We start from the raw sequence: 56231 nt of genomic DNA on the forward strand, positions 1-56231 counted from the left end.
GCGTGTAGGGCCCCTGCGGGCCGGTCCGTGGATGTGGCGGCGGCATCGGCGCGTGCGCCCCGGTCATCGGGTGCGGTGGCGGCGGGGTCTGCGGCCCGCTCATCGTGGCCCCCGGGCCGGTGTGCGGCATGTGGCCGCCGGTGGGTCCGTGCGGAGGGTGCGTGCCGGGAAGGTCGGCGCGGGAGATCCGCTGGGAGGCACGTTCCCCTTCGGCGACCGCCTCGTCGGCCGAGGGCGCGGCGTTGCCGGTGTCATGCCCCAACAACCGCATCAGCAACTCACTCGCCGACGGGCGACGGTTGGGGTCCTTGTCCAGGCAGGCCTCGACGGTCGGGCGCAGCGAGTCGGGAACACCGGACAGGTCCGGATTGGCGCTGACCACTCGGTGCACCACGGCGGGAACACTGTCGGCGCCGAACGGCGCGTTCCCCGTGGAGGCGAACGCCATGACGCAGCCCCACGCGAAGACGTCCACCTTGTCGGTGACGTTGCCGCCCTCGATCTGCTCGGGGGCCATGTAGGACGGCGTGCCCATGATCGAGCCGGTCATGGTGGCGCTGCCGTCCACGACCCGCGCGATCCCGAAGTCGATAACCCGCGGGCTGTCCGGCCCCAGCAGCACGTTGCCGGGCTTGAAGTCGCGGTGCACGATGCCCGCCTGGTGGATCGCGACCAGCGCCGTCGCCGTGGAGATCGCCAGACGCTGCAGGGAGGCACCCCGTCGCGGACCCTCGGAGGCCACCGCTTCCTGCAAGGAGGGACCGGGGACGTACTCACTGACGACGAACGGCGGCTCGCCCTCGAGGTCGGCCTCGTGGATGGCGGCGGTACAGAAGGCCTGGACCTTCTGTGCGGCCCTGACCTCCTTCTCGAACCGCTTACGGAGCTCGGCGTCCTGTGACCACTGTTCGTTCAGTACCTTGATGGCGTAATCTTCGCCGTGCTCGTCCCGCCCCAGATAGACGATCCCCTGGCCGCCCTTACCGAGCCGACCCAGCAGGCTGTAGTTGCCCAGCGTTAAGGGGTCGGTCGTGGAGAGGGGGTCGGGCTCGGACATCTGAATCCTCCAGGACACGGCGCTGGTACCAGCGATGCGGCCGGGTGCGGTAGCCGACCCACGACTGTCCGACACCGTACCGGATCTTCGAAAGAGTCGCTCCGGACGCCGGTCCCACCGTAATGCTTCGCCGCGGTGGGCGACAGCCGCCGGCGAGGGATGGCCTATACCGGCACGGGGGTGCGCCGCGTGATCGGCCTCGCGGCGTCAGGCCTCGTTGACGACGCGCGCTTCCTCCACCAACAGGACCGGAATCCCGTCCCGGATGGGGTAGGCGAGCCCGCTCTCGTCGCAGACCAACTCCTCGGCCTCGCTGTCCAGCCGGAGCGGAGCCCTGCTCTTGGGGCAGGCGAGGATGTCCAGCAGCCAGTCGTCGATCTGTGCGCTCATATTTGTATCCCTGAAGTGCGATGTCAGTGCCATTGTAGGCGCGAAGGCCAGGCCGGTTCACAGCGTTGTTTCCCGGACGGTCCCCTTCGGCGGACCCGTTGGCCCTCGAGAGCCCCATCCTCCGTGGTTCGAGGGGCTCCCTCTCCCCCAGCGGACGACCGGCCGCGGACCACTGGGGCCTACGGCGTTCCGCCCGTTCTACGCGCGCACGATCTCCAGTACGCGGTCCCGGAGCGACCGCATGGTCTCCTCGTCCGCGCCCTCCACGTTCAGCCGCAGGAGGGGCTCGGTGTTGGAGGGGCGCAGGTTGAACCAGCTCCCGTCGCCGAACAGCACGGAGAGACCGTCGAGTTCGTCTATCTCGACCCCTGGTTCCCCCGCGAAGGCCGAACGGACCGCAGCGGTGCGTTCCGCCTGGTCGGAGACCTCGGAGTTGATCTCGCCGGAGGCGCTGTAGCGGCTGAACTCCGCGGCGAGCTCGGAGAGGGGGCGGGTGCTGTGTCCCAGGGCGGCGAGGACGTGCAGCGCGGCCAACATGCCGGTGTCGGCGCGCCAGAACTCCCGGAAGTAGTAGTGACCCGAGTGCTCCCCACCGAAGATGGCGCCGGTTTCGGCCATCCGTGCCTTGATGAAGGAGTGACCAACCCGCGTCCGGATCGGTGTCCCACCGTGTTCCCGCACGATCTCGGGCACGGCCGTGGAAGTGATCAGGTTGTGGATGACGGTTCCGCCCGGCTCGACCGCGAGCTGGCGGGTCGCCACCAGCGCGGTGATCGCCGACGGCGGCACCGGTTCTCCCCGCTCGTCCACCACGAAGCACCGGTCCGCGTCGCCATCGAAGGCGAGGCCCAGGTCGGCTCGTGAGTCCCGAACCCGTCGCCGCAACGCCTCGGTGTTCTTGGGGTTCATGGGGTCGGCCGGGTGGTTGGGGAAGGTGCCGTCCAGCTCGAAGTACAGCGGATCGACACTCAGCGGCGGCGCGGCACCGACGGCGTCCCCCAACACCGCGGGCACGGTGTGGCCCGCCATGCCGTTGCCCGCGTCGATCACGACCCGCAGGGTCCGAATGTCGCTGAGGTCGACCAGTGAGCGCAGGTAGGTGGCGTAGTCCGCGAGATAGTCCCGGTCACGCACGGTGCCGGGCGAATCGACGGGCGGGAGGTCCCGCTCGGCGAGGGCACGGATCCGCGTGAGGCCGGTTTCCTCTCCGATTGGGGTGGCGCCGGGGCCGCACATCTTGATGCCGTTGTACTGGGCCGGGTTGTGGCTGGCGGTGAACATCGCCCCGGCCATCGACTCGTGCCCGGCGACGAAGTACAGCAGATCGGTCGATCCCAGGCCGGCGCGGGTGACGTCGCTCCCCCGGTCGGCGGCGCCCTCGGCGAAGGCGGCGGCCAGCGCCGGGGAGGACGGTCGCATGTCGTGTGCGACCACGACGGGCGCCCGCTCGTTGAAGTCGGCGAAAGCGGCGCCGATGGCACGCGCCACGTCGGTGTCGAGCGCGTCCGGGACCACGCCGCGGACGTCATAGGCCTTGAAGATGGGACCGAGATCGCGCAAGAGAACTCCGGTGGATTGGGTGTCGTCGCGGCGGCGTGACGTCATTCTGCCGGGTAGGAAACTCCCCCGGACTGCGGATCCGCCTCGCCGGAACGCACCACCCGCAGGTGGCCCCGTTTGGAGGGCCGAGACTCGACCCCGGAGTCCTCCGGAGGACGGGCCGCCTCGCGCACCGCGTTGGCCAGCGCCTCCAGGTCGTCACTGGCGGGCGTGGGATCCGACTCCAGCGGAAGCCGCAGGATCTCCCAGCCGCGCGGGGCCGTCAGCCGTTCCGCGTGCGGAGCGCAGAGGTCGTAGCAGTGCGGTTCCACGTGGGTCGCGAGTGGACCGACCACAGCAGTGGAGTCCGCGTAGACGTAGGTGAGCGTGCAGACCGCGGGATGCCGGCACGCCGTGCGGGAACAGCGTCGAACAACGCTCACAGACACCCACCGTAGCCGCTTCCAGGAACCTTCGCCAGCATCTCACGAGTGACCATCGCCTGGGGCTGCGCAATCGTCGCTGATGGCCTAGGCTCATAAGTGTGCGACAGGTGCACCGTCCCAGGACCAAGCGAGCACGTTACCGCGACCGACACGGCCGAGGTCTGCGTGGCCCACTCACACCCGCTGAGCTCCCGGTGGCGCGAACCCGGGCGCAGGCGTTCCAGGATCTCGTCGAGGAAGCCGTCGAGCGGCTCAAACCGCGATGGTCTCGCGAGTTGTCGACGATCGACTTCGTCGTCGAAGACGTCCCGATCGTACCGCCCGCGGCGACGGCGGACGACGGGATCCCGTTCGCGCGCTCCGAGGTCGCGCGGCAGACGGGCCGAGCGCGGATCGTGATCTACCGCCGTCCGGTGGAGATCCGCACCAGCGACCCCGAGGAGAAGGCCGAGCTCGTCTACGACAGCGTCGTGGAAGAGGTCGCGTCCCTACTCGGGCTGGAACCGGAAACCGTGGACCCCGAGGCGTAGCCACGGGGGCGACGGCGGGCGAACGCCCCCCACCTCGGCGGCCTGCCCGCCAAGAGGCCCTTCAGTCACGCCTGCCCACGGGTACCTGATGCGGCGACCATCGGGGTCGACCGTGACGGGGGGTCCGAAGCGGCCGGCGCTCGGGGCCACGCGGTCGGCGCTCGAGATCGGCCCGGTGGATCGTTCCTCCACCCCTCACCACGCACCAGGTACGAGCCACGTGTCGGGTGACCGTGGAGGCGACACTTCCGTGCGCACCGGGTGGCGGGGCCAGGGCGACAGCGGGCGAACTCCCCCTCGTCGGCCTACTGAACCACCCTGTTCTGGGGGAGTTCTCGAGGCTCGCGGCCGCCTGGATGACGTTCGTCCGCGTCGGTTCCTTCGGATGGCCAACCAGAAGCCGCCGCCCCGGACGGCCACTCCCCCAACCGAAAGCCTCCAAGGACACTCCCCCTGATGCCCCGCCATCGGGGCTCCGTGCCGCGGTACCCCGCTCCACCGGACCGTAGAACGTGACACGCACGAAGCCGTCCCCGCCGGGCCCCCAGAGCGGCTCGTGCCGGCCGCCCATGACCGGGGCTCGAGAGCGCACCAAGTCGGGCGACCCTGCCCACCACGCCCCACACGCGGGAGCCGCACGACCGCCGCCGTGGGCACTGCCCTACGCGGGGCGACATCCGGGCGTCGACGTCGCTGGGACGCCGCTGACCGCGACGCGGGCGATCCGCGAGTCGCGAACGGCCAGGGACGAGCGACACCAGTTCCCGCGCCCACTGGGCCCAGAGCGGCTCATACCGGGCCACCTCGGCCGGGGCTCGAGATCGGCCCGGTGGATCGTTCCCCCGACCACGCACCAGGTACGAGACACGTGTCGCGTGACCTTCGGGAGCAGGCACTACCGTGCGCACCGGGGCCGACGTGGGATGCCCCCAACTCCGTCTGGCCACGAGTCGCGATGCGTCACGGACGGGCGACGCCGGCTTCCTCGCCGGCCGGCGACGGGACTACGCGCCCGAGCGGGCCGACGTGGCCCCACGGGACGCCCACAGAAAGCGAACCCCGATCAGGGAGCGGCCCATCGCGACCTGGTCACCGCACGCGCCTCCACATGGGCGCGACGCGACACCCGCCCTTGCCATTCGAACGCGCGTTCGTATAATGGTGACTGAAATAGGGAATGGATATTCCCGATGCCCCGGTGATTCGTCCGAAGGGAGCGGGATGAACCAATTTCGGACAGCACACGAAGGAGCACGTGTGCCGCTGCACACGTGCTCCCATTCTCGCTAGAGCATGCCATCCAGAAGTTCGAAGTCCTGGCCAGCCGCCTTCTTGAGACGTCTCCGCTCTCGTTCGGACAGGCCACCCCAGATCCCGAAGCGCTCGTCATGCTCTAGGGCGTATTCCAGGCACTCCGCCCGAACCTCGCATGACTGACAAACTTTCTTGGCTTCTCGGGTTGACCCGCCTTTTTCCGGGAAGAACGCCTCAGGGTCGGTCTGCGCGCACAGGGCGCGCTCTTGCCAGCCCAGATCCTCTTCCGGACCGTGCGCCAACGGGATGAGCTCCCCCATGCGCACCTCCTCATCGCCCCCTCGATGTACCCCCCATATCGAACCCCCAGGGGTTAGTTACACCCCGAAATTACACGCGCCCATTCCTCGTTACGTCAAGCTCGGCACGTCGGCAGCGCACGGATATCGGAAAACCTGATTGACCGCGCCCGGGCGAGTTACGGACAACTCGTCACTTCTCGTCGCGGTACCACCCTGCGGGGAGGTCCATGCCGTTGTCGCCCTGCGCCGCGTTCTGCGCGTCACTGGAGGACGACGCCGCAGGCCAGGCCTGCGTTGAGGCGTTGGAGTTCAGGGGTGGATGGACCATGGTGGCGTCCAGCTCGCCGCCACCCTGCGTAGGCTGTGCCGCCTGAGCCGGCTGCGCGGATTGACCGAAAGCGGTCTGCGCCGGTTGTGCCGGAGCCTGGTACGCCGACTGATATCCGGCGGCACCGGTCTGGTAGCCCTGCCCGGTTTGACTGGAATCAGGTTGTCCGTATCCCGGATAGGCCTGCGCGGGTTGGGCGTAGGACGCCGACTGCTGGGCGTCCGCCCCGTAACCGGGGTAACCGCCGGTCGAGTAGCCCTGCCCGGTCTGCGCGGGGTTCTCCCCGGTGGGCTGCCCAGAGTAGGCGGTGCCGCTGTAGCTGCTCGCCGCGTTGGGGTCGCTCTGGCCGTAGCCCGCGTAGCCCCCGGTCGAGTAGCCCTGCCCGGTGTTGGCGGGGTCGGGCGCGAACGCGCTTTGCGCGGCGTGGCCACCGGTGGGGTAACCGGCCGGGGGGTGGGGGACGCCCTGGTCGGCCTGGCCGTATCCGGGGTAGCCGCCGGTCGAGTAGCCGCCCGGGGTGTCCGCCGGAGGCTGCGCGGCGGGGTAGCCGGTGCTCGGAGTGGCGGCCGGGTAGGCCTGCTGCGTCTGCTGTTGGTCGCTTGACGGACCGGACGGCAGGTAGGAGATCTGTTCGGTCTTGACGTACCCGTCCTGCTCCTGGGCCGGCTGGCCGCCAGTGGGACTCTGCGGCACCTGGTTGCCCTGCCCGGTCTGGTTGGCCGGCGCGGCCTGCATCGCCTGCGAGGGGTCGAAGTGGCCCTGGTTCCCGAACTGCCCACTGGTTGCGGCGTCCTGGCCCCACTGGGCGCCGGGGACCTGCCCACCGGTACCGGTGTGTGCGGGGTCCGGCTGCCCGGGTGCCGCAGCGTAGTGGGCGCCGGTGGCGTTCTGCCCCGTCATGGCGGCCTGCCCGGTGTTGGCGGGGTCGGGGTACCCGTAACCGGGCTGGCCCCCGGTGGGACTCTGTCCCATCATGTGGGCTCCGGTGGCGAAGGCCGGCTGGGCCCCGGTCATGCCGCCCATGGGGGGCTGGGCACCCGTCGGGTGCATCGGAGGCATGCCGGGCACGGCGCTGTCCGAGGTGCGGGGGACCAGGTTGTTGTCACTGAACACCAGGAACAGGAAGTACCCACTGAGTCCGAGGACGGCGATGTTGGACAGAGAGTGGAACAACGAGGACATGATGACCGGGAACGTCTCGTTGTTGACGATCCCCATAACGAGACCGACGACGCCGGACAGAACACCGATACCGGTGAGGATCATGGCCACCAGGACCACAATGAACACACGCGGGGACTTCACCGGGGCGGTGACCATGAGCAGCACGGCCGCGAGCAGCAACATCACGGTCGTCAGCCCAACGGAGGCGATCGCGGACCCCGAGCTGAAGGCGCTGCCCAGGATGCTCGCGGCGGCCGCGCCGAGCAGAACCCATGCCGCGGGCTCCCTCAGTCGCTGAATAGATTCGTTCATCATGAGCGGCTCTCCCCTCCGCTTCCCCCGCAACATTGGTGCAAGCGTCGTTGTGTCCGGTGCGGTGCGGGTTGGTGTATCGGCGCCGGCATATCGCCCAAGAGCGTAGCTATCGGACGCCTTCGCGGCACATTACCCTGCGACGGTCGGGGGATAGGTCGCGGGTTGGTCGCGATGCCGCGGCCACCCGGCCCACCCTGTCAGACTTGTCCGCATGCGGATAGTCGTACTGGCGGGCGGTATCGGGGGCGCCCGGTTCCTGCGAGGCCTGCGGAAGGCCGTGGCCGACGGAACCGGGGGCGGCCCCGACGCGACCACCATCACAGTTGTCGGTAACACCGGGGACGACATCACGTTGTTCGGACTACGAGTGTGTCCAGATCTGGACACCGTGATGTACACCCTCGGGGACGGGATCAACACCACGAACGGGTGGGGGCGGGCCGATGAGACCTTCACGATCCGGGAGGAGCTCGCGGCGCACGGCCAGGAGTCCCTCTGGTTCACCCTGGGGGACCGGGACTTCGCCACCCACATCATGCGCACGGCAATGTTGAACGAGGGTCTGCCGCTGTCGGCGGCCACCGAATCCCTGTGCCGACGCTGGGATCTGGGGATGCGCCTGCTGCCGATGACGGACGACCCGGTCGAGACCCATGTCGTGGTCGACGACGACGGCACTGAGCGCGACCTGCACTTCCAGGAGTGGTGGGTGCGTCATCGCGCCGCGCTGCCGGCGCGGGCCATCTACGGCGCCGGCGCCGAGGCAGCCGCCCCCGCACCCGGGGTCCTCGAGGCGTTGGAGGAGGCGGACTTCGTGCTGTTGCCGCCGTCCAACCCGGTGGTGAGCGTGGGGACGATCCTGTCCGTACCGGGACTCCGCGAGGCGGTGGCCGCGAAGACCGTGGTGGGTGTCTCGCCCATCATCGGCGCGGCACCGGTCCGGGGGATGGCCGACGCGTGTCTCGCCGCGATCGGCGTGGAGACCAGCGCCCGGGCGGTGGCCGAACACTACGGTCCCGACCTCCTGGACGGGTGGCTCGTGGACACGGTCGACGCCGAGGTCGCCGCGTCCGGAGTCACGGGGATCTCGGTGCGGTCCCGTCCCCTCTACATGACCGATGACGACGCCACCGCGGACATCGCCCGGGAGGCGATCGCGATGGCGCGAAAGATCGTGGGAGCCGCGCGGTGACCGAGTTGCAGATCCTTCCCGTCCACGGCGTGCCAGAGATCCGCCCCGGTGACGACCTCGCGGAGATCCTCGCCGCGCGGGTGGAGCTGCGGGACGGTGACGTTCTGGCGGTGACGTCCAAGATCGTCAGCAAGGCCGAGGGGCGGGCACGCCCGGGGCCACGGCAGGACGCCGTGGCCGAGGAGACGGTGCGTGTCGTGGCCCGTCGGGGTGACCTACGCATCGTCGAGAACCGCCAAGGCCTCGTGATGGCCGCCGCCGGCGTGGACTCCTCCAATGTCGCCGCCGGTGAGGTATTGCTCCTTCCGGAGCGGCCGGACGACTCCGCCCGTGGGCTGCGCGCGCGGTTGCGGGAGCTCACCGGTGCGTCCGTGGCCGTGCTCCTCACCGACACGTTCGGCCGGCCCTGGCGGGTGGGACAGACCGACATCGCCATCGGCGCCGCCGGGCTGGACCCTCTCACCGACCATCGCGGACGGCAGGACGCACACGGCAACCTCCTGGAGGTCACCCTGAACGCGGTGGCCGACGAGATCGCCGGCGCCACGGAACTGGTGAAAGGCAAGGCCGACCAGGTGCCCGCCGCCGTCGTCCGGGGGCTCGCCCACCTGGTCACGGCCGAGGACGGCCCGGGAGCGGCCGCGTTGGTGCGCTCCCCCGAGAACGACCTGTTCCGCTACGGCTCACGCGACGTGCTCTTCGCCCGGCGGACGGTCCGCTCCTTCACCGACGAGCCGGTCGACCCCGATGCGATCCGGCGCGCGGTCTCCGCCGCCGTCACGGCACCCGCTCCACACCACACGACGCCGTGGCGGTTCGTGGTCGTGGAGTCGGACGGGACCCAGAAGCGACTGTTGGACGCCATGGCGGAGGCCTGGGCGCAGGACCTACGCGGGGACGGGTTCACCGAGGAGCAGATCGGCAAGCGGCTCCGACGCGGGGAGGTACTGCGCCAGGCCACGACCCTCGTGGTGCCGTGCCTGGTGGCCGACGGTGCCCACCCCTACCCGGACGCGCGCCGCTCCGAGGCGGAACGGTCGATGTTCCTGGTCGCCATGGGCGCCGGAGTGCAGAACCTGCTCGTCGCCCTCGCCGTGGAGGGCCTCGGCTCGGCGTGGGTGTCCTCGACCCTGTTCTGCCCCGACGTGGTGCGCCAGGCCCTGGACCTGCCGGACAACTGGTCCCCCATGGGCGCGGTCGCCGTCGGCCACCCCGCCGTCGCCCCCACCGAACGCCCACCGCGTGATCCGGACGACTTCATGGTGCGTCGCTAAGGCAAGGGTGGTGCGTCCTCGCCGAGGACCGCGAGGACACGTTCCCGATCGGCCTTGCGGAGACCCGCACAGGTGCGGACATAGGAGTGTCGGAGCATCTCGGCGAGTTCGTCATCGGGAACACCGCCGTCGAGGCTCACCGTGTTCCAGTGCCGTTTGTTCATGTGGTATCCGGGACGCACAGAGGCGTAGATGGCACGAAGCTCTAGAGCGAGTTCCGGGTCACACTTGAGGTTGACCGAGGGAACCGCGCCGGACTCCACACCCATCAGGGCGAAGATCTTCCCACAGACCTTGAACACGGGGATGTCGGGTGTGAACGGCTCACTCTCCTGCGCTTCGGGATACCACAAGGCCATCGCCGCGAACTGTTCCGGTGTCATCGCTTCCCCCATGTTTTCCTGGCACGGCCCGTCCATCGGATTCTGCCTGGGGGCTCTGACATCGCGTATGTCCCACGCTGGTGGGGCGACGCCTGCCCCACCAGCTCCCGCGCCACTGTCGCTCAGGGGCGCTCCGGACTCCTTGTGTTCTGGAACGCCGCCACACGCCATCCTTCGGGCCGCTCCACGAGCACGAAGGAGACGACGGATGCACGGTCGGGGGTGAGTTCGGAACCGGACAGCTGGACGGCGCCGCCACTCAGGACGTGGGCGACTCCCGGGGCGAGCCACCGAAAGGACATGCCCGGCTCGCCCTCCGCTGCCGTGGATGTCATGCGGGACCCCCGTAGGGGACCGGTGAACAACCGCCGGTGCACGTCCTCGATCTGTTGCCGGCCGACCAACAGACGACCGTCGTAGACGATGTAGGTGGCGTCGTTGGTGAACTGTGCCGCGTAGCGAGCCGCGTCCCCGTTGTTCCAAGCCTCGGCCAGGGTGTCCAGGGTGGGCTTCCATGTGTTGGTCATCGTGATCCGCCTTGAGTGGGGCCGTTGACACCGAGTGCGACACGCGTGGTGTCGGGGTCGCGCACGGTGTCGAGCAGCACGCGGGCGTAGTCGTCTCGGGTCAGCTTCCAGTGCCCCCCGGTCGGATTCGGTTCTCGATCAATGTGGACGTGCCCTTGCGCGGGATCGTCGCAGAGCATGACCGCGCGGACGATCGTCCAGTCGAGCTCGGAGGACCACACCAGGTCCTCGGCGCGAACGAGGTCGGCGTAGACGTGTCGGAAGAACCATTTGATCGGCGCGATGACGGGCCATGGCTTGGTCGCGGCGACATTCCTGCTGCTGGTCACGACGAGACGCCGCACGCCCGCGCGGGTCATCTCGGTGAGCAGCGTTCTGGTGACGTCGCTGACGACGGTGCTGGGTTTGCGGTCCGGCGCGGACACCACGGTGATGACGGCGTCCTGCCCGTTGACCGCTTCGGCGACGGCAGAGGGGTCGGTGGCATCTCCGACCACTGTCCGGTGCACCCCGGAGACATCCCGCAGCGACCCGGGATCACGGACGAGAACGGTGACGTCGTAGCCGTCGGCCACGGCGAGCCGGGTGAGTAGGCGACCGGTTCGACCGCTGGCTCCGATGATGAGTAGCCGGTGTGGGTGAGTCACGGCGTGGTCTCCTGCCCGGAGACGGCGAGGCCGAGTTGGCTGGCTTGGCTCTGGGTGGGCATGGTGTCCCTGTCCCCTCTCGTGTCGCGGCGCCGGGGTCGGCGTCGCGGGTGATTCCACGAGCGAGGTCCACGCGTCTAGGCTGGAGTGCGCATACCCATGCGTCGCTGACGCGGGACCTGTTCTCGTGGTTGCGGCTCGCCGCTGGTGGGAGCGTTGCCGCGCTCCGGCCAGCGGCATTTCCTGTTACTGGAACGTTGGTGGTGGAGTCAGTCCTGGCTACCTCCCGCTATCCCGTCGACCAGTCGTGCCACATCGGTGGGCCAGGTGAGGGCATTGGTGTCGAGATCCCGCACCAGGTCCTGAACCCAGGCATGTTGTGACCGGGCGACGGAGAGGTCGAACTCGGTCTCGATGAAGAGGACACGGGGCAGGTGGTTCCTGGCCTGGCCCAGATCGGATCGCAGGTCCTCTATCCGCTGAGCGAGGGCGTCGCGTCGCCGACGCAGGGCCTCGGTCGCGCGCCGCGGGGGCAGACAGCCAACGAACGACAGGGCCGCCGCAAGCAGCGTGGTGTCGGGATCGAATCCGGCGATCAGGCGCTCGATGCGGTCCCGAACGTCGGCCGCCCCGCGATCGGTGATGGCGTACACGGTCCGTTCCGGCGTGGAACCGTCCCTGACCGTCTTCACCGCGGTGATGAGCCCGGCGCGCTGGAGGCGGTCAACCGCGTGGTACATGCTGCGCGGCAGCCCGGTCACGAAGTCCTTGCGTGTGCACACCATCATCCGATGCATCTCGTAGGTGTGCTTGGGTCCAGCCAGCAGGAGCCCCAGTACGGACAACCCTACGAGGTCACGATCCGCCTTACTGAACCCCATCCGCTCCTCCACCTCCCCGCGTGGAACCGACAACCTAAATAAATATATATGGCATTTTGCCATAATGCGAGACGCACTATCGCCCGACCGCGCGATCGGCCACCGGTGACGTAGTCCGACACGAATCGCTCCTTACCGATTCGTGGGCGCCGCACCTGCGACGCTGTTGGGCGGGGGTGGGGCATGACGACCGAGGATCACGTGTTGGCCGGGCTGGTCATCGTGTTGCTGGTGATCGCTGGGCAACTGTTGTCCGCCAAGCTGCGGGTTCCGGCGGCTATCCTCCTTGTGCTCCTCGGTCTGGGCGTGGGGTTCATCCCCCACATAACCGCGGCTCTGTCACTGACTCCGGAGATGGTGCTGCTGCTGTTCCTGCCGCCGCTGATCTACAACGCCGCGTTCTTCTCCTCGCCACGTGACATGAGAATCAACGCACGCCCGATCGTGGCTCTGGCAGTCGGCATGACCCTCCTCGTCGCTTTCGCGGTCGCGGGGGCGGTGTACTGGGTGTTGCCGGGGGTGACCTGGCCGATGGCGATCGCGTTCGGTGCCGCGGTCGCTCCTACCGACGCTGTCTCGGCGTCCGCGGTGCTGAAGCGGGTGGGGGCACCGCAGCACATCGTCACGGTGCTGGAGGGGGAGAGCCTCATCAATGACGGGGTCGCTCTGACCCTGTTCACGATGGCCGTTACCGCGATGGTGACGCCGTTGACCGTCGCGGACGGCATCGTTGAGCTCCTCCGTGTCGTCCTCGGCGGCGTCGTGTACGGCGTCATCTTCTCCCTGTTGGTGGTGCGGTTCCGCTCCCTGTTCCGCGATAGCGGCACACAGCTGGTCGTGTCGCTCCTCATTCCGTTCGCCGCCTACATTCCGGCCGATCTACTCGGGTTCTCGGGGGTGTTGGCTACGGTGATCGCGGGCTTCTACCTGGGAGTGCATGGGGACGGGCTCCTCCCGCCGCGTGTCCGCGTCACGGGCCGCACCATCTGGAAAGGCCTGGTTCGACTACTGGAGTCGACCCTCTTCGTTCTGCCCGGCCTCCAGTTGCACACCGTTCTGGAGGCCAGGACCGCATACGCGCCGAGCGAAGTGATCTGGGCCGCTGTCGTCGTCACCACGGTCACGATTCTGATCCGGCTGGTCTGGGAGACCATAGTCACCCCTTCACGCGTCATCTCCCGGGAAAACTGAAGTACGACCCGGGCCCCTTTCGCACCCGCCTACTGATCGGGTGGAGCGGCATGCGGGGGGCGATCGCGCTCGCGATCGCCATGTCTCTTCCGGTCACCTTGGACGGAGAGAAGTACCCCGAGCGGCCCATCCTGATCCTGCTGGCCGGCATCGTCGTCATCATCACCCTGGTCGGACAGGGAACCACGTTGGCTCCCCTCCTCCGCCGACTGGGTTTCGCGAGCGAGGACAACACCCGCTACGAGCTGGCACTCGCCCGTGAACGCATGCACACCGCCGCCGCCACCTGCATCGACGAGCTGCTCGCCGAAGGCTCGGTGGACGAGGACACGGCGGATGCGCCCCGGAAGATGCACGTCCGTCAGGCGGAGAACGCGCGCCAGTTGTTGGACACGACGCGACCGCAAGACGCGGCGGAGACGCACGCCAAGCAGATACAGCTCAAGCGGGAGACGATCCAGGCCGAGCGGGACGCCGTCACGTCGCTGTACCGTGACGGCGACATCAGCCACGACGCCTACCAGCTCCTCATTCATGAGCTGGACCTGCGGGAGCCGCCCCAACCGGAGAAGTGAGCGGCTCCCGTCGCTACACCACGGGCAGGCGCCGGCCGCGCACGCTCTCGGCCACTCCGTCGTGCTCCTCGGCGACGGCCTGCCTTTCGGGTGTGACCGGACCGTAGAGGGTGTCCCGCTGCCGTAGGGGACGGCCGGTCGGCTCCACCAGGGCGCGGATGTCGCTGATGGTCTTGAAGGACCCGTTGTCAGATCCGGCCATCCGGCTGATGGTCTCCTCCATCAGCGTGCCGCCGACGTCGTTCACGCCGCCCTGGAGCAGTTGCCGGCAGGTGTCCTCCGCCAACTTCACCCACGAGCACTGGATGTTGTCGATGGTGCCGGTGAGCAGGAGCCGGGCGACGGCGTGCACGGCGCGGTTCTCGGCCACGCTGGGGCCGCTGCGGGCCAGTCCGGCGAGGTAGATGGGGGCGCTGGTGTGCACGAAGGGCAGGAGCACGAACTCGGTGAAGCCGGGACGCCCGTTCTGGTCGAGGGTGCGTTGTTGCAGGGAGCGGATCAGCTTGATGTGCGCGACCCAGTGCGCGGGACTGTCCACGTGCCCGTACATCATGGTGGACGTCGTGGGGATCCCGAGGTCGTGGGCGGTGGTGATGACGTCGACCCACTGCGCGGTGGGGAGCTTGCCCTTGGTGAGGACCCAGCGGACGTCGTCGTCCAGGATCTCCGCCGCGGTGCCGGGGATCGAGCTCAGGCCGGCCTCGCGGGCGCGGGAGAGCCAGTCCCGAACCGAGAGGTTGGTGCGGGCGGAGCCGTTCATGACCTCCATCGGGCTGAAGGCGTGGACGTGCATGTCCGGCACCCGCTGCCGCACGGCGCTGGCGATGTCGAAGTAGGCGGTGCCGGGCAGGTCCGGGTGGATGCCGCCCTGCATGCAGACCTCGCTCGCGCCGGCGTCCCACGCCTCCTGGGCCCGGTCGGCGACCTGGTCCATGGACAGGGTGTAGGCGTCGGCGTCGGTGCGGCGCTGGGCGAAGGCACAGAACCGGCAGCCGGTGTAGCACACGTTGGTGAAATTGATGTTGCGGGTGACGACGAAGGTGACCTCGTCGCCGACGGTGTCGCGGCGGACCCCGTCGGCGAGGGTGGCGAGTTCCTCCAGCTCCGGGCCGTCGGCGTGCAGGAGGGCGAGGGCGTCGGCGTCGCTCAGGCCGGCCGGGTCCCGCTCGGCTTGGCGCAGCGCGGAGCGGATCTCGGAGTCGGTGCGTCGGGGGGCGGTGTCCGCCTTGGCGACGCGTTCTGCGAGGTCCTCCCAGTCGCCGTAGACGGAGTCGAAGTCGCCGCGGCGGTCCTCGGTGCGGCCTTCGGCGTCGATCCCCACGTGGAGGTCGGTGCGGCCGGAGGCCGTCATGCCGGCTTCCGGCTCCTGCCACTGGCGTCCCCGCGGGATCGCGGTCTCGTCGGCGAGGCCGGTCTCGGGATCGCACAACGCCCGTACGTGGCCGAGCAGGCGGGGGTCCAGCCAGGGTTCTCCCCGTCGGATGTACTCGGGGTAGATGGTGAGGCGTTCCCGCAGGGTGAAGCCGGCGTCGGCCGACCGCTCCGCCAGTGCCTCGATCTGTGGCCAGGGGCGTTCGGGGTTGACGTGGTCCGGGGTGAGGGGGGAGACGCCGCCCCAGTCGTCGATTCCGGCGCGCAGCATCAGCGCGTAGTCGTCGCCGATCAGGTTGGGGGGTGCCTGGATTCGGGCGCGGGGGCCGAGGACGACGCGGGTGACGGCGATGGTGGCGGCGAGCTCGGCGAGCTCGGCGTCGGGCCGGTGCATCATCGCGGTGTCGGGCTTCGCGCGGAAGTTCTGGACGATCACTTCCTGGATCGCGCCGTGCTCCTTGGCCGCTCCTCGGAGGGCGAAGATGGACTCGGCGCGTTCGGCGACGGTCTCCCCGATGCCGATGAGGATGCCGGTGGTGAACGGCACGCTGGACCGGCCGGCGTCACGGAGCACCTGGAGACGCACCGCGGGGTCCTTGTCTGGGCTGCCGTAGTGGGGCTGCCCGCGTTCGGTGTACAGGCGCTCGGACGTGGTCTCGAGCATCATCCCCACGGAGGGGGCGACGGGCTTCAGGCGCTGGAAGTCGGTCCAGCCGAGGACGCCGGGGTTGAGGTGGGGCAGCAGGCCGGTCTCCTCCAGGACGAGAATCGCCATCGCGCGGACGTAGGAGAGGGTGTCGTCGTACCCGCTCTCGTCCAGCCACTGCCGGGCGGCGTCCCAGCGGTCCTCCGGCCGGTCCCCCAGGGTGAACAGTGCTTCCTTGCACCCCATCTCCGCTCCGCGGCGGGCGATCTCGAGCACCTCGTCGGGTGAGAGGTAGGGGGACTCCACGCGGCCGGGCACGGTGGCGAAGGTGCAGTAGTGGCAGCGGTCGCGGCACAGGCGGGTCAGGGGGATGAAGACCTTGCGGCTGTAGGTGACGACTCCGGGACGACCGGCGGCCTCCAACCCGACGTCGCGAACGCGCCCCGCGACGTCCAGCAACGTGTCCAGGTCGCTCCCCCGGGCGTGCAGCAACACTTCGGCCTCGGTGGTGTCCAGCGTCTTGCCGGCGGTGGCGCGGGCGAGGGCCCGGCGCATTGCGGTGGGAGTGGGCTTCGTGTCCCCGATTCCAGAAGCACTCATATCCGCGACCCTATGCTGCGGCCCGACGCCTCATGTTGTGCGCCCCGCCCTGGGGTAGCCGCGTTTGCGTGCGCAGACGAGCACGATGCTGCCCCGGGTGTTGGGGTGGAGGGCGTCGCTGAGGGCGACGAACGGGGTGGCGGGGGCGGCCGCGGTGAAGCCGAGGCGTCCTCCGTGCGCCGAGAGCTCCAGGTACGCGCGTTCGGCCGTGGCCGACCGGAACTGGTACTCGTGGCGGAGAACGTCGAGGCTGGCTTGGTCGAGCAGGTGGGCGAGTCGCGTGTGGGAGAAGGTCTGGCGTACGTCGAACCGTTCTCGGTGGACGTCGAGCAGGTGGGGCCAGCGCTCGCCCCGCGTGAGAGCGTCGGCGGAGAGCACGAGGCGACCGCCGGGGCGCAGGATCCGCGCCATCTCGCCGACCGCTCGGGCGGGGTCGGCGAAGTGTTCGAGCGCACACACCGACAGCACGGCGTCGGCCGCCCCGGATGCGACGGGGAGCCGCTGCGCGTCGCCCTCCACGAGGTGCGGGGCGTGGCTGATGCGCCGCCCCCGGCGTAGTTTGGCGCTGGAGAGGTCGACGGAGACCGCCCGCGCCCCGCGTCGGCGGAGTCGCCCCGCCCAGTATCCGTCCCCACCCGCCACGTCCACCACGGTTTTGCCGCGGACGTCGCCCAACCACCGTCGCAGGGTTCGCGCCTCCCGGAAGCGGCAGACGTGGACCTCATGCCCCACCGTCGCGAGGATGTCGTCGAAGAGCATCCCCACACCGTAACGGGGCCGGGGGACGGCGCCGTTTCGGTACCGAGAGGTGCGGGGTCAGCCTGGTGGCTTGACCAGTGGGACGTCCCGGGTGATCTCCTGGAAGCCGACGCCGTCGTACATGGACTGCGCGGCGGGGTGTGCGGGGGCGCCAAGGCAGGCGACGAACATCCGCGCCGCGCCGGCGTCCCGGGCCACGCGCATGCCGTGCAGTTGCAGGGCGGTTCCCAGGCCCCGCCGTCGGTAGGCGTGGTGGGTGCCGACGGGTTCGAACTCGGCGGTCCGTGTGTCGACGTCCAGCCAGACGATCGCGGTCGCGGCGAGGGTACCGTCCGGTGCATGAACAAAGAGGTGCTGGTCGGCGCGATAGGGCGACGTCTGCCGCACGCGGTCGAACGCGGCCTCAGTGAGGATGGACCGGGGCCAGGCGTCGCGGTGCGCGGTGACGGCGTCGGCGGCTGACACGTCCCCGGCGGTGACGAAGCGGAATCCGGTGGGGAGTTCCGGTGCCGGTATCTCGGTCAGGTCCCGTGTGTTGAACCGCATCCAGTGCCCGGTGTCGGAACCGGCCTCGGCGTCGAACTGGTAGCCGTGCTCCCCGGCGATGTCTCGGGCCCGCTTGTCCGGAACCTGCACGGTGAACGCGCGCTCGACGTCGCCGGCCACCTGGTCGTACCAGTCGAGGATCTCGTGCAGCAGCTCCGACCGGTCCGGGCGAACCTGCCAGACGAGTTCCGCCTCCGCGACCTCGCGCACGCTCCCGTCGACCCGCTCGAGCCGATGCGGCAACCGCGCCCACCCCCATCCCACGAGCTGGCCGCCCTCGTGCCACAACCGATGCCGCCACGAGTGGCCGAGTCTGTCGACGTCCTTGCCCCACACCCAGGCCAGTTCCCCGACGGTCGCGTCCCCGTTGATGAGTTCCGGTCGTGTGGCGATGACGTGTTGCGCCAAACCCTGCATCCGCCGGAGTTCATCCGACCCGAGGTCTCCCATGACAGCACTCTGGCAGGGGATGCCGGCCACGTCGAGGAGCCCGACTGGCCACCCCCGGCACCAGGCCCGGAGGGCACGGCGAGCCGCCGAAGTTGCCACAGGGCGTGAGTCACGCGGAGCGTGGCGGTTGATCTCTTCCCTCAGGCGGTCGTCAAAGTTCGTCGCGGCGAAGGGCGCAGGGACCCAGGACACGCGGCACAAGTCGGCGTATCGTCGGGCTATGGGGAAGCACGGAAAGAAAGAACCCTGCTCCGTGTGCAAGGGAAAGGGCGGGTGGAACGAGACCGACGACGGCAACCGCCGCTGGGTCCAGTGTTGGGGATGTTCTTGGCACAGGTGAGGTATGAGTCTGGGCGAACGCGCGATCGCCGCCGTTCCCCGTGCTCGGTTCGTCCCGGACCGGATCTACGTCCGTGACGATGAGACCGGGTGGCTCGTGGCGCTCGACCGTGGTGAGGCCCCCGAAGCGTGGCGCGCGCATGTGGACTCCGTTGAGCCGGTGGTGACACAGGTCGAGTGGGATCCGCGCATGCCCGTCGAGTCGCGTGACGAGGCGACAGGCCGGGGCCGATTCTCGACCTCGTCCTCCAGCGCGCTCAACGTCATGGCACGCATGATCGACGCGCTGGACCTCCGCCCCGGCGCGCGGGTGCTGGAGATCGGCACCGGAACCGGATACAACGCCGCCGTACTCGCCCACATCGTCGGCGAAGGGAACGTGACCTCGGTCGAGGTCGATGCCGAACTCGCCGACAGGGCCCGGCAAGCCCTGGAAGGCTACGGCGTTGAGGTCGTCGTCGGGGACGGACGACACGGCCACCGAGACGGCGCACCCTACGACCGGCTGATCTCCACCGCCGCCGTTTCCGAACTCCCCTCCGCGTGGGAGGAACAAGTCCGGCCGGACGGGATCATCGTGGCACCCTGGGCAGACGGAACGCTCGGCATCATCACCGTAGGCGAAGGGGCACGAGTCGAACCGGACGCACCGTTCATGATGATGCGCCCGTAGGGCGCAAGCCGAAGCGGGCTCGGTGGCCGAGAGGACGCGCCTTACGCAGTTCCCTCTCGAAGCACGACGCCGCACCCGGCACCAGGCCCGGAAGGGGCACGGCGAGCCACCGAAGTTGCCAGATGACAGTGAGTCACGCGGAGCGTGGCCGGTGGTCTCGTCCCTCAGGCGGTGGTTACAGTTCGTCGCTGCGAACGGCGTGGAGGAACGCCCGCCACTCGGTGGCAGGGAGAGTGAGATGGCCGAGGTGGCGGTGCTGGGTGTCACGGATGAGCACCTGGCCAGTGTCGGTACGGCACTCCACACAGTTGTCACCGTTCATGGAGTAGCTGGACTTGGTCCACTGGTTCATCGGGGCCTCCCGTGGAAGGGATGCGGGTTAGCCCGTGCATGCCCGGCAGTGAGGCGCAGGAAACCGGGCACTCAGGGCGAACGAGGGTCCGGAACGCCCCGGAACGGACCGGCTTCGCGAAATGCACGCTGCGCGCTGTGCGGTCTATGGATGGGTGAGGTGGTGGCCGTCGTGGGTGCGGACCTGCGGTGTTTGAGTGGAGAGGGCGTCGAGCACGCGGATGGCGTAGGCCTCGGACATACGTTGGGTCACTTGCTGCGGGGTGAACCATTCCACAGCGCTGGACTCCGGTGAAGTCTGCGGCTCACCGGTGGTGGGGGTACAGCGGAACACCAGGGCGATGATCCCGCGCGCCATGTTCTTGTAGACCCCGGTCAACCGCTCAACCCGAACACCAACACCGGTCTCCTCCCACACCTCACGCACCACCCCACCCTCCGGCGACTCATCAAGCTCCAACACCCCACCCGGCGGCTCCCACGCACCGTTATCCCGCCGCCGAATCACCAACACACGCCCATCCGCACTCACCACCACACCCGCAACCGATACTGAGTGCGACGCCCCCACCAGACCCCCAACAATCAAAAAGCGCGCGGGAGAGGCCCCGCGCGCCGGTGTGACGTTATGCGTGGGATTTGACGAGGTCGAGGAGGGCGTTCCACTCGGTATGCCCGAAGGAGAGGTGCCCAGCTTCGCGGTTCATCGTGTCCCGCACATCGATACCACCATCCCGCATCCTGACCTCAACACACTGACCACCGGTATCTGAGTAACTCGACTTGCGCCATTCACTCATTGGCTAGTCCTTCCAAGATGCTCTGGGACTGGCTAGGGGGAAGCGCCACAGCGTACGCCCGCTTCACCAACTCAGAAAGCCGATCGAAGTTGGATTCCTGATCATGAATGAAATTACCGGATAGATGGTCACTCGACGCCGCCTCCCCACCGTCCTTGAGTCTCACCATCACGAGCGGCGACGTGATACCGATCAGGAGCGATCCGTTGGGAACAAGATGAACCTGCAGCTTCCCCGTGCCAAGCAGCGAAACCAGATGCTTTGCCTGCGCCCGCCGCACCGCCTCAGGGAAGTAGGTCAGTGCTGTCTCGGGGAACACCGCAGATATCCACGGATCATTGCTCCTGCGTAGTGACTCGTACCGAGCACATCGCACAGCCGCGAGACGATCGACCTCAGAAGCTGGGCAGAGGGGCTGCCCCTCACGGAACACGAGCTGAGCATAAGTCAAGTCCTGCAGGAGGCCCGGGACAAGCACCGGCGAGAGATAGTCAATCGCGGTGGCTTCCTCAACCAGCCTCCCCGCATCTCGCATCCACGGCGGTAACGAGGAGCCCGATGTCCAGGACGTCCATGAACGGGTGAGTTTTCCGTTGGCCTTGAGGACGTTATCTAGCTGCTCCACATAATCCCGCTTTGGGCTAGCTTGCCCGGTTTCCCACCGGCACAACGCTGAGGCGGATGCCCCAATCCGGGATGCGAGCTGACGCTGAGTCAGCCCATTTAGCTCGCGCAACGTCTGGGCCATTTCAGGGAATGGCTGTTGCTCCATGTTCCGATGCTACGGCTCCGAATTCCGGGACGCACCTGGGTGTTGATAACTCGCACCGAGATGTTGAGGAAACCCGCCGAACGCTGTGGATCAATCCGACCCGCCACCAAGCTGGGGCCACTAGCCAACAGACCCCCGCGACGAGTTCAACGTCCGGGGGCGTGGCCCAACTGGAGGGATCCCAGATGGACATGTCTGACCCTAACGTTCGCGTGAGCCGTTGGTTTCGTCGTTGTGGCCCCGCACGCGTCCGCCGCTACGTCATGGAGTCTGTGGCGTGGGCGTGCTGTCGGTCCTGCGGAGTGGCGTTGACGCACCCCTCGACGGTGTCGTCGGTGCTCGCGACCGGACCTATGCGTGTTGTGGGTGGTGGTGTGTGATGCGGCCGATCACTCCGACAACCCCGCGGAAGGTCCTGGACGGTGTCGCGGAGACCGTGGCGTTGGCCCGGGCGTGGGTGCGGGAACAATGCGCACTCCACGACGTGAACCAGGACACGGTCGACCGTGCGGTCCTGATCGCTTCCGAGTTCGCCACCAACGCGATCAAGCACTCCCGCAGCGGGAAGCCCGGCGGAACCTACACCGTCCACACCGAATTCCAGGACTCGACCCTCTACCTCAGCGTCACCGACGCAGGCGCCCCCTACCCGCCCTACAAGCGACCACGCGAAAGCAAGGACGGACTCCCCGAAAACGGCCAAGGCCTCCGGCTCGTCGAAGCGCACAGCGACTGGTGGCGCGCACTCAAATTCACCAACCACCACACCATCACCGCCAAACTCACCACCTAACCCCCACAAACCCCGGCCCGGGGACACACCCTCCCGTCCCCGGGGCCGGACACCCCACCAGGCCAGGAACCCACCACCACGAACAACCAAAGCCGCCAAAAGAAACCGAGCCGCGCGCAGCGCGACCGTGCTAGATATCCGAACCACGGGGTCGACCTCGCCAACGGGTCGGACTCGACAGCGCGCCCCTTCTTGGAGTCCGGACGCGCTCCTCCGTTCCGGTGAGTCCGCGCGCAGCGCGACCTTTGACGTGTGACCTTCTACGCTGGGCGGATGCTGCGGCGTCTGCGTTCCTCCATCTGGTTGCGGTACGCGCTTGCGCTGGTCGCGGTCGGGTGCGCGGGGTGGGCGATCTGGGCCCGCTGGGATGAGGTTTCAGACGCCCTGCACACGTTCCCGCTGTGGGTGCTCCCCGTTTCCCTCTTCGCGGCGATGTTGGGGTTGGCGGCGCAGTGTCTGGCCTGGCGGGCGCTCCTGGCCGGGCTGGGGTATCCGTTGCCGCTGTCGGCGGCGGGGCACGTCTTCTTCGTCGCCCAGTTGGGGAAGTACGTCCCCGGCTCGGTGTGGGCGTTCGCCGCGCAGGTGGAGCTGGCGCGGGACTATCACGTGCCGCGCGGCCGGGGCACCGCCGCGACGCTCCTCGCGGTGGTCGTCACCCTGGTGGTGAACCTGGCCGTCGCCGCGGTCACCCTTCCCTTCGTGTCGGTGGAGGCGGCGCGGCAGTGGTGGTGGGCGCTCGCCGCCGCCCCGGTGCTGCTGGTCCTGTTGCATCCGCGGATCCTCAACCGGTGGAACCGCTGGACACCCCTCGCACCCCGTGGGATGGGCCTCGCCGTGGGGCTCTCGCTCCTGGCCTGGATCCCCCTCGGCGCGCACATCGCGGTGCTGGCGATCGGCGCCGGAGTGGATCCCGCGCGGGCGTTGCCGATCGCGGCCGGGTCCTACGCTCTGGCGTGGACCCTGGGCGTGGCGCTCGTCGTGGTCCCCGCGGGGATCGGGGTGCGGGAGGCCGTGATCGTCCTCGGACTGTCCCCGGTCCTGGATCCGGGCGCGGCCCTGGTCGTGGCCGCGCTCTCCCGGCTGGTGACGGCCGTCGCCGACGTCGCCTGGGCCGGGATCGCCGCGGCGGCCCGCCGCGTCCACCCACACAGCACCCAGCACTGACCACGGAGGCTACGTGCGCATCGCCATCGTCGGCCCGACCCACCCCTACAAGGGGGGCATCGCCCGGCACACCACGGAGCTCGCCCACCGGTTGGAGGCGGCCGGCCACCAGGTGGTGGTGATGTCGTGGCGAGCCCAGTACCCGGAAGCCCTCTACCCCGGCCGCCAGACTCTGGACGACCCCGAGGCGGACCCCTTCCCCAACACCCGCTACGACCTCGCCTGGTTCCGGCCGGACACCTGGTCCACCGTCGGTGCGCGGCTGGGGCGCGGTGCCGACCTTGTCGTCCTGACGGTGGCGAGCCCGGTCCAGATACCCGCCGCCCTCGCCATCCGTTCCGGCGTGGGTCGACGCGCGCGCGTCGTGGCCCTGTGCCACAACGTGCTCCCGCACGAACGCCGGCCCGGTGACCGGGCGCTGGTCCGGCTGCTGCTGCGGCGGGTGGACACCGTCTTGACCCACTCCGCCCAGGAGGCCGACCGGGCGCGGGGGCTGGTGGGTTCCGCGCCGGCGCGGGTCGTCCACGCGCCGCTTCCCCCGCACTTGCCGGACACCGCGCCCGTCGCCGACGACGGCACGGTGCACCGCCGGCTGCTGTTCCTGGGGATCGTGCGTCCCTACAAGGGGGTGGACGTGTTGCTGCGCGCACTCGCCGCCGGCCCCCCGGACGTCGGGCTCACGGTCGCCGGGGAGTACTGGGGCCGGACCGGGGACGACCTCCGCCGGTTGGTCCGGATCCTCGGTCTCACCGAACGCGTGGACCTGCGGGACGGCTACGTTCCCTCCCCGGAGCTCCCCCGCCTGTTCGCCGCCAGCGACGCGCTGGTGCTTCCCTACCGGTCGGTCACCGCGACCCAGAACGTGTGGCTGGCCTTCTCCCACCACCGCCCGGTGCTCGTGAGCGCCACCGGCCCCCTGGGAGAGCTGGTCCGGGACGGGGTGGACGGCCTCCTCACTCCTCCCGGCGACGCGGGCGCCCTCACCGAGACGCTGCGCCGCTTCTACGCCCCGGGGATGGCGCTGCGCCTGCGCGCCGGCGTGCCGGTGGTCACGGCGGAGACCCGGTGGGAGGAGTACCTGGAGGCGGTGACCGGGTCCGGGTCAGCGTGAGGAGTCGCGGGAGCGGACGATCAGGTCGGCGAGCAGGGCGAAGCTGGCGATCAGCAGTCCGGTGAGGAGCAGCATGAGGGTGTTGTTGCGGACGTAGAACGGGATGCTGAACACGTCGTATCCGCCCTTGGCGAGGCCCACGCCCAGTAGGACCAGGGCGGGCGGCATCAGCACCTTCAGCGGGTTGAAGTACATGACCATCCGCAGCACCTGCAGGATGTAGCGGTATGCGTCGCTGACGAAGTGGAACTTCGACGCGCCGGACCGCTGGGCGTAGTCGATGGGCACGTACTGGATCTGGTGCTGGTTGAACAGGAAGGCGAGCGTCAGTGTGCTGACGCAGGAGAACCCGGGGGGAAGCAGCGGGAGGTAGGGCAGCGCGACCGAACGCCGGAAGGCGCGTAACCCGGAGTTCAGGTCGGGGATTGTGGAGTTGGTGAGGAACTCGGCGAGCTTGCGGACGCCCCACTTCACCGGGATCCGTAGGACGCGCGCGCTGCCCGACTCACGACGTCGAGCGCCGATCACCTGGTCCACCGAGGGGTCGTCGTCCAGGACGGCGACCAGTTCGGGGATCCGGTCGTTGGGGTAGGTCAGGTCGGCGTCGGTCCAGACCACGATCTCGCCACGTGCCTGTCGGGTCGCGATGCGCCGCGCCGTGCCCACTCCCCCGTTGTGGCTGAAGGTGATCACCTCGGTGTGCGGGTGCTCGGCGGCCGCCTCGCGGGCCCGTGCCGCCGTGTCGTCGGTGGAGGCGTCGTCGACCACCAGCACTTCGAAGGAGTACCCGGCCGTGTCGAGGGCGGCGTTGACGCGGGAGATCTCCGCCGCGATGCTGTCCTCCTCGTTGTGGCAGGGAAGCACGACGGACACGTGCGGGACGGGAGAGGTTTCGCTCATGAATCGGCTTCTGGATCGGTTGCGATGTACAAAGTCGAGGTGAAGCGCCATGGCCCGTCCGGCGGATGGGTCAGGGTGCTCGGGTCCTGCTCGGTGTTCAGGGTGAAGGCGACATCGGGCCACGACTCCCCGACGAGGTAAGGCAGCATGTCCTCCAGCTCGCCGCTGATCAGCACGGGCACCCGGTCTCGGTCGCGGATCCCGGTGGTGGCCGCGACGAACAGCGCGCGGTCGGGCTCGTCCATCAGCGCCGTGGGTACCCCACACATGCCCCGGATGAGCTGGCCGAAGTTGTTCATGGTGGACGCGTCGGGGATCAGCACGGACGCGTCCTGGGGTAAGGCGTCGCACAGGTGGTCGACCTGTTCCACGGTGCCCGCGTCGCCGCGATAGGTGAACATCACCTGGGACGTGGCCACGGTGGGGAGGAGGAGTCCCGCCGCGCTCACGCCGACCATTACCCCGCGCCGGAGGGAGCGTTCGCGAAGCCGACGGCTCAGCCACGCGACCGCCCACACCGCGAGCAGGACGACGGCGGGGAGCACGACGACCACGAGCCGGCGGCTCGCCCAGGGATGGTCGGGGGTGATGGCGGGCCGCAGCAGGACCAGTGCCGTGCCCCACAGCAGAACCATCAGGGGAAGGATCCACTCCGGGGCCGCCTCGGGGTGGTGGGCAGGCAGGAGGACCCGCCGGGCGAGCACTCCCGCGCCGAGGACGGCGAAGATCACCGTCGCGACACCGAGGTACCACCCGACCCACTCCAGGCTCGCCTCCTCGTAGGTGCGGGACGGGTCGATGGGGACCCCCTCCTGCTCCTGCACCCACGCGACGTAGTTGTCGGTCACCTCGGATCCGTGCCCGCGTTGGGTGACGAACAGCGGGCGTGCGGCGAGCCCCAGCGCGACCGCGCAGACCAGGGCGGGCGCCAACGTGGGCAACCAGTCGGGGCGTGGGGGCGGTCCGAATCGGCGTAGGGCGAGCGCTCCGATGAGGGTCAGAAACACCACAATGGCGCTGACGACCAACTGCGGGACGTAGGAGTCGGCGAGGTAGTCGATGTAGGGGCGGGAGAGGACGTAGGCGGCGGCGAATCCGGCACCGGCGCCGAGGATGAGGCCGGTGAGGAGGGGGAACGCCGGGCGTTGGCCCACGGCGAGCGCGATCCCTGCGAAGACGAGCACGGGGAGGAGGTCGCGCAGGGCGTCCACCCGCACCACCATGGCGAGTCCCAGGGCGAGCCCGGCGAGCGCCGCGAGGCCCGCCACGCCGCTCGGGAGGCGTGGTGTCCGCCGTGTTGCCGCGTCCACCGGGGGGAGGTCGCGATAGCGCCGCCACGCGTCGTGGGCGAGCAGCAGGCCGCCGAGCATCAGCAACTGGGCGACGGGTTCGGAGTAGGTGGCGCGGGTGACCCACTGTTGTGGCAGGCACACCGCGAGGAGGAGCGCCCCCAGGGGCGCCCAGGCGGGGCCGACGAGGCGGGCGGTCAGGCCGGCGAAGGTGAGGACGGACAGGCCGCCGACGATGGGGGGAACGAGCAGCATTCCCGGCAGGCCGCCGAGCCAGAACCCCGGCGCGTAGACGAGCGGCGCCCCAGCGAGGAACTGGGGCCAGATCTCCTCGCCCACCTGGTAGAAGGCGAGGCTGGCGTAACTGAGCCCGGGCAGGTCGCCGGCGAGCAGTTCCCTGCCCTGGGGGATGGGCAGTGATCCGTGCTGCGCGATCCACGCGGTGTACTGCGCGTAGGAGCCGGCGTCCCGACGTACCACCAGCTCCTCGGCGCGCATGACCGACTGGACGACGGTACTGGCCAACGCGATGCCGCCCACGGCCGCGATCGACCAACGGGGCGCCGGCCGCCGCAGGGTTGGAACCGCGCCACAGACGAACCACACGACGATTCCGATGACCGGAATTCCGAGCAGCGCTGCCAGAAGTGGGTGAAAATTACCGACCAAGAGTAACCCGAAGGCTACGATGAGCCACGCCATGAGCGCAGCGACGGGCACGGCGGTCGAGCACGCCAGGACCCGTCGAGCCTGGAACCGCATGGAAGCCACCCTGCCAGCGCTGGCCCGAATCCGCGACGCCCGTGGCTTGGGGCCCCGTGTCCACCTCTGTAAACAGATGGTCACAAGATCATATAGTCTGAGTCGACTCATGACCCACGTCTGGAGGAAAGGGCCTTGGCCTCTCTGGCTTCCAACCAGGGGTGGACAGCATCAGGTAGCGTTTCGGACAGCCTTGCGCCACACTCATCGATGAGGTTGCTCCCGGCTGTCCTCCACACGCCCCGGGAGACCGTCGTCATTGGTGAACGCCCCGACAGAGTCCTCCCCCCGAGGGCCGCGACCCGATAGGCACCATGTCCAGACGAAGCGCTCCCGCTCGCCGGAGCCGCCGAACCCGACAACGGCTGTCCGCCCTCAGTTGGATCTCGGTGGTTCTGACCGGCGTGTTGGTCGCCGGCAGCCTAAGTGCGTACGCGGCCTTCTACGACATCTACGGCCAGCTCGACCAGGAAGCGATCGACACCGACGCCTTCGGTGACCGGCCGAGCCAGGTCGAGGGCGCGGTGAACGTCATGATCATCGGGTCTGACGTGCGCACCGGCGAGAACGCCGACTACGGCGATGCCGAGGGTGAGCGCCCGGACACGCTGATCATCGCACACATCTCGCCCAGTCACGACGGGGCGACGTTGGTGAACATCCCCCGCGACTCGATCGTGGACCTCCCCCAGTGCGAGGCGACCGACGACCGGCCCGGCCTGCCGCCGAGCCGGGACATGATCGGCGTGGCGCTGACCCTGGGCGGTCCGGCGTGTCTGTGGAACGCGGTGGAACAGCTCACCGGCATCCACATCGACCACTACGTCCACATGGACTTCTCCGGCTTCAAGGACATGGTCGACGCCCTGGGTGGGGTGGAGATGTGTATCCCGGAGCCCATCGACGACGACAAGGCCCACCTCCAGCTCGACGCCGGCCTCCAGACGCTCAACGGCGAGGAGTCCTTAGGCTTCGTCCGTGCCCGCTACGCCCTGGGGGACGGCAGCGACCTGAGTCGCATCGAGCGACAACAGGAGTTCATGGGCGCGATGGCCCAGAAGGCCACGAGCAGCGAGATCATCACCAGCCCCACGAGCATCCACAGCTTCCTGGGCGCGGTCGCGCAGTCCATCACCACCGACGACCAGCTCAACGTGGACACCATGGCCGACATCGCGATCAGCATGCGCGAGGTGGACATGGACAACATCGAGTTCGTCACCGTGCCCAGTGGCCCGGCCCCGGAGGACGAGAACCGGATCGCGTGGCACGAGCCAGACGCCACTGAGCTCTTCCAGGCCATCGCCCAGGACACCGAGATCACCGACGTGACCGAGGACGAGGAGGAGCCGGAGCCCGCTGAGGAGGATGCCGAGCCCGCGCCCGACGTCGCGCCGGAGGAGGTCCAGGTGCAGGTCCTGAACGCGACCGCGACCCAGGGGCTCGCCGCCGAGGTCGCCGACGAGCTCACCATGGCCGGCTTCGTCGTCACCGGCACCGGCAACCCCGAGGGCGAGGTCCCGACCGAGAGCACGGTGCTCTACGGTCCGGGCCAGGAGGGCCACGCCGAGGCCGTCGCCGCCGAGGTGGGCGGCATCTCCGTGGAGGAGTCCCCCTACCTGGACTCCAGCGTGCAGCTCGTCCTCGCAGGCGACTGGACGGGTATGAGCGGTGGTGGGACCGCCGACGAGTCCGGTGGCGGTTCGGCCCCCGACGCGGGGACGACGACGGCCGCCGACGTCGACGACTCGGCCTGCTCCTGACCCCTTCCGCCCCGGCGGAGCCCGTTCTCGCCCGGGACGCGGACTCCGCCGGACGGCGTCGTCGTGCCATGGGTCGCGGTTCTCCCGAGCGTTCCACGCCCGAGCGGCGGGACCGCGCCCGTCCGCGTGTCAACTCCGCCCACGGAACACGAGTCGGATTTACGCCTTCGACACGACGCGGCAAACGCCGGCGTTGGGCTCTTCACCAGGCATAATTCCTGGTAATCCGCGTGTGGCACTACTGTCCGCATCAGGCCATCAAAAGTGATCTCGGCCGCCGCTGGCTAGTCTCAGTGCGACAGGGCAAGGGACAAGGACAGGGACACAGCCACCCGTCTCCGTGACTACCCGTCTTTCCGCAGGGAGGGACCCTCGCATGGACGCCCCTACATCCTCCAACCACTCACCACCGGATCTCGTCGTCGTTGGGCTCGGCTACGTCGGACTTCCGTTGGCGCGGCAGGCGACGCACGCCGGGTTACGAGTCGCCGGGTTCGACGTCAACCGGAGCGTCGTCACCGACCTCGGCAAGGGCCGCTCGCACGTGGACGACGTCAACGACGACGCGCTGGACGCGATGCTCGCGGCCGGATTCCTGCCCACCGACGAACCGGAGATCCTGCGCCACGCGCGCACCATCGTGATCTGCGTACCCACACCGCTGTCCGGTGAGGGCGGGCCAGACCTCACCGCGGTCACCAGCGCCGTCTCCAGCATCGCCGCACACCTGACGCCGGGGACCCTGGTCGTCCTGGAGTCGACCACCTATCCCGGCACCACCGAGGAGGTGGTTCGGCCGCTGTTGGAAAGATCCGGCCTGGCGGCGGGCGAGGACTTCCACCTCGCCTACTCGCCAGAACGCGTGGACCCGGGCAACACGACCTACGACGTGGGCAACACGCCCAAGGTCGTCGGTGGGGTCACCCCGGGGTGTGCCGAGGCGGCGGCGGCGTTCTACGGCCGTTTCGTCCAACAGGTGGTGCGGGCCCGTGGCACGCGCGAGGCGGAGATGGCCAAGCTGCTGGAGAACACCTACCGGCACGTCAACATCGCGCTGGTGAACGAGATGGCGGTGTTCTGCCGCGAACTCGACGTGGATCTGTGGGACTCGATCGCCTGTGCTGCGACCAAGCCCTTCGGCTTCCAGGCCTTCTATCCGGGCCCCGGGGTGGGCGGCCACTGCATCCCGATCGACCCCAACTACCTGTCCTACAAGGTGCGAACCCTGGGATATCCGTTCCGGTTCGTTGAACTCGCCCAGGAGATCAACGCCCGGATGCCCGCCTACGTCACCATGCGGGCCCAGGACCTGCTGAACACGCGGGGTCTCGCCCTGTCCCGGTCCCGCGTGCTTCTGCTCGGGGTCACCTACAAGCCCGACATCGCCGACCAGCGGGAGTCGCCGGCGCAGCAGGTCGCGTCCCGGCTGCGCGCCCACGGAGCGCGACTGCGCTACCACGACCCACACGTCGACCACTGGGCGGTCAACGGCGAGCCGGTCGACCGGGCCGAGCGCCTTGAGGAGGGCCTCGCCGACACCGACCTCGCCATCCTGCTCACCGACCACGGCGTCTACACCCGGGACCTGCTGGAGAAGTACGCCGACCTACTCCTGGACACCCGCGGCGTGCTACGCCGGCCAACCGCCGGCGACGAGGGGAACCGGGCCTCAGCGGTACCGGCGCACGCCGGCCTCGACGTCCTCTAGGTCACCCGGCGGTCCCGGATTCACCCCGGGACCGCCCGCCGATCCCGCACCAACCACCGCGTGCCCAGATTCCAGCCGACCTCACCGCAACCCGAACAGACTCCCGCCAACCGGCCGCGCGGGCATGGACCAGAGAAGCCAGCCACGCGCACCGCGTCCGTCGCGGGTGATCGACGACCAGTCTCGTCAGTCGACGGTCGCGCTTACTCTGACCGCTCTACGGCAGGGTCGCGCCCAAGCACCCTCTCCTACGGCCGACACCCCACCCCGCGCGGAATCGCCGCCAGCGGGCCACGCGGACATGGACCGGATAAGCGCATAGCACGGAGTCGCTGTTGGGATTGCGGTGGGCGTTGGGTGAGGCAGTCGCCTGCGGCGCTCCGTGGTGAATCCGACCGGCCGAATGTCGGGTCGGGGCGCCGAACGGGACCCGGTCCACCGACGTCGAGGCCTCGGGCGTGCGGCCCTCGAAGCTTCCCGCAGCCGTCACCGCTTGCGGCGCAGGTTCCCCGTCTTCCGCCGGACCCCCTCGTCAGACGTCTTCCTCGCGGTGCCAGGCGTGCTTCTCTTCGCTTCCTCGTGGGGCGAGGAGGGAGGAGACCGCGGGCAGCCAGTTCTTGGCGATCTTGTGTTCGCCTCGGTTGTTGGGGTGGACGCCGTCGTGGGTGTCTTCGAGCGGATCGAAGTTCGACCACTGGTCGACGACCACGATTGGGGACTGTTCAGTGCTGAGAGAGTCGGCCCAGGCGGGGATGGCGATGTTGAGAGCGGCGACGCCCTCCACACAGGTCGCGCAGTCGCCTCGGTTGATCGGGATGATCTGGGCGACGACCAGCATGACGTCAGGGTTGGCCATCCGCAGTTGGTGCACGACCGTGGAGTAGGCGTCGAGGATCTCGTCGGTCTCCAGGCCACCGAGGATGTCGTTGGTGCCGTAGTGCATCAACACGAGGTCGGGGTTCGTGGCCCCGACCCAGTCCAGCACCATGCCGGCGGCGGCGACGCGCGTCACCCGGATACCGCTGTGCCCCTCGTGCGGCCCGTCGGGGGCGACCTCACAGCCCTGCGGCGACTGGGAACCGACAAATCGGACCGAGCCGTGTCCGGCGTTCCGGAGGTCCTGGGAGAGGATCGCCCGCCAGCACCCAGGTGAGCCGGTGATCGAGTCGCCCAGGGCCATCACCCGCATCGCGTCCGCGACCGCCGGAGTGGAGGCGCTGTCCTGGGGCACGGAGCGGGAGGGGACGTCGTCCACGGCCGGCGCGTGCGCCGCCCCCTCGGGCAGCACGGCCAACAGCGCGGCCACGGTGGCCGCGGTGGCTAGCGCCCGACCGCCCCTCACCCAATCCACACGTCCCCCAGTCCGTCACGCCTCACGGCCCTCATCGCTGCCCCAGAAACCCCGACGTCCCCGCTAGATGATCGGCGGGCGGCCCAGCTTCGTCATGCGCCACGCGGTCGACCACCGGATGGGGCGACGTCGCCCCGGGTCCTGCCGCCACCCCTCGCGGAACCCCGCGAACCACGGGCGCAGCCGAGACGGCGAGCGTTCGCGCAGCACCGTCATGGCGACCCAGACCCCCAGGTAACCGAACGCCAACGGCCACGGCAGGTTACGACGCGCCAGCCACACCCGGTTGCGGGCGTTGAGCCGGAAGAAGTCCGCGTGCCGGGTGGGCTTCGTCGCGGGATGGTACATGACCGCGTCGGCGTCGTAGCGGATGCGGTACCCGGCGTCGAGGATCCGCCACGCGAGGTCGGTCTCCTCATGGGCGTAGAAGAAGGTGTCGGGGAGGCCGTCGCCCTCGTCGAAGGCGACGCGCCGAACGGCCGAGGCCCCACCCAGGAACGTCGTCACCTCGCTGGACCGACGCGGATCGCCCGCGCGCAGCCGGGGAACGTGCCGGCGTTGGTCCGGTCCGCCCTCCGGGTCCGCGATCCGGAACGACAGGGCGCCCAGCCGGCTGTCGGCCACGAACTGTTCATGGACGTGCCGCAGAACCGTTCGCTCGCCGTACCAGCCGTCGTCATCCAGGAAGACGATGATGTCCCCGCTGGCCGCCTCGACACCCCGGTTGCGGCCGGCGGGAATCCCGACGTTCTCCGGCAGCTCCACCCGGACGACGTCGTCCTCGAGTCCACTGAGGGGAACGCCGTTGCTGACCACCACGATCTCCGCCGGACCCCCGTCCGGTGGCTTCTGGTCCCGCACGCTCTGGATGGCCCGCCCGAGCTCCTCGGGCCGGTTCCCCATCGTGAGCAGCAGGACGGTGATCCGCAGGTTCCGCGGTGTCATCAGTGCAGCCTCCGCGACGCCATGATGCTCACGAGGTGCAGGACGGTCTGCAGCGCGGCCACCGCCACACAGGCCACCGTCAGGATCCTGGTGGCCGTGAGGTCACCCAGGATCATGTCGATGACCGCCGCCGCGAGGGCGAGCAGGGAGAGCTCGACCGCGCCGATGATCCGGTGGAACCCGACCGACGACGCGATCCGGCGCGCGGTGCCCAGGAGGGAGGAGCGCGGCTGTGCGGCGGACTCCGGCATCTCCTGGCCGAGCCCGGCCTTGACCCGGGCGACGACCACGTTGTCGGTCTCCGCCTTGATCAGTGCCGCGCCCAGGGCCGCGGCCATGCCGGCGACGACCCAGCCGCCGGCCTCCCACTCGCCCTGGGCCCGGATCCCGAGCCCGATCAGCAGCGCGATCTCGGCGAGATAGTGCCCGATGCGGTCGAGGAACACGCCGGCGACGCTGGTGCGCCCCGTGTAGCGGGCGACCTCACCGTCGCAGCAGTCGAGTAGGAGGTACACCTGGATGAGCAGCGCGGTCAGGATGGCGCTCCACAGCCCGCCGAAGGCGAGCGCGGCGCCACCGAGCACGCCCGCGGCGATCATCAGGTAGGTGATCGGGTTGGGTGGCACACGCAGGCGCACGAACCCCGTACTGACGTACGGGGACAGGTCCCGCATGTACAACCGCCCCGCCCAGTGCTCCTCGTTGCGCCGTGACTTCAGGCCAGGGGGTTGGCCGGCGGCGCGCACATCAGCGACTGACGGCTTCGACATAGGCAGCCACGCTCCGTCTGATCTCCTCGGGCGGGAGGTCCAGGTGCTCCAGGACCGTGTACCGGCCCGGACGGGTGGAGGGGGCGTGTTCCACCGCGTCGACGAACTGGTCGGTGGTCAGGCCCACGTCGCTGGGGACGAGAGGCAACTCGTGGCGGAGGAGACACTCACGGATCTCCTCCATCCGGCCGCCGCCCTCGTCCAGGTAGCGCTGCCGAAGGAAGAACGCGTAGAGCGCACCCATCCCAGCCAGTTCGCCGTGATTGCTGGTTCCCGGGAACTTGTGGGTGACCGCGTGCAGTATCTCATGGCATGCCCCGCTGGCGGGCCGGCTGGATCCGGCGACCGACATCGCCATCCCCGACAACACCAGCGACTCGGCGAGCACCGTGAGGAACTCGTCGGACTCCACCGAGTCCGGGCGGTTCAGCACGGCCTCCGCCGCGACACGGGCGAAGGTCACCGCGATGCCGTCCACCCGTTCGTCGACGTGCGTGCCGGCCAGCTCCCAGTCGGCGATCGCGCTGAGGTTACTGACGACGTCGCCGACTCCGGATCGGACGAGTTTCTGGGGTCCGGACCGGACGTAGTCCACGTCCACCACCACACCGATGGGCATGGTCACCCCGTAGGAGCCCTTTCCGCTCTCGTGCTCCAGGGAGCTCACCGGCGACGCGATGCCGTCGTGGGACAGGTTGGTCGCCACGGCCACCATGGGGATCCCCGCGAGGGTCGCGGCGAACTTGGTGACGTCGATGGTCTTGCCGCCGCCGATGCCGGTGACGGCCTCGAAGGACCCGGCTCGCAGTTCGCGGCCGAGGTCGTTGGCCGCGTCGACGCTTCCGTCGTTGACGTGGAAGATCGTGCAGTTGGGGAGATCCAGGTCGGAGGCGATCTGTCCACCCTGCCCCGGCCCGACCGCGACGGCGATCCGGCCTTCGGTGGCGATGCGCCGGTCCGCGAGCAGCGAACCCAGCTCGGTGATCGCCCCGCGCCGCACGTCGATCGCCAGGGGCGAACTGATCATGCGGGCTAGTAGCGGCATGCGATCTCCCGCGCGCGCGCCAGGTCGTCGTGGTTGTCAACCTCGACCCAGTCGACGTCGCCGATGGAGACCGTGGCGACCTTACCGCCGCGGTTGACGAGCTCCTGGTAGCCGTCCTCGTAGTAGAGCTGGGGGTCGCGACGCCAGGTCGCCTCCAGCGCGTCCGCCAGGTCGTCGGCGATCGCGCCGTCGATCAGGGTCGCGCCGATGTACTCACCGGCCGCCGTGGCGGGGTCCATGAGCTTGGTGATGGTGCGGACGTAGCCGGACTCGTCCACCACCACCTTCATCTCCTCTTCGGCGAGGTCCTTGGCCGTGTCCAGGGCGAGCCGGATCGGGGCGTGGTCGGCGTCCAGCAGCGTCCGCTCGACTCCGACGGGGTGCACCGTGTCGCCGTTGACGAGCAGGGCGCCGTCGCGCAGGCACTCCCGCGCGGTCCACAGGGAGTAGGCGTTGTTCCACTCCTCGGCCTTGTCGTTGTAGACGAGCCGGATCGACACCCCGTGGCGACGCTCCATGGCCTCCTTGCGTTCCTCCACCGCGTCCGCGCGGTAGCCAACCACCACCGCGACGTCGGTCAGCCCCACGACGGCGAAGTTGTGGAGCGCGATGTCCAGGATGGTCGTCTCACCGTCGACCGGGACCAATGCCTTGGGCAATGTGTCGGTGTATGGCCGCAAGCGCCGGCCCGCTCCCGCAGCGAGAACCAGTCCAAGCATCGGGTCAACTCCTCGTCGGTGTTGAATGAGGGGGCGGCGTGTCCACACCGCCGATGTTCTATGCCTCCGTGGCGTTGGTCGAGGGGACGCGCACCGCGGAGGAGGACAGCAGCCATCGAGCCGCGGTCCATCCGTGGAGTGTCCACAGGTAGCACGTGAGCAGCACCCAGACGAGCGGCAACCATCCCAGCATCCCGCCCAGGGCGAGCAGCAGCATGCGGCCGTCCCATCCCAGCGCCGCCAAACCGATCCACGGCGCAGGGCACTCCCGGGAACGCAACCCGTCCACCACCCCACTGTGCAGAGTGACCAACGCACCCAACAACAGCAGCACAAGCGGACCGGGGACCGCGAACCCGTAACCCAGAGCAACCACGTAGAGGTACTCCGTACCACGCAGGATAGGCGCTACCAGCCAGTCCCAGCGCCCGTCGTGCCGGTGCCCCACGCCCACACCCGCCACGAGCAGGGCGACGACCGGCGCCAGCAGCGTCGTTCCGGACAGGTGGCCGAAGCCGGCGACGGCGAGGGAGACCGTGACGAGCGCCCCTACGACGGTGGGGAGCAGTGGTGGAAGTCCACCGCCGGCGAGCCGCCCCAGGGACTGGCTCAGGTAGCCGTCGTCCCGGGTGATCCGGGGGTCGACGTCGGGCTCCTCAATCCGCTGGATCATCGGCCGTCCCCTCGGTTGGTTCGGGATCCGCGAACTCCACGACGGTCGCGAGGACCGCCAACACTCCCAGTGCGATGAACGTCACGATGGCGTTGCCGAAGATGGTCGTGAGGGCGATGAGGGCGAACCGGTCCCGTTGGCCGACCGCGCGCAGTCGGGACCCTCGGCGGACGCCCGCGGACACGACACTACGAACGGGGCGGGTGACGGAACCGCACCAGCGGGCCAGTCGTGACCGGCGTGGGCGCGGGCCCACGGGCCCGCGCAGCAGCTCCGTGGTCAGGGTCGCGTCCCGCCTCCCAGGGTCCCGCGGCCGGCTGGGATCCAACCGCACCACCACGGGGTCGACGCTCGGGTCGACCATCCGGCGTGGGCGGGTGGGGCGGGTCAGTCGGGTCGGGCTGGGCGGAGCGGCCAGGCCCTCCGTCTCGATGGTCGTGGTCGCGGGCTCCTCTCGTCCCTGGACCCACCGGGCGCCACGGACCGACTCCCGCACGCCGTGCAGCCCGTAGGTGACGGCGGCCAGCAACCACACGTGGTCGAACCCGGCCGCCACTCCACCCAGTCCCACACCGATCAGGACCGGCAGCTCCCGGACGTGGCCCAGGAGCCCCGTCATCCACGGGTCGAGCACCTCGCTCCGGTCGCGCACCATGTCCAGCGTGGCGTCGGTGAGGAGCACGACGAAGAGCGCCAGCGAACCGATGATCGCCCCGAGGAGGTCACCACCGGAGAACCAGACACCGGCCAGCCCAGCGAAGATCACGCCGCAGGCGGCGAGGCGCACGACGCCCGGCGCTTCGTACCACGGAACGAGTCGACGGGCCCGCGCCATGAGACGGACGAGCGGACGCATTGGGTCGAGACTGATCACACCGGCGACGACGAACCTCCCGAAATCCCAGGTCATCCCCAAGAATAGGGACAAAAACCCGGATGGGTAGTCGATTGATCACCGCGTGTCGCGAATGTCGGTGTATCGGTCCGGTGGGACGGACCAAGTAGTCAGTGCGAATCCCCTGGAGCGCCGGAGTGGGCCGCGCGCGACACCGACGCCGCGCGCGGCCGAAAGCGCCCACCCCCACACTCACGGTGTCGGAGCGCGGGGGTGGGCGCGACGGTCAGGCTCCTGCCGGTCCGCCCTGCTGGGTGCCGGGGCGGGGGATGTTCCACGGGCGGTCCTCACCGAACACCGACTTCGAGGTGTCGACGGCCGGTGTCTCCCGCTGCGCGTGGTCCTGCTCGTGGGCACCCGCCACCGGCGCGTCCGGGGCGTCGGCCGGCGCGGTGTCCAGCGACACCGCGTCCGACGGAGCGGGGTCGCGCGGCGCGTCCGCCTCAGGAGCGGCCTCGGCCGGCGCGGCCTCCTGGGCTCCCTCCTCCGGCGGCTTCTTCTTCTTTTTCTTCTTCGCCTTCTTCGCGTCCATCTCCGCCTGGGTGTCGGCGTTGTAGGCGGCGAGAGCGGCATCCAGGTCGGCGTCCAGCGCCAACGTGCCGCCCTTGATGTAGAGGCCGCGGTTACAGAACCGCTTCAGGTCGTTCTCGTTGTGCGACACCAGCACCATCGTGCGGTTGTTGCTCAACATCTGGTTGATGGCCTCGTAGCACTTCTTCTTGAAGGCCTTGTCGCCCACCGCGAGCACCTCGTCCACCAACATGATGGGGTGCTCCAGTTGGGAGATGAGGGAGAAGCCGAGCCGCACCTTCATACCGCTGGAGTAGTGGCGCACCGGAGTGTCGATGAACCGCTCCTCCAGCTCCGCGAACTCGATGATGCTCTGGAAGCGTTCGTCGAGCTGCTTCTCGGTCATGCCGTGCAGCGAACCGACGAGGTACACGTTCTCCCGCCCGGTCAACTGGTCGTTGAACCCGGCGCGCAGCTCCAACAGCGGTGCGACCTTGCCGCGCACCGTGACGGCGCCCTCGTCGGGGATGAGGACGCCCGCGATCAACTTCAGCAGGGTCGACTTACCGGTGCCGTTCTTGCCGACGATGCCGACACAGTCCCCGCGCGCCACGTCGAAAGAGACGTCGCGCAGCGGCCAGAAGTCGTTGCCCTGGGCGTTGGGGTCACGCTTGGAACCGTGGATGAACATCTCGCGGAGACTACGCTTTCGGCGTCGATTCACCGCGAACTTGACGCCGAGCCCCTTCGCTTCGATCGCCGGGGTCTCGGCGGCCTGTTGCGCCATGTCACAACTCCTTCAGGACGCTCATCTCCAAGCGGCGGAATGTCCAGTATCCGATGATCAGCATCAGCAGCGCCCCTCCGAAGGCGGAGGAGAGCGCCAGGGTAGTGGGTAGCAGTTCCGGGAAGTCGGAGAACCACACCGCGCGGTGCATCTCGAAGATGCCCAACAGTGGGTTCAACTGATAGACCACCGTCGCCCATTCCGGGACGTTCAGATGATCGCCCCCGAGGACCAAACTCGCTGGGTACAGGATCGCCGAACCGTAGAACAGGACCCTGCTCAGGATACGGACCATACGCTCCACGTCACGGATCAGGACGTTGACCGGGGCGAAGAAGAGCGTCATGCCCAGGGTGAACACGTACTGGGTGACGATCGCGGCCGGCAGCCACAACAGCCATCCCTGCAGCTTCCAGTCACCACCCAGGAGCAACGCGAAGCCCACGAGCACCGGGAGGGTGAGCAGGTACTCGACGAACTTCGCGGTGACCGTGGCGATCGGGAAGATCTCGCGCGGGACCTTCATGGTCGTGATCAGCTTGGCGTGCTGGATCATCGCCTTGGGCGCCTCGCTCAGGGAGGCACCGAACGACTGCCACGCCAGGATCCCGGCCACCAGGAACAGCAGGAATCCGCCGGAGTCGCTGGCCTCCTCCGGCATGCCACGGTCCGCGTTCAGCACCATGCCGAACACGAAGAAGTACACGGCGGCCATCGCCATGGGCTCCAACATCGACCAGGCGTAGCCGAGTACGGAGCTCTGGTACTTGACCTTGAGGTCGCGCCGCACCAGGAGACCGATGACCCGGCGGTTCTGCCAGATCGACACCAGCCGGGACGGCATCCCCACCTCCTGGACGGTCGTGTTCAACTGGTCGCGTGCCACCGGCTTCAATCCCATCCATCGCAAGGAGCCCGAACCAGAACCACGGCCGGGCGGACGACGACTGCGCAGGTCTGTGGTGCGGGGGCGGGAAATCCGCGATCACACCGCGATACGACCAGCAGCGGCGCGCCCGATACCCGGATTCCAACCCCGCGCCGCACGCCGGGGGACCTCTCCGTTCGGGCGTCCTAAGCGTACCCGGATACGGGGGGCCTCCCGACACCCCTGTTCCGTCGCGACGTCGAGAACGCGACCGAACAGAGACCAGAGCGTGGCATAACCCCGGGGCCGATACTACGCTCGGCGGGGGTACAGGACGGGAATTCGGCCCACCGAGCCCATGCACATTTCGTGAACACCCACCTCATGGAGATCGCGATGCTCTTCGACGTCCCCGAGGTCATCGGCCACCGCGGCGCGGGCCGCGGCAACGGCAGCACCGGTGACGTACGAGAGAACACCCCGGAGTCGTTCCAGACCGCCGTACGCCAGGGCGCCGACTGGATCGAGCTCGACGTGCATCGCAGCGCGGAGGGGACCCTGTTCCTGCACCACGACGGCGCGCTCCCCGACGGCCGGGCCATCGTGCGCCTCGCCGACGACGACTGCCGCGCCGCCGGACTGTTCACCCTGGACGAGGGGCTGGAGGCCATCCCGGCGGACTTCCCTCTCAACATCGAGGTCAAGTCGGTGATGGAGGACGCCTCCGACAGCCCCGAGCGGCGGACGGTCGCCCTGGCCCTCCCCTACCTGGCCCGCGAGGCGCGGCGCCGACGCCTGTTCCCCTCTTCGTTCGACCCCGGGGTCGTACTCGCCGTCCGGACCGCGCTGCCACACCTGACCGTGGGGTGGATGGCCTGGGTCCGTGGACCGCTCGACCTCGTGGTTCCCGGCGCCGCCGGCCTGGGCTGCTCGGCCGTGGGCGTCGACTACCGATCGCTCGGACTACCGGACGGGCCGGTCCCCGCGCACCGCGGCATCTCCGATGTGCTGGAGATCGCACACGACGCCGGGATGCAGGCCTACGCCTGGAACCCCGACCCCGCGAGCGCCGCGGCCCTCGTCCGCGCCGGCTTCGACGCCGTCTGCGTGGACGACGTCCCGGGGACGCTCGACGAGCTGAGGGCCACCCCGGACGCCACCTGAGTCGCGGTAGGCCCTACCCGGCCGCCCCGGAAGTCCGCCAGGGACCACGTGTCCCTCTCGGCATCACGCCCACCGTCAACTCCTCAGCGCGCGGGCTACCGGCCACTCTTCTGGTTGCGGGCCGGCGCTCGGGGTGTCACTGCCGTTCGGGACGATTCGCCCTAATGTGGGCTCCGGCACCACGAGCCGGCGCCACGGAAGGGACAGCCATGGCCCCCCAACCCCCGTCTCCGGAGGAGATCCGGACCGCGCTCCGCGTGCTGCGCTACGCGCGGGACAGCCCCGACGCCCCCGAGATGGCGGCCGTCCACACCGCGTGCGCCCACACACACCGCGCGGCCAAGAAGCAGCGCACGGAACAGCGGCGTGCCGCCCAGCGGGACGCCGACGACCAGATCCGTGCCGCCGCCGAACGTCACCGGTCACAGAATCCGACCGCCGAACCCGGGACTCCCCCGATCACCACCGTGGTGGGAACCCTGTCGTCGCCACAGCCGTGCTACGTGTGCCGCCAGCGGTACCGGGACGTGGCGTCGGACTACCACCGACTGTGTCCGGGCTGCGCCTCGGTGAACCGGGACCGCCGCTACGCACGGTGTGACCTGCGGGGACGACACGCCCTGGTGACCGGGGGACGCGTGAAAATCGGATTCCACACCGCGCTGAAGCTGTTGCGCGACGGGGCGCGGGTGACCGTGACCACGCGCTTTCCGCGTGACGCGGCGCGCCGGTACGCGGCGGTGTCCGACAGCGAGACGTCGCTCCCCCGGCTCCGGGTCGTCGAGGCCGACTTCCTGAACCTACGCGCCGTCGCCGCGCTCCTCGACGACGTACGCGAGCACCAGCCGCACCTCGACATCCTGGTCAACAACGCGGCCCAGACGATCCGGCGGCCCACCGCCTACCACCGGGAGGTGCTGGCGGCGGAGCGACTGCCGTTGACCGGATCCGCGGCCACGGTCGAGGTGCACACCGCCCCGGTCGGGGACGGCGCCAACACTCTGGAACTCACCCGTGGTGGAGCACTCGCCGCGCTCCCGCCCACGGCCGCGGATCTCTTCCCCTCCGGTGCGGTCGACGAGAACGGCGAGCCACTCGACCTGCGCTCGACCAACAGTTGGCGGCTCCGGCTGCACCAGGTGAACCCGGCGGAGTGGCTCGAGTGTCACCTCGTGAACGCCTTCGTCCCGTTCCTGCTGACCGGCCAGCTCCGGGAGCTGATGGAGGCGTCACCCGCTCCCGACCGGTACGTCGTGCAGGTGTCGGCGATGGAGGGCCGGTTCGACCGGTGGCACAAGCCGCCGTTCCACCCCCACACCAACATGGCCAAGGCCGGGCTGAACATGCTCACCCGCACCGCCGCGGCCGACTACGCCGAATCCGGCATCTTCATGAACGCCGTGGACACCGGCTGGGTCACCGACGAGAACCCCCACCCCATCCGGCGGCACCTCCGCGCGAACGGATTCCGACCCCCGCTGGACGCGGTGGACGGAGCCGCCCGCGTGTACGACCCGATCGTTCGGGGGGTCAACGGCTCGCCCGTGTTCGGCGAGTTCCTGAAGGACTACCAACCCATCTCGTGGTGACAACGGCGCGTGGTGATCAACGGGGGCGTCAGCCACCGAGGACGACCCCAGCCCTCCGGATGGACCGCGCGGCCACTTCCTCCACCGCGCACCTCGCCCGCCCGAAGCACGATCAGTAGACTCCCGTGCCAACACACCGCACCTCATGCCCAGGAACCACCATCGGCCACCGAAACACCCGAAAACCCTGCGAACCCAGCAACCTCGCCTCTAACCTGAGAGAGGGGGCTCCCGGCTCCCGGCTCCCGGCTCCCGGCTCCCGGCTCCCGGCTCCCGGCTCCCGGCTCCCGGCTCCCGGAGTTAAGCAGTGACCCTCCCCCCGGATCACCAGCACCCCCCGGAAGACGACACGTGGTCGACCTTCCCCGACCAGTGCGTCGTGCTCGTGATCGTGCGAACACTCACCTCGGCCGTCGTCGCTCTGGAGACACTCAAACTCTTCCGGGGTGACAGCGACGTCCAAGTACGGTTCGCCATCGACTCGGGGACCGCGTTCCACGCCGGAGTCGAGGAACTGCTGACCGACGTCGCCCCAGGCCACCACCCGCCGCTCGACGAAGCCGGCTCCCTACGGCCGTGCCTCGTGCTCACCGCGAGCGAGAACGTGGACCTCAGCCCGTTCACCTGCCCCATCGTGTTGGTACAGCACGGCATCGGCTTCAACAAGTACGTGCCGGACTCCCGAACCCAGGAGGTTCGCCTCTCCGGGGTTCCCCGACCCGAGTTCACCGACTGGCCGAACCTAACCACACTGCTCGGGCATCCGGCGCAACGGGAACAACTCGTCGCTGCTGGGCTCCACACGCTCGCCAAGTCGTCGGAGGTGGTCGGCGACCCCGCCCACGACGCGATGCGCGCCAGCGGCCACCTGCGGGACCGGTATCGCGCCGCTCTCGGCCTGGAGGACGGCCAGACACTGGTCGCTGTCAGCTCCACGTGGGGGCCGGAGAGCCTCATCGGCCGACACCGACACCTCCCTGGCGACCTTCTCGCCGAACTCCCCCACGACACGCACCGCGTCGCGCTGGTCCTGCACCCCAACGCCTGGTCGTGGCACAGCCCATGGCACGTCCACAACACCTACGCCGACGCGCTCGAAGCCGGGCTGCTCCTCATCCCGCCCGAGCGTGGGTGGGGGGCGACCCTGCTCGCGGCGGACGTGGTGCTCGGCGACCACGGCTCGGTCACGCTCTACGCGGCCGGGATTCGGCGCCCGGTGTTGCTGGCCAGCGACGGCGGAGCGGACAGCGTGTCCGGCACCCCGGCGGAGGAACTGCGGTCGATCGCTCCACGACTCGCGGTCGACGCCCCACTCGCTCCGCAGATCCAGCGCGCCATCGCCGACCACCACCCTGGCGCCTACGACGCGTGGGCCGCACGTACCTTCGCCCATGTGGATGACGCCCACACCCACCTGCGCGACGTCCTGTACCAACGCCTCGGACGCCGGCCACCCACGGCACCCCCCTGGCGCCCGGCGCTCCCCCAGCCCCAACCCCGTCCGGCGGCGCGGCCCGTCACCGCGTTCGAGATTCACACCCGCCACGTCGACGGATCAGCCGGACCAGCCGCATCGGACAGAACAGTGGAGGTCGTTCGTCACCCCGCCTCCGTTCGCTCCCCACGGGACGTCGCCGGAACCTACCGGCACCTGGCGGTCGCGGAGTCCCACCCCAACACGGCGCTGACCCACCTCGCCTCCGTGGTGTACACCGAGGCACCCACCGTCGCCAGCGCCCGCGCCTGGACGGAGATCGCGCTCGACTCCTTCCCCGGCTGCCTGCTGACGGCCGCCACGGCGGGCGACGAGGGACGCGTGGCGATCCGCGGCGCGGACACGTGGCACGTCCACGGAGTACTCGGCCTCGACACCTCCGTCTGGTCCGCCGCTGTCTACGCTCGCCTCCGGTCCGGCGCCAGCCTCGAGGGCACACACGTGGTGCGGGTGGCCCGATCCACCCACGTGATCACCGTGACCACCCACAGCCCCGACCCCCAGGTGGCGGCACAGTCGCCTCCGACCTGACCGGAGGCGGAGCCCCGGTGCGCCGGTGAGCGAGCGCGGATTCCGGAGCACCAGCCTCACGCCTCGACGAACCGACGGATCACGTCCGCCGTCCGCCGTGGGCTGCGCGGTATGGCAGGTGGCCGGTGTCGAGTTCGTCGCGCCATGACGCTCGCACCGACCGAATCTGGTCGACGTTCGCGAGACCCGGGCAACGGCCGGTGCCGAACGCGCGCTCGAACAGGCGCTCGGCGAGATGCGGATCCTGTCCTTGACGCACCTCGATCGGCACGGGAAGACCACTACCAGAAAGGTCGACCCGATACCCCTCGCGCACACCAACGGCCACTGGTACTTGGTGGCCCACTGCCGCCTCGCCGGAAGTCCGCTGGTTTCGGGTCGACCGAGTCGTCAGCGCGAACGTGACCAGCGAGCGCGCTTCTTTCATTCCGATCGACGCGGTTGGCGCTCCACCGTCCTCGGCGGCGGCGCTCACCGAGGTCTGACCGGGGCTGGTCCCGGCCGGCACCGCCGCCGACCGACGACGTCCGGCCGCGTGTGCGTGTGGAGTTGGGGGCCGGTCCGTGGGTCAGATTGGGGCGAGGTCGGCGCGGAACCATTCCAGTTCGCGGGCGCGGGGGCTGCCGCCCTCGCGGAGGATGAATATCGCCCGGTCGAGGTGCTCGACGGCATCCGCCGTGAGGTCCTCCGCGACGAGGGACCTGGCGAGGCACTCCCGGGCCTGGGCCTCGTAGTAGTCCTGGCCCAGCGACCTGAGCACGACCACCGCGTCGTTGAGGTCCCGCCGTGCCTCCGCGTAGCGCTCCTGCGCGTGGTGGGCCTCACCACGCGCGACGAGTACGCGGGCGTCCATCCGGGCGTCTGGCGGGTCCAGCGCGCGAAAGCCAGCACTGGCCTGGTCCAACTCCACGAAGACGCGTTCGAAGTCCCCCATCGCGTGGGCGACACCGCCCCGGTAGAAGGCGGCCAACGCCGCTCCGCGACGCCCGTTGTGTGGATCTCCGGCGGCGGCCACGTCGTTGTGCAGGGCTTCGGAGCGGTCCAGTGCGTCCAGCGCGTCGCCCCATCGCCGCACAGCGTGCAGGTAGCGGCCGTGGAGTTCGTGGGCGGAGGCGCGCACCAGGAGTGGGAGGTCGAGTGTCGTGTCGTTGACCAGCGCCATGGCGCGTCGCAGCTCCCCGCCCGCCTGCTCGAGCCGGCCGAGGTTGGTCAGGGGTCGGGAGGTGAACGACCGCAGCCGCACCTCCGCGGCGGCGTCGCCCGCGGCGCGCGCGGCGTCGGCTCCCGCCATACCCGTCGCGGCCCAGTCCTCGACGAAGCGGGTGTCCAGGTAGAGGGCGGTCGCGAGTTCGGCCAACCGCCACGCCTGGGTGTGAAATCCCTTCGCCGCCGCACACAGGACCAGGGACCGGATCGTGTGGCGTTCGCGTTCCAGCCACTCCTGGGCCGCGACCCGGTTCCCGGCGAACGGGTCGGTCGCTCCCGCCACGAGGGCGTCCACGTCGGTCACGCGGAGTCGCACTCCTCGGGCTGCCTTCTCGGCGAACCCGAGCCGGCACAGGTAGTGGTCGATCCCGCGAACCAGGACGGCGCCGCGTTCCGTCGCACCATCGGTCTGGTCGGCCAGGGCACGGGCATGGAGGCGCAGGAGGTCGTGGCCGAACCGGAAGGTGTCCGACTGTTCCCGCACGAGCAGACCGGCGTCGCACAGCTCCCCCAACGCGCCGGAGGTGTGATCGGCGTCGATGTCGCCGTCCAACGCCCGCGCCAGTCGGGCGTCGACGCGGGGGCCGGGCCACTCGCCCAGTCGTCGGTAGAGCCGGGCGGCGTGCTCGGGCAACGGTTGGTAGATCCGGTCGAACACTCCACTGATGCCGGCGTCCGTACCGCCCAGTTCGGCGATCCGCCGTCCCTCGTCGGCCCACTCGGCCGCCAACCTCGGTAGGGCGCCCCGGCCGTCCCGGCGAATCCGCGCCGCCACCAGGGTGAGCGCGAGCGGAAGCCCGCCGCAGTACTCCAACAGGGGTTCTGCGGCACGACGGTCGGAGTCGGTGAGCGCGCCGTCGGACAACCCGCTCAGGAGCGCCCAGCTCGCGTCGTCGTCCAGCGCGTCCAGGTGGATCATCCGCGCGCCGCCGATCTCGAGCTCGGCGAGCGAGGGACCGGCACTGCTCGCCACGATCACGCTGCCGGGCCCGGTGGGGGCGAGGGTCGCGAGCTGCGCCGGATAACGCGCTCCCTCCACCAGGATGAGGGTCGCCCTCTCTTTCAACCGGTCGCGGAAGAGGCCCAGTCGCCCCTCCCGGGTCGCCGGCAGGTAGTGGTCGCTGGTGCCCAACGAGCGGAGAATCTGGATCACCGCGTCGTCCCAGTCCTCAGCGCCCGCCGAGGCCGGGTATTCGAGGTAGAGACGCCCGCCGGGGAACGACGGCGCGTAACGGTCCGCCGCCTCGCGCATGAGCGCGCTCTTGCCGATGCCCTGGACACCGTTGAGGACGATCGAGGTAGTACCTCGGGAGCGACCGCACAGGTGCTCGATCGTGGCGAGTTCGGAGACCCGGTTCACGAAGTCCGGCGTCGTCGGCGGCACGAAGCTCGGAGCCTGGCTGGCGGCGTTGTTATTGATGGTGACTGGCCCTTTGAAGTCGCGGCCCTGGATCGACGTCTCCGCGTTTCCGCTGTTGTCGTTCCGGTGATCGTCGTTGGCCATGGGTCCCTCCTGCAGGGGGGTGCGCAGGAATGAGCGGTGGTCTGGAGTCAACGCTACGTGCTGGGCGACACCCGGTGCGAGAGTTTTCCGGGCACGGAGAGCGATCAAATCTCGTCACCACGTAGAAATGAGATAAAACCTTTCACTACGATGTCGGGGTGTCCCGTGCGGCCCCCGCCCGCATCAGGTCGGCGCGGCCCAGTCGTCAGGAGCTCCGGCATGCCTCAGACCAATGACGTCGACGGGCCGTCGCAGGAGGAGGACCCGTTCGCCACCGCGGGTCAGTACCCCCCTCGACTTCCCACCGACCGGCCCACCTCGGCGCGGACCTGCGCGATGGCGATGGGGAGCAAGGACAACTTCGCGATCGACCGCGACTTCGTGCGGCAGTCCCTCAACGCGTTCCCGGAGTTTCTCGACCTCGCCCGGGAAAGCCGTATGTTCCTCTACCGCGCGGTGCGTTATCTCGCTCGGGACCTGGGGATCCGCCAGTTTCTTGACCTGGGGTCGGGGCTCCCGATCGACGGCAACGTGCACCAGGTCGCCCAGTCCTTCGCGCCGGACGCGCGGGTGGTGTACGTCGACAGTGACCCAATCGTGGTGGTGCACGGGCAGTCCGAACTCAGTGACTTCACGACCACCGCGTTCGCCCGCGCCGACATCACCGAACTGGACACGGTGCTCGCCTGCCCCGAGGTCCGGAACCTGATCGACTTCGACCAGCCGATGGCCGTCCTGCTGCTGTCCATCCCGCACCTGCTCGAGGACGACGAGGTCGTACAGCGGACCATCCACGAGCCGATGAAGCGCGCGGCCCCCGGAAGCGTGCTCGCGCTGACCCACATCGTGGCCGAGGACGACGCGACGGCCGCCGCCACCTCCGAGCTCATCAACGGCCTGGGTCTGCCTTGGCGGACCCGCACCCGCGACACCGTCTCCGGCTGGTTGCGCGCGTACGACCCGATCGACCCCGGCCTCGTCGACATCAACCGCTGGCGCCCCGACGAGACGCAACCCCCCGTGGCCGAGGCGCACCCCCTGGTCCGCGAGTACATCGGCGTCCCGGTCGGTGACCGCCGGATGCACGAGTGCGGTGGGCTCTTCTGCAAGACGGCGTAGGCCCAACGCCCCGACTTCTCCGCCGTCGCGGGACCACCTCGGGACACATCCACCGCACCCCGACAGCGTGTCGCCTCGGCCTCACGCCGTCGACGACGGTCCCGTGAGGCTGGGCGTCTCCCGGACGTCCCAGCGCCATTCCTGGGCGTGAGCCGTGGCCGCCGTCGGCCGCCCTCCCGATGGGAGTTCTCCGTTGCCCTACCCACTCGCGGCTGGTACGTTCAGAATCAACTGAACGTATTGATCGTTAATGATCGAGAGCGTGATATCGGATGCGGATTCATACCGACACCGATCGCTGCGCCGGCACGGCCATGTGCGTGTTCGTCGCTCCGGAGATCTTCACGCTGAGCGACGAGGACGTGGTCGAGGTCCGTGCCCGGGTCCCCGGGGCACAGCATCACGACTCCGTACGCCACGCCGTCCGTGCGTGCCCAACAGCCACCATCAGCGTCCGCGAGTCCGTGGACGGAGAGGACGACAGCGATGACCACCCACTCGACGGTGAACCTCACTGATCCGGAACTGGCGCGCAGTCCAGCCCGGAGCCACGCGACGATCCGGGAGAGCGCACCGATCGCTCGCGCCGAGATCCCCGGTGTCGGGCAGGTGTGGCTCGTGTCCCGGTACGAGGATGTCAAGGCCGTACTCAGCGACTCCAGGTTCGTTCGGAACCCGGACAACGTGCCAGGTATGAAGGCGAACAATCTGACCCAAGCGTTCCGACAGCACTCCGGGATCAACGAAGAGTTCGCCGTGTACACCAGCTCCTCGCTCACACAACTCGACGCGCCGGAGCACTCACGGCTACGGAAACTGGTCTCCCGCGCGTTCACAGCACGACGCATCGCCGCGTTGCGCCCCAGCGTCGAGCGGATCGCCGAGGACCTGCTGGACGCGCTACCCAGCCACGCCGAGAACGGCGTCGTCGACCTGTTGGCACACTTCGCCTACCCGTTGCCAGTCACCGTGATCGGCGAACTGATCGGCGTCCCACATCGCGATCGCGCGGTATGGAAGGAGAGGTCGGGGGCGGTTCTCACCACGATATCCGGTGGTGCTGATCCCACCGTGATCAACGAAGCCCTGGGAAACCTGATCGACTACGCCCAGGACATGATCGAGCAGCGCCGACGGGAACCCCGGGACGACCTGACCAGCGCGCTGGTCCAGGCGCAGGAGAAGGACGGGGACCGGCTCAGCACCACGGAGATGGTCACGTTGATCTTCACTCTGGTGTTCGCGGGACACGAGACCACCGCCACTCTGATCGGCAACGGCACCGTCGCTCTGCTCAGTCACCCGGACCAGCGAGCCAAATTGCAGCGGGACCCCGCGCTGCTCCCCCGCGCCGTGCACGAGATGTTGCGCTGGTGTGGAGTGATCACCCTGGGCGGCAGACCGGGGTACGCGACCGAGGACGTCGAGCTCAACGGCACCGTGATTCAAAGGGGCGAGGCGGTCATGACCTCGCTCGTGGGGGCCAACTTCGACCCCCGAGTGTTCGCGGATCCCGACGCCTTCGACATCACGCGGGACACCGACGGCCGCCCGGAGACACACGTGGCCTTCATGCACGGCCCGCACTATTGTCTGGGGGCGGCCTTGGCCCGCCAGGAGGGTGAGGTCGCGTTCGAGGCTCTGCTGCGCCGATACCCCCGGCTGGCTCTGGCCACGGACTCTCGGGAACTCGAACTCGACGCCAACTTGGCCCAGTTCCGCTACGCCGCGATTCCCGTGACCCTCCACTGATCCCACGAAGCACCGGCGACGGCGGGCGCGCGACCATGGTGAGGACGGCTCCAGGCGCACGCCCGATCGGGGAACCACGTCCATCTCGCCTGCTACCTTCAGTGGGTACTGAATGATCATTTCGTGGGTGAGGTGTGCGTGGTTATCAACGACCGGGAGCGTGAGCTTCTGGACCGCTTCGGTCTCTACTTCGAGCGAGCCGGCAGCACACAGACCGCGGGCCGTCTCGTCGCGTGGCTGATGATCTGCGATCCACCGGAGCAGTCGATCACCCAGCTCGCGGAGGGCACCGACGTGAGCAAGGCGTCCGTGAGCACCGTGGCACGGCACCTGGAAGAGGCCGGGTACCTCGAACGGGTGCCCCACGCCGGTACTCGGCAGCACTACTACCGGCTGCGTAAGGGCGGCATGACCACCGTCGTCAAGCATCGCCAACGGTTCCTGGACGACGCCGCCGCACTCGGAAGAGATGCGTTGGAGCTGATGGGTCCCGACGCCGCACGCCTGGAGACGCTACGGGAATGGACCGGCCTCATGGAGTTCATGTCCGGGAGGCTCGACGCGCTGGTGGAGGAGTGGCAGGAGCAGTGGCGTGACCGCCAGGCGTGACGTCACCCGCGTGCGCTCCACCACCACCGGCGCGGGCTGCGACCGTCCCCGATCGTGACCAGGCCCACCCACCATGAGTCGACGTGCGGGACGCCACGTCCAACCGATGGGGTGCGCATCGACCCGCTATACCGGTGTCGACGACACCCACCCCCATGCCCTGAGGTTCGATGGTGGCGGGCGGGGACGGATCCATCCGATCGGCTGAGGCGGACGGGTCGTGCGCCGCCCTAGTCTGGGCAAATGCGCTGGTTGTGGTTCCCCGTCCTGGGGGCGATGCTTGTCTTCGGCTCGCTGACCGTGGCGTCGGTGGCGACCGTGTTCGGCGACCGTAGGATTCCGGACTGGCAGGGGCCGGAGCGGTCCTGGCTGGACTTCCTTCCCGCCGCTTCCGGGTTCGTCGTCGGCGGGATCGCCGTCGCCCTGTTGGGACTCGTACTGTTGCGCGGGCGTACACCGGACTGGGTCTTCCCCGTGGGATCGATCGTGGCCAGTGGAGTCGTGTGCCTGACATCGCTGGCGCTGTGGGACGTGCCGCAGGGCCTCTTCGGGCACCCCTTCGGGCCGGGGGAGCTGCTCGGGCTCGCGCTCGCGCTCGGGGTCGCCGCCTACCGCGCGTCGCCCGTCTGGCTGATGGCCGGTGTCGGGGCGGCAGCCGCCGCGCTGCTCTCCGACCGGCTGCGCGACTCCGCCCCGATTGTCAGCCACCGCGACCTGGTCTACATCGTGCTCGGCCTGATGATCATGGTGGCGCCGGCGTTGTACCTGCGCTGGCGCGACCGTCAGCGCCGGGACCAGTTGGCCCTGGCCCGGCAGGAGGAGCGTCTCTCCATCGCGCGCGACCTGCATGACGTCGTGGCCCACCAGGTCACCGGCATCGTGGTGCGCGTCCAGGCCCTGCGGCACATCACCGCGAACGAAGCGAACGGGTCGGGCCGAGACAACGGCGAGGGGCAGTCCACGGCGGGAGCCGTGCGGGACTCGCTGCCGGAGATCGAGGAGGCCGCGAGCGACGCACTGCGGTCCATGCGTGACCTCGTACACACGTTGCGCGACGCCGGTGATCCGCCGAAGGGACCGTTCGACGCCGCCGCGCACCTGACCGCCCTGCGGCAGGAACGCCGCTACGACCAACCGGAGGTGCGGGTGACGGTGGACGGACCGCTCGACGACCTCCCGCCCGACGTCGGCCACGCGGTGATCGCGATCGCCCGGGAGTCGGTCACCAACGCGCTGCGGCACGCCGTCGGCGCGCGCCGGATCGACGTCGGGGTGTGGCGCGAGCGCGACAGCGTGCACGTGCGGGTCGTGGACGACGGCGACGGGTCCCCCAGCCTGACCCCACGGGGCGGCTTCGGTCTGGAGGGCATGACCGAACGCGCCCACCTGCTGGGAGGCACCTTGGACGCCGGGCCGCCCACGGCGGGCGACGGATGGCGAGTCCACGCCGCGCTGCCCACGACACGAGTAGGGGTGAGATGACCATCCGCGTCCTGCTGGCCGACGACCAGCAAATGGTTCGCACCGGATTCCGGCTGATCCTCAACGCCGAGCCCGACATCGAGGTCGTCGCCGAGGCGGCCGACGGGCTCGAGGCACTGCGGTTGGCGCAGGAACACCGTCCCGACGTGTCGCTGCTCGACATCCGCATGCCCGGCCTGGACGGGCTGGAGGTCACCCGGCGGTTGGCGGGGCCGGGAGTGGCCGAGCCGGCGCGGGTGGTCGTCGTGACCACGTTCGACCTGGACGAGTACGTCGACGCCGCGCTACGTGGCGGAGCGCTGGGGTTCCTGTTGAAGGACGCCGGTCCCGCCCTGCTCCTGGAGGCGGTGCGAGCCGCCGTACGGGGCGACGCCCTGGTGTCGCCGCAGATCACCACCCGGCTATTGCGCCACTTCGCCGGGCGCCGCCGGCCGAGTGCCCGGGACGACCACGAGCTCTCGCCCCGTGAGCTCGACATCGTGCGTGCCGTCGCCACCGGCCTGACCAACGCCGAACTCGCGCGGAAGCTCTTCATCTCCCTGGGCACCGTCAAGTCCCACCTCGCGAGCGTGCAGACCAAGGTTCAGGCGCGCAACCGGGTCGAGATCGCGGCCTGGGCCTTCCGACAGGGTCTGATGGACGAACCGCACTGAACCCGTCGACCCATCACAGGACGCGGCGGGGCTCCTTGGGGTCGCGGCGGTGTCGCCACCGCTTCCACTCCCGCGGGTAGCCCACCGACACCTCCTCCATCCGGAGACCGCCCACCTCGTGGCTGCGCGGAATGTGCAGGTGCCCGTACACACAGGCCACCGCCCGGTAGGTCTGGGGCCAGTGCGCGGTTCGGGTCGTCCCGCACCACAGCGAGAACTCCGGGTAGAAGAGGGGGTCCGTGGGTTCGCGAAGGAGTGGCCAGTGACTGACCAACACGGTGGGCAGGTGGGGGTCCAGGGCGTCCAGCCGGGCCTCCGTGCGGGCGACGCGGTCCGCGCACCAGGCGGCCCGGCTCGGGTACGGGTCCGGGTGCAGCAGGAACTCGTCACTGCACACCACCCCGACGTCGTAGGCCTGACGCAGCGCACTGTCGGTGTCGGGCACGCCTGGGGGAAGGAAGGAGTAGTCGTAGAGCTGGAACAGCGGCGCGACGACGACCGGCCGGTCCCCGGCGGACCAGACGGGGTAGGGGTCCTCCGGGGTCAGGACACCGAGCTCCCGGCACAACGCGACCAGGTGGTCGTAGCGCTCGGCCCCGCGCAGGGTCACCGGATCCGTGGGCGGTGTCCACAGCTCGTGGTTACCCGGGACCCAGAGCACCCGCGCGAAGCGACCGGCGAGCAGGCGCAGCGCCCAGTCGACGTCGGCCACGGTCTCGGCGACGTCGCCGGCGACGATCAGCCAGTCCGCCGGGTTCCGGGGCCGCAACGCCTCCAGGACGTCCCGGTTCTCCGGATGTGAGACGTGCAGGTCGCTGACGGCGTACAGCCCTGCCGGGGTCGTCACACGGGTTTCCGCAGCACGCCGCCGAACTCGTAGATGGCGTTGTTGTCCTCGGACGTACCCACGAACGGACGTAGCGGTTCGTCCACCTCGGCCAGCGGCGGCTGGTCGGGGTCGGGACGCCACTGCCGCACCGGGCCGAGGCCCGGCTCAACGACCTCGAGCTCGGAGAACCAGGGCTCGATCTCGGCGGGAACGCGCGTCCGCCACTCCATCCCACGCTCGGTGTAGAACGCGGTGAGCGCGTCGGCGTCCTCTCGGCTGTCGGACGCGACGTGGGAGAACGCGACATAGCTGCCGGCCACCGCCCGTGCCATCGGACCGTCGATCATGCGCCGGACGGCCGACTCGTCGGCGATGCAGTGCGGAACCCCGAACAACAGGATGCCCAGGGGCTGGTCGAAGTCGATCAACCGCTGGGTCTCCTCGTGGTCGAGGACCTCGTCCGGTCGCGTCATGTCGGCGTCGATCACGGTCGTGGACTGGTCGTCCGCCAGCAGGGCCCGGCCGTGGGCCAACACGATCGGGTCGTTGTCCACGTAGACCACGCGCGCGTCGGGTTGGAACGCCTGGGCGACCTCGTGCACGTTGTTCTGGGTGGGCAGGCCGCTGCCCAGGTCGAGGAACTGGCCGATCCCGGCGTCGCGGGCGAGGAAGCGCACCGCACGATAGAGGAACCGACGGTTGTGCCGCGCGAGGTCCAGGTTGCCCGGCCACTGTTGTGCCGCGTCGATCACGAGTTGCCGGTCGACCGCGAAGTTGTCCTTACCGCCCAGTCCGTAGTCGTAGCACCGCGCCGGGGTGGGGCGCCCCGTGGGAATGGGCGGAGGGAAGCCCCCGTACTCGGGTCCGACATCCAGCGAGGACTCACCAGGGGCTGTCATACGGTCTCCAGGGGGCGGAAACGAGCGATTCGGACGGCGTGACAGAAATCCCCAACCTAGCATCTTGACCGCCTCGGGGAGAATTCACGCACCGGCCTGAAATGATCTTCATTGGGGTGGCGTGGATTGACCAGGGTAGGCATTTCCGCAGCTCGTCACCACCAGTCCGGGACGGCCGAGTGGAAATCCACTCAACACATTCACATTCGTGAACACATCGAAGATCACGGTTGGATAAGCCTTCGGCGCCCGACCACTCGCGCCGCGGCGGCGGCGGAGCGGCGCGACGGGTGTGGTGGCGAGGGGTGGCGCCGACCGCCCCGAGGCTTCGAGAAGCCCGCCGCCACGGGCATGCGCGTTCGTTGGCGCTGGCCGTGTGGGCTCCTTCCGGTACGGTGAGACGGTTCGCTCCCGATAACCCCGATCCCCCGGAGTGTCCCGTGGCAGCCTCATTCTCCCGAGATGACCTCCGCGAAGCGGCCAGCCCATCATCCTTCGAGCTGGGCGAACGCTGTGTGGACTCCGTCGCCAACCTGCGGTTGCGCAACGGCGCGCTGCACGCGACGGTGCACGGCGAGGAACCGTTCCGTGTGCGGCTCGGCATCGGACCGGACGGGCTGGACGGCCTGTGCACCTGCCCCGACGCCGACGGTGGTGCGTTCTGCCCGCACCTCGTCGCCGTGGGCCTGGCGAAGTTGGTGGGGGCCGGCGCCAGCACCGACGTCGAGGGTGAGGACGCCGCGACGGCCGAGCTGCGCGGGCACCTCACGCAGTTCGAGCGCCGGGAACTCGTCGAGTTGCTGCTCGACCTCGCCGTGGAGGACGAGCAGGTGGAGGCGGGGCTGCGCGCCGCGACGCTGCGCCGGCTGCTGCTGCCCGAGAAGCCACCGACCGAGGCCACCATCGAACGCCACGTGAACGCGCTGATCCCCCCGGCCGGCGCCCCCGACCACCTGACGGCGCTCGACTACGCCGAGCGGATCGCGGAACTCGCCGACATGACGGTCGAGGCGCAGGAGGCCGGTCTCAACGCCGCGGCGGTGTGGGTGGGGCAGTACTCGGTCACCCGGATCGAGGAGGTGGGCCTGGACGTTCCCGACACCGACGGAGAACTGGCCGAGGCCGTGTTCGATCTCGCCCAGGCACACGCCGAGGCGTGCGCCGAGCTGCCCGACGCGTCGACCGGACTGGCGTCGTGGCTGGTGGACCGACAGCTCGGCACGGTGTTCGGTGACTGTTTCGTCGTCGCGGACTACGCCGACGCCCTCGGGGAGGCCGGCATCGCCGCCTACGGAGGTCTGCTCCACGAGCACGCCACCAACGGGTGGGCCGCCGACGTGGCGCGGCTGTCGAACGACCTCGCCACCTTCCGCCGCACCGACCCCTGAGTCGGCCCCACCGCCGCTACACCGGCACGTTCTCGGACGCGTCCTCGGCTCGCTCCTCCTCGGTCAGGGGACGCAGCACGCAGAAGTGGTTCCCGTCGGGATCGGCCATGACGGTCCATGTCGCGTCCGCGCTCTGCCCGACGTCGGCGCTCCGCGCGCCCAACGCCTCCAGCCGTGCGACCTCCGCCTCCTGGTCGTCGGGCCGCAGATCCAGGTGTAGGCGGTTCTTGGTGACGTGGGATTTGGGGACCTTCAGGAACAGGAGGTCGGGTGCCACTCCTTCCTCCGGGCTCCCCATTGGAGGCCTCAGCACCACTTCGTCGTCCCGCTCGAAGGTGCGCCGCCAGCCCAGAGCCTCCTCCCAGAAGCCCGCCAGCCGGCCGGGATTGGGAGTGTCCACGCAGAGGCACTGAATGCGAAGGGTCATGCCGCCCATACTCGCTCCCGAACCCCGCGACGTCCACCACATCGGCGAAAGTTCCCGACCGTGGACGACCTTTGTCGGTATTCACGAATATCGCGGCCCCGACTGGCGCGGATTCCGTTCGTTCACCGAAGTGACAACCGGAATTCCGTCGAGAGCAAGACAATTCCTCATAGGATCACGCCAATGAGAATCACGGTGTTGGGTGGAAGCGGTGCCTGGCCGGTGGCTG

The 56231-nt window shown here is 69.4% G+C and carries 53 protein-coding genes and 2 pseudogenes (2 of these 55 cut by a window edge); 23 read left to right on the plus strand and 32 right to left on the minus strand.

Annotated features, from left to right (window positions below):
* The 4 genes from J4H86_RS12270 to J4H86_RS12285 form a co-directional block, all read right to left on the minus strand.
* Window positions 1-1057 carry the 5' portion of a serine/threonine-protein kinase gene (locus tag J4H86_RS12270; RefSeq protein WP_236543630.1) on the minus strand. Its footprint begins 263 nt before the window's first position, so the window shows 1057 of its 1320 coding nt (coding positions 1-1057); its start codon is at window positions 1055-1057; its stop codon lies off the left edge, out of view.
* 207 nt (window positions 1058-1264) lie between these two features.
* Window positions 1265-1447: a Trm112 family protein gene (locus J4H86_RS12275; protein WP_236543631.1), complete on the minus strand. Its 183-nt coding sequence runs from the start codon at window positions 1445-1447 to the stop codon at window positions 1265-1267.
* Between the two features lie 198 nt (window positions 1448-1645).
* Window positions 1646-3007, minus strand: a complete 1362-nt coding sequence (locus J4H86_RS12280; RefSeq protein WP_236543632.1) for a phosphomannomutase/phosphoglucomutase — start codon at window positions 3005-3007, stop codon at window positions 1646-1648.
* Between the two features lie 41 nt (window positions 3008-3048).
* Window positions 3049-3429 carry a DUF3499 domain-containing protein gene (locus tag J4H86_RS12285; RefSeq protein WP_236543633.1) on the minus strand — a complete coding sequence of 127 codons (381 nt, stop codon included), beginning with the start codon at window positions 3427-3429 and terminating at the stop codon, window positions 3049-3051.
* 164 nt (window positions 3430-3593) lie between these two features.
* Here J4H86_RS12285 and J4H86_RS12290 point away from each other — a divergent pair, with 164 nt between their 5' ends.
* Complete coding sequence (locus J4H86_RS12290) at window positions 3594-3962, plus strand: metallopeptidase family protein (RefSeq protein WP_236544006.1); 369 nt, start codon at window positions 3594-3596, stop codon at window positions 3960-3962.
* Window positions 3963-5248: 1286 nt separating this feature from the next.
* Here the strand turns inward: J4H86_RS12290 and J4H86_RS12295 are convergent.
* Both J4H86_RS12295 and J4H86_RS12300 read right to left on the minus strand, forming a co-directional pair.
* Window positions 5249-5536 carry a WhiB family transcriptional regulator gene (locus tag J4H86_RS12295; RefSeq protein WP_236543634.1) on the minus strand — a complete coding sequence of 96 codons (288 nt, stop codon included), beginning with the start codon at window positions 5534-5536 and terminating at the stop codon, window positions 5249-5251.
* 172 nt (window positions 5537-5708) lie between these two features.
* Window positions 5709-7325, minus strand: coding sequence for a hypothetical protein (locus tag J4H86_RS12300; protein WP_236543635.1), 1617 nt, complete (start codon window positions 7323-7325; stop codon window positions 5709-5711).
* 211 nt (window positions 7326-7536) lie between these two features.
* Between J4H86_RS12300 and cofD the strand changes: the two genes are divergently transcribed.
* Window positions 7537-8517, plus strand: coding sequence for a 2-phospho-L-lactate transferase (gene cofD / locus J4H86_RS12305; RefSeq protein ID WP_236543636.1), 981 nt, complete (start codon window positions 7537-7539; stop codon window positions 8515-8517).
* Window positions 8514-9791: a coenzyme F420-0:L-glutamate ligase gene (locus J4H86_RS12310; protein ID WP_236543637.1), complete on the plus strand. Its 1278-nt coding sequence runs from the start codon at window positions 8514-8516 to the stop codon at window positions 9789-9791. Before cofD ends, J4H86_RS12310 begins: the two co-directional genes overlap by 4 nt.
* On the opposite strand, the gene J4H86_RS12315 is transcribed toward J4H86_RS12310, so the two are convergent.
* From J4H86_RS12315 to J4H86_RS12330, 4 genes are all read right to left on the minus strand, one after another.
* Window positions 9788-10174: an MmcQ/YjbR family DNA-binding protein gene (locus J4H86_RS12315; protein WP_236543638.1), complete on the minus strand. Its 387-nt coding sequence runs from the start codon at window positions 10172-10174 to the stop codon at window positions 9788-9790. The two genes, J4H86_RS12310 and J4H86_RS12315, sit on opposite strands and share 4 nt — an antisense overlap.
* A 122-nt stretch (window positions 10175-10296) precedes the next feature.
* Window positions 10297-10701, minus strand: a complete 405-nt coding sequence (locus J4H86_RS12320) for an SgcJ/EcaC family oxidoreductase (protein ID WP_236543639.1) — start codon at window positions 10699-10701, stop codon at window positions 10297-10299.
* Window positions 10698-11348 carry an NAD(P)-dependent oxidoreductase gene (locus J4H86_RS12325; RefSeq protein WP_236543640.1) on the minus strand — a complete coding sequence of 217 codons (651 nt, stop codon included), beginning with the start codon at window positions 11346-11348 and terminating at the stop codon, window positions 10698-10700. Before J4H86_RS12325 ends, J4H86_RS12320 begins: the two co-directional genes overlap by 4 nt.
* A 269-nt stretch (window positions 11349-11617) precedes the next feature.
* Window positions 11618-12229: a PadR family transcriptional regulator gene (locus tag J4H86_RS12330; protein WP_236543641.1), complete on the minus strand. Its 612-nt coding sequence runs from the start codon at window positions 12227-12229 to the stop codon at window positions 11618-11620.
* Between the two features lie 183 nt (window positions 12230-12412).
* Here J4H86_RS12330 and J4H86_RS27440 point away from each other — a divergent pair, with 183 nt between their 5' ends.
* The gene (locus J4H86_RS27440) at window positions 12413-13420 is read left to right on the plus strand and encodes a cation:proton antiporter (protein ID WP_330932523.1); all 1008 of its coding nucleotides are present in this window, start codon (window positions 12413-12415) and stop codon (window positions 13418-13420) included.
* Between the two features lie 50 nt (window positions 13421-13470).
* Window positions 13471-13995, plus strand: a complete 525-nt coding sequence (locus J4H86_RS27445) for a cation:proton antiporter (RefSeq protein ID WP_330932524.1) — start codon at window positions 13471-13473, stop codon at window positions 13993-13995.
* A gap of 13 nt (window positions 13996-14008) precedes the next feature.
* Here the strand turns inward: J4H86_RS27445 and J4H86_RS12340 are convergent, their stop codons facing one another.
* From J4H86_RS12340 to J4H86_RS12350, 3 genes are read right to left on the minus strand one after another with little or no spacing between them, the layout of a single operon-like run.
* Window positions 14009-16612, minus strand: a complete 2604-nt coding sequence (locus tag J4H86_RS12340; RefSeq protein WP_269134563.1) for a bifunctional FO biosynthesis protein CofGH — start codon at window positions 16610-16612, stop codon at window positions 14009-14011.
* A 30-nt stretch (window positions 16613-16642) separates the two neighbouring features.
* A complete protein-coding gene (locus tag J4H86_RS12345; RefSeq protein WP_236543642.1) occupies window positions 16643-17371 on the minus strand; it encodes a class I SAM-dependent methyltransferase in 729 nt (242 codons plus the stop codon).
* Window positions 17372-17428: 57 nt separating this feature from the next.
* Window positions 17429-18367 (minus strand): GNAT family N-acetyltransferase, encoded by a 939-nt coding sequence (locus tag J4H86_RS12350; RefSeq protein WP_236543643.1) that lies wholly within the window; start codon window positions 18365-18367, stop codon window positions 17429-17431.
* A 343-nt stretch (window positions 18368-18710) separates the two neighbouring features.
* Between J4H86_RS12350 and J4H86_RS12355 the strand changes: the two genes are divergently transcribed.
* Window positions 18711-19379 (plus strand): methyltransferase domain-containing protein, encoded by a 669-nt coding sequence (locus tag J4H86_RS12355; protein ID WP_236543644.1) that lies wholly within the window; start codon window positions 18711-18713, stop codon window positions 19377-19379.
* Between the two features lie 175 nt (window positions 19380-19554).
* On the opposite strand, the gene J4H86_RS12360 is transcribed toward J4H86_RS12355, so the two are convergent.
* The 4 genes from J4H86_RS12360 to J4H86_RS12375 form a co-directional block, all read right to left on the minus strand.
* Complete coding sequence (locus J4H86_RS12360) at window positions 19555-19731, minus strand: DUF397 domain-containing protein (protein ID WP_236543645.1); 177 nt, start codon at window positions 19729-19731, stop codon at window positions 19555-19557.
* Between the two features lie 144 nt (window positions 19732-19875).
* Window positions 19876-20301, minus strand: a complete 426-nt coding sequence (locus J4H86_RS12365) for an NUDIX domain-containing protein (protein ID WP_269134564.1) — start codon at window positions 20299-20301, stop codon at window positions 19876-19878.
* Between the two features lie 55 nt (window positions 20302-20356).
* Window positions 20357-20530, minus strand: coding sequence for a DUF397 domain-containing protein (locus tag J4H86_RS12370; protein ID WP_236543647.1), 174 nt, complete (start codon window positions 20528-20530; stop codon window positions 20357-20359).
* On the minus strand, window positions 20523-21302 hold the full coding sequence (locus J4H86_RS12375; protein ID WP_236543648.1) for a helix-turn-helix domain-containing protein: 780 nt from the start codon (window positions 21300-21302) through the stop codon (window positions 20523-20525). The genes J4H86_RS12370 and J4H86_RS12375 overlap by 8 nt, the downstream gene beginning before the upstream one ends.
* Window positions 21303-21681: 379 nt before the next feature.
* On the opposite strand from J4H86_RS12375, the gene J4H86_RS12380 reads away from it, so the two are divergent.
* The 3 genes from J4H86_RS12380 to J4H86_RS12390 all read left to right on the plus strand — a co-directional run bounded on the left by J4H86_RS12380 (window position 21682) and on the right by J4H86_RS12390 (window position 24370).
* A complete protein-coding gene (locus J4H86_RS12380; RefSeq protein WP_236543649.1) occupies window positions 21682-22095 on the plus strand; it encodes an ATP-binding protein in 414 nt (137 codons plus the stop codon).
* Between the two features lie 252 nt (window positions 22096-22347).
* Window positions 22348-23259, plus strand: coding sequence for a lysylphosphatidylglycerol synthase domain-containing protein (locus J4H86_RS12385; protein ID WP_330932525.1), 912 nt, complete (start codon window positions 22348-22350; stop codon window positions 23257-23259).
* A 13-nt stretch (window positions 23260-23272) separates the two neighbouring features.
* The gene (locus J4H86_RS12390; protein ID WP_236543650.1) at window positions 23273-24370 is read left to right on the plus strand and encodes a glycosyltransferase family 4 protein; all 1098 of its coding nucleotides are present in this window, start codon (window positions 23273-23275) and stop codon (window positions 24368-24370) included.
* On the opposite strand, the gene J4H86_RS12395 is transcribed toward J4H86_RS12390, so the two are convergent.
* Both J4H86_RS12395 and J4H86_RS12400 read right to left on the minus strand, forming a co-directional pair.
* Window positions 24362-25270 carry a glycosyltransferase family 2 protein gene (locus J4H86_RS12395; protein WP_236543651.1) on the minus strand — a complete coding sequence of 303 codons (909 nt, stop codon included), beginning with the start codon at window positions 25268-25270 and terminating at the stop codon, window positions 24362-24364. The two genes, J4H86_RS12390 and J4H86_RS12395, sit on opposite strands and share 9 nt — an antisense overlap.
* Window positions 25267-27321, minus strand: coding sequence for a hypothetical protein (locus tag J4H86_RS12400; RefSeq protein ID WP_236543652.1), 2055 nt, complete (start codon window positions 27319-27321; stop codon window positions 25267-25269). Before J4H86_RS12400 ends, J4H86_RS12395 begins: the two co-directional genes overlap by 4 nt.
* 314 nt (window positions 27322-27635) lie before the next feature.
* Between J4H86_RS12400 and J4H86_RS12405 the strand changes: the two genes are divergently transcribed.
* A complete protein-coding gene (locus J4H86_RS12405; protein WP_236543653.1) occupies window positions 27636-29084 on the plus strand; it encodes an LCP family protein in 1449 nt (482 codons plus the stop codon).
* A 376-nt stretch (window positions 29085-29460) separates the two neighbouring features.
* Complete coding sequence (locus J4H86_RS12410; protein WP_236543654.1) at window positions 29461-30792, plus strand: nucleotide sugar dehydrogenase; 1332 nt, start codon at window positions 29461-29463, stop codon at window positions 30790-30792.
* A 532-nt stretch (window positions 30793-31324) separates the two neighbouring features.
* On the opposite strand, the gene J4H86_RS12415 is transcribed toward J4H86_RS12410, so the two are convergent.
* The 9 genes and pseudogenes from J4H86_RS12415 to J4H86_RS12455 form a co-directional block, all read right to left on the minus strand.
* On the minus strand, window positions 31325-32098 hold the full coding sequence (locus J4H86_RS12415) for an SGNH/GDSL hydrolase family protein (RefSeq protein ID WP_236543655.1): 774 nt from the start codon (window positions 32096-32098) through the stop codon (window positions 31325-31327).
* A 108-nt stretch (window positions 32099-32206) separates the two neighbouring features.
* Window positions 32207-33088, minus strand: a complete 882-nt coding sequence (locus J4H86_RS12420) for a glycosyltransferase family 2 protein (protein ID WP_236543656.1) — start codon at window positions 33086-33088, stop codon at window positions 32207-32209.
* Window positions 33088-33858, minus strand: a complete 771-nt coding sequence (locus tag J4H86_RS12425) for a CDP-alcohol phosphatidyltransferase family protein (protein ID WP_236543657.1) — start codon at window positions 33856-33858, stop codon at window positions 33088-33090. The genes J4H86_RS12420 and J4H86_RS12425 overlap by 1 nt, the downstream gene beginning before the upstream one ends.
* Entirely contained in the window at window positions 33836-34885 is a 1050-nt protein-coding gene (locus J4H86_RS12430; RefSeq protein ID WP_236544009.1) for an iron-containing alcohol dehydrogenase family protein, read from the minus strand. The genes J4H86_RS12425 and J4H86_RS12430 overlap by 23 nt, the downstream gene beginning before the upstream one ends.
* Before the next feature lie 5 nt (window positions 34886-34890).
* On the minus strand, window positions 34891-35622 hold the full coding sequence (locus J4H86_RS12435) for a phosphocholine cytidylyltransferase family protein (protein WP_236543658.1): 732 nt from the start codon (window positions 35620-35622) through the stop codon (window positions 34891-34893).
* Between the two features lie 58 nt (window positions 35623-35680).
* Window positions 35681-36295 (minus strand): DUF5941 domain-containing protein, encoded by a 615-nt coding sequence (locus J4H86_RS12440; protein ID WP_236543659.1) that lies wholly within the window; start codon window positions 36293-36295, stop codon window positions 35681-35683.
* The gene (locus tag J4H86_RS12445; RefSeq protein ID WP_236543660.1) at window positions 36279-37205 is read right to left on the minus strand and encodes a hypothetical protein; all 927 of its coding nucleotides are present in this window, start codon (window positions 37203-37205) and stop codon (window positions 36279-36281) included. Before J4H86_RS12445 ends, J4H86_RS12440 begins: the two co-directional genes overlap by 17 nt.
* A gap of 436 nt (window positions 37206-37641) precedes the next feature.
* Window positions 37642-38487: pseudogene (locus tag J4H86_RS12450) on the minus strand (ABC transporter ATP-binding protein); the annotation flags it as partial.
* A 1-nt stretch (window position 38488) separates the two neighbouring features.
* A complete protein-coding gene (locus tag J4H86_RS12455; protein ID WP_236544010.1) occupies window positions 38489-39331 on the minus strand; it encodes an ABC transporter permease in 843 nt (280 codons plus the stop codon).
* 393 nt (window positions 39332-39724) lie between these two features.
* Here J4H86_RS12455 and J4H86_RS12460 point away from each other — a divergent pair, with 393 nt between their 5' ends.
* The 4 genes and pseudogenes from J4H86_RS12460 to J4H86_RS27635 form a co-directional block, all read left to right on the plus strand.
* On the plus strand, window positions 39725-40519 hold the full coding sequence (locus J4H86_RS12460) for a glycerophosphodiester phosphodiesterase (protein WP_330932526.1): 795 nt from the start codon (window positions 39725-39727) through the stop codon (window positions 40517-40519).
* A gap of 209 nt (window positions 40520-40728) precedes the next feature.
* Window positions 40729-42108, plus strand: coding sequence for an SDR family NAD(P)-dependent oxidoreductase (locus tag J4H86_RS12465; RefSeq protein WP_236543661.1), 1380 nt, complete (start codon window positions 40729-40731; stop codon window positions 42106-42108).
* A 307-nt stretch (window positions 42109-42415) separates the two neighbouring features.
* Window positions 42416-44134, plus strand: coding sequence for a hypothetical protein (locus tag J4H86_RS12470; protein WP_236543662.1), 1719 nt, complete (start codon window positions 42416-42418; stop codon window positions 44132-44134).
* 235 nt (window positions 44135-44369) lie between these two features.
* Window positions 44370-44438, plus strand: a pseudogene (locus J4H86_RS27635) (hypothetical protein); the annotation flags it as partial.
* Window positions 44439-44702: 264 nt separating this feature from the next.
* Here J4H86_RS27635 and J4H86_RS12480 read toward each other — a convergent pair.
* The gene (locus J4H86_RS12480; RefSeq protein ID WP_236543664.1) at window positions 44703-46844 is read right to left on the minus strand and encodes an ATP-binding protein; all 2142 of its coding nucleotides are present in this window, start codon (window positions 46842-46844) and stop codon (window positions 44703-44705) included.
* Between the two features lie 219 nt (window positions 46845-47063).
* Between J4H86_RS12480 and J4H86_RS12485 the strand changes: the two genes are divergently transcribed.
* The 6 genes from J4H86_RS12485 to J4H86_RS12510 all read left to right on the plus strand — a co-directional run bounded on the left by J4H86_RS12485 (window position 47064) and on the right by J4H86_RS12510 (window position 52459).
* A complete protein-coding gene (locus J4H86_RS12485) occupies window positions 47064-47963 on the plus strand; it encodes an SAM-dependent methyltransferase (protein WP_236543665.1) in 900 nt (299 codons plus the stop codon).
* 272 nt (window positions 47964-48235) lie between these two features.
* Window positions 48236-48481 (plus strand): ferredoxin, encoded by a 246-nt coding sequence (locus tag J4H86_RS12490; RefSeq protein ID WP_236543666.1) that lies wholly within the window; start codon window positions 48236-48238, stop codon window positions 48479-48481.
* The gene (locus J4H86_RS12495) at window positions 48450-49715 is read left to right on the plus strand and encodes a cytochrome P450 family protein (protein WP_236543667.1); all 1266 of its coding nucleotides are present in this window, start codon (window positions 48450-48452) and stop codon (window positions 49713-49715) included. Before J4H86_RS12490 ends, J4H86_RS12495 begins: the two co-directional genes overlap by 32 nt.
* A gap of 138 nt (window positions 49716-49853) precedes the next feature.
* A complete protein-coding gene (locus tag J4H86_RS12500; RefSeq protein WP_236543668.1) occupies window positions 49854-50324 on the plus strand; it encodes a GbsR/MarR family transcriptional regulator in 471 nt (156 codons plus the stop codon).
* A gap of 243 nt (window positions 50325-50567) precedes the next feature.
* Complete coding sequence (locus J4H86_RS12505) at window positions 50568-51806, plus strand: sensor histidine kinase (RefSeq protein ID WP_236543669.1); 1239 nt, start codon at window positions 50568-50570, stop codon at window positions 51804-51806.
* Window positions 51803-52459, plus strand: a complete 657-nt coding sequence (locus J4H86_RS12510; protein WP_236543670.1) for a response regulator — start codon at window positions 51803-51805, stop codon at window positions 52457-52459. The genes J4H86_RS12505 and J4H86_RS12510 overlap by 4 nt, the downstream gene beginning before the upstream one ends.
* 13 nt (window positions 52460-52472) lie before the next feature.
* Here the strand turns inward: J4H86_RS12510 and J4H86_RS12515 are convergent, their stop codons facing one another.
* Window positions 52473-53306, minus strand: a complete 834-nt coding sequence (locus J4H86_RS12515) for a metallophosphoesterase family protein (protein WP_236543671.1) — start codon at window positions 53304-53306, stop codon at window positions 52473-52475.
* Window positions 53303-54187, minus strand: a complete 885-nt coding sequence (locus J4H86_RS12520) for an SAM-dependent methyltransferase (RefSeq protein WP_236543672.1) — start codon at window positions 54185-54187, stop codon at window positions 53303-53305. The genes J4H86_RS12515 and J4H86_RS12520 overlap by 4 nt, the downstream gene beginning before the upstream one ends.
* Before the next feature lie 440 nt (window positions 54188-54627).
* Between J4H86_RS12520 and J4H86_RS12525 the strand changes: the two genes are divergently transcribed.
* The gene (locus J4H86_RS12525) at window positions 54628-55575 is read left to right on the plus strand and encodes an SWIM zinc finger family protein (RefSeq protein WP_236543673.1); all 948 of its coding nucleotides are present in this window, start codon (window positions 54628-54630) and stop codon (window positions 55573-55575) included.
* Window positions 55576-55591: 16 nt separating this feature from the next.
* On the opposite strand, the gene J4H86_RS12530 is transcribed toward J4H86_RS12525, so the two are convergent.
* Complete coding sequence (locus J4H86_RS12530) at window positions 55592-56002, minus strand: VOC family protein (protein ID WP_236543674.1); 411 nt, start codon at window positions 56000-56002, stop codon at window positions 55592-55594.
* Window positions 56003-56185: 183 nt separating this feature from the next.
* On the opposite strand from J4H86_RS12530, the gene J4H86_RS12535 reads away from it, so the two are divergent.
* Window positions 56186-56231, plus strand: partial view of an MBL fold metallo-hydrolase gene (locus J4H86_RS12535; protein ID WP_236543675.1) — the beginning only. Its footprint extends 716 nt past the window's final position; only the first 46 of its 762 coding nucleotides appear in the window; its start codon is at window positions 56186-56188; its stop codon lies off the right edge, out of view.

Source organism: Spiractinospora alimapuensis (assembly GCF_018437505.1).
GTDB lineage: Bacteria > Actinomycetota > Actinomycetes > Streptosporangiales > Streptosporangiaceae > Spiractinospora > Spiractinospora alimapuensis.

What these genes read in the sequence shown, in the direction of transcription:
- J4H86_RS12275 (WP_236543631.1), bottom strand. Translation starts at nt 1,447, where the DNA reads ATGAGCGCACAGATCGACGACTGGCTGCTGGACATCCTCGCCTGCCCC.
- J4H86_RS12295 (WP_236543634.1), bottom strand. Translation starts at nt 5,536, where the DNA reads ATGGGGGAGCTCATCCCGTTGGCGCACGGTCCGGAAGAGGATCTGGGC.
- J4H86_RS12300 (WP_236543635.1), bottom strand. Translation starts at nt 7,325, where the DNA reads ATGATGAACGAATCTATTCAGCGACTGAGGGAGCCCGCGGCATGGGTT.
- cofD (WP_236543636.1), top strand. Translation starts at nt 7,537, where the DNA reads ATGCGGATAGTCGTACTGGCGGGCGGTATCGGGGGCGCCCGGTTCCTG.
- J4H86_RS12315 (WP_236543638.1), bottom strand. Translation starts at nt 10,174, where the DNA reads ATGACACCGGAACAGTTCGCGGCGATGGCCTTGTGGTATCCCGAAGCG.
- J4H86_RS12320 (WP_236543639.1), bottom strand. Translation starts at nt 10,701, where the DNA reads ATGACCAACACATGGAAGCCCACCCTGGACACCCTGGCCGAGGCTTGG.
- J4H86_RS12330 (WP_236543641.1), bottom strand. Translation starts at nt 12,229, where the DNA reads ATGGGGTTCAGTAAGGCGGATCGTGACCTCGTAGGGTTGTCCGTACTG.
- J4H86_RS27440 (WP_330932523.1), top strand. Translation starts at nt 12,413, where the DNA reads ATGACGACCGAGGATCACGTGTTGGCCGGGCTGGTCATCGTGTTGCTG.
- J4H86_RS27445 (WP_330932524.1), top strand. Translation starts at nt 13,471, where the DNA reads ATGCGGGGGGCGATCGCGCTCGCGATCGCCATGTCTCTTCCGGTCACC.
- J4H86_RS12340 (WP_269134563.1), bottom strand. Translation starts at nt 16,612, where the DNA reads ATGAGTGCTTCTGGAATCGGGGACACGAAGCCCACTCCCACCGCAATG.
- J4H86_RS12345 (WP_236543642.1), bottom strand. Translation starts at nt 17,371, where the DNA reads ATGCTCTTCGACGACATCCTCGCGACGGTGGGGCATGAGGTCCACGTC.
- J4H86_RS12350 (WP_236543643.1), bottom strand. Translation starts at nt 18,367, where the DNA reads ATGGGAGACCTCGGGTCGGATGAACTCCGGCGGATGCAGGGTTTGGCG.
- J4H86_RS12355 (WP_236543644.1), top strand. Translation starts at nt 18,711, where the DNA reads ATGAGTCTGGGCGAACGCGCGATCGCCGCCGTTCCCCGTGCTCGGTTC.
- J4H86_RS12360 (WP_236543645.1), bottom strand. Translation starts at nt 19,731, where the DNA reads ATGAACCAGTGGACCAAGTCCAGCTACTCCATGAACGGTGACAACTGT.
- J4H86_RS12370 (WP_236543647.1), bottom strand. Translation starts at nt 20,530, where the DNA reads ATGAGTGAATGGCGCAAGTCGAGTTACTCAGATACCGGTGGTCAGTGT.
- J4H86_RS12375 (WP_236543648.1), bottom strand. Translation starts at nt 21,302, where the DNA reads ATGGAGCAACAGCCATTCCCTGAAATGGCCCAGACGTTGCGCGAGCTA.
- J4H86_RS12380 (WP_236543649.1), top strand. Translation starts at nt 21,682, where the DNA reads ATGCGGCCGATCACTCCGACAACCCCGCGGAAGGTCCTGGACGGTGTC.
- J4H86_RS12395 (WP_236543651.1), bottom strand. Translation starts at nt 25,270, where the DNA reads ATGAGCGAAACCTCTCCCGTCCCGCACGTGTCCGTCGTGCTTCCCTGC.
- J4H86_RS12400 (WP_236543652.1), bottom strand. Translation starts at nt 27,321, where the DNA reads ATGCGGTTCCAGGCTCGACGGGTCCTGGCGTGCTCGACCGCCGTGCCC.
- J4H86_RS12405 (WP_236543653.1), top strand. Translation starts at nt 27,636, where the DNA reads ATGTCCAGACGAAGCGCTCCCGCTCGCCGGAGCCGCCGAACCCGACAA.
- J4H86_RS12410 (WP_236543654.1), top strand. Translation starts at nt 29,461, where the DNA reads ATGGACGCCCCTACATCCTCCAACCACTCACCACCGGATCTCGTCGTC.
- J4H86_RS12420 (WP_236543656.1), bottom strand. Translation starts at nt 33,088, where the DNA reads ATGACACCGCGGAACCTGCGGATCACCGTCCTGCTGCTCACGATGGGG.
- J4H86_RS12425 (WP_236543657.1), bottom strand. Translation starts at nt 33,858, where the DNA reads ATGTCGAAGCCGTCAGTCGCTGATGTGCGCGCCGCCGGCCAACCCCCT.
- J4H86_RS12430 (WP_236544009.1), bottom strand. Translation starts at nt 34,885, where the DNA reads ATGATCAGTTCGCCCCTGGCGATCGACGTGCGGCGCGGGGCGATCACC.
- J4H86_RS12435 (WP_236543658.1), bottom strand. Translation starts at nt 35,622, where the DNA reads ATGCTTGGACTGGTTCTCGCTGCGGGAGCGGGCCGGCGCTTGCGGCCA.
- J4H86_RS12440 (WP_236543659.1), bottom strand. Translation starts at nt 36,295, where the DNA reads ATGATCCAGCGGATTGAGGAGCCCGACGTCGACCCCCGGATCACCCGG.
- J4H86_RS12445 (WP_236543660.1), bottom strand. Translation starts at nt 37,205, where the DNA reads ATGACCTGGGATTTCGGGAGGTTCGTCGTCGCCGGTGTGATCAGTCTC.
- J4H86_RS12455 (WP_236544010.1), bottom strand. Translation starts at nt 39,331, where the DNA reads ATGCCGTCCCGGCTGGTGTCGATCTGGCAGAACCGCCGGGTCATCGGT.
- J4H86_RS12465 (WP_236543661.1), top strand. Translation starts at nt 40,729, where the DNA reads ATGGCCCCCCAACCCCCGTCTCCGGAGGAGATCCGGACCGCGCTCCGC.
- J4H86_RS12480 (WP_236543664.1), bottom strand. Translation starts at nt 46,844, where the DNA reads ATGGCCAACGACGATCACCGGAACGACAACAGCGGAAACGCGGAGACG.
- J4H86_RS12485 (WP_236543665.1), top strand. Translation starts at nt 47,064, where the DNA reads ATGCCTCAGACCAATGACGTCGACGGGCCGTCGCAGGAGGAGGACCCG.
- J4H86_RS12490 (WP_236543666.1), top strand. Translation starts at nt 48,236, where the DNA reads ATGCGGATTCATACCGACACCGATCGCTGCGCCGGCACGGCCATGTGC.
- J4H86_RS12495 (WP_236543667.1), top strand. Translation starts at nt 48,450, where the DNA reads ATGACCACCCACTCGACGGTGAACCTCACTGATCCGGAACTGGCGCGC.
- J4H86_RS12505 (WP_236543669.1), top strand. Translation starts at nt 50,568, where the DNA reads ATGCGCTGGTTGTGGTTCCCCGTCCTGGGGGCGATGCTTGTCTTCGGC.
- J4H86_RS12510 (WP_236543670.1), top strand. Translation starts at nt 51,803, where the DNA reads ATGACCATCCGCGTCCTGCTGGCCGACGACCAGCAAATGGTTCGCACC.
- J4H86_RS12520 (WP_236543672.1), bottom strand. Translation starts at nt 54,187, where the DNA reads ATGACAGCCCCTGGTGAGTCCTCGCTGGATGTCGGACCCGAGTACGGG.
- J4H86_RS12530 (WP_236543674.1), bottom strand. Translation starts at nt 56,002, where the DNA reads ATGACCCTTCGCATTCAGTGCCTCTGCGTGGACACTCCCAATCCCGGC.